The 57413-nt window shown below is 40.8% G+C and carries 67 protein-coding genes and 1 pseudogene (2 of these 68 running past the window's edge); 10 read left to right on the plus strand and 58 right to left on the minus strand.

Annotated elements, in window-relative coordinates; translation table 11 throughout:
* The 16 genes and pseudogenes from NST24_RS14550 to NST24_RS14625 all read right to left on the minus strand — a co-directional run.
* On the minus strand, window positions 1–183 hold the 5' portion of the coding sequence (locus NST24_RS14550; protein WP_019743388.1) for a phage holin. 81 nt of this gene lie to the left of the window's left edge; only the first 183 of its 264 coding nucleotides appear in the window; it begins with the start codon at window positions 181–183; its stop codon lies off the left edge, out of view.
* Between the two features lie 12 nt (window positions 184–195).
* Window positions 196–408: a BhlA/UviB family holin-like peptide gene (locus tag NST24_RS14555; protein ID WP_017367922.1), complete on the minus strand. Its 213-nt coding sequence runs from the start codon at window positions 406–408 to the stop codon at window positions 196–198.
* Window positions 409–511: 103 nt separating this feature from the next.
* Window positions 512–1594 (minus strand): pyocin knob domain-containing protein, encoded by a 1083-nt coding sequence (locus tag NST24_RS14560; protein WP_268431513.1) that lies wholly within the window; start codon window positions 1592–1594, stop codon window positions 512–514.
* A gap of 274 nt (window positions 1595–1868) precedes the next feature.
* Window positions 1869–1971, minus strand: a pseudogene (locus NST24_RS14565) (BhlA/UviB family holin-like peptide); the annotation flags it as partial.
* A 173-nt stretch (window positions 1972–2144) separates the two neighbouring features.
* Window positions 2145–3236, minus strand: coding sequence for a pyocin knob domain-containing protein (locus NST24_RS14570; protein ID WP_342461920.1), 1092 nt, complete (start codon window positions 3234–3236; stop codon window positions 2145–2147).
* A gap of 55 nt (window positions 3237–3291) precedes the next feature.
* Window positions 3292–4446, minus strand: a complete 1155-nt coding sequence (locus NST24_RS14575) for a hypothetical protein (protein WP_342461921.1) — start codon at window positions 4444–4446, stop codon at window positions 3292–3294.
* A 15-nt stretch (window positions 4447–4461) separates the two neighbouring features.
* Window positions 4462–4845 (minus strand): phage tail protein, encoded by a 384-nt coding sequence (locus NST24_RS14580; protein ID WP_025207867.1) that lies wholly within the window; start codon window positions 4843–4845, stop codon window positions 4462–4464.
* An 11-nt stretch (window positions 4846–4856) separates the two neighbouring features.
* On the minus strand, window positions 4857–5780 hold the full coding sequence (locus tag NST24_RS14585) for a YmfQ family protein (RefSeq protein WP_342461922.1): 924 nt from the start codon (window positions 5778–5780) through the stop codon (window positions 4857–4859).
* Window positions 5767–6813 (minus strand): baseplate J/gp47 family protein, encoded by a 1047-nt coding sequence (locus NST24_RS14590; RefSeq protein WP_039169972.1) that lies wholly within the window; start codon window positions 6811–6813, stop codon window positions 5767–5769. Before NST24_RS14590 ends, NST24_RS14585 begins: the two co-directional genes overlap by 14 nt.
* The gene (locus NST24_RS14595; protein WP_342461923.1) at window positions 6806–7228 is read right to left on the minus strand and encodes a DUF2634 domain-containing protein; all 423 of its coding nucleotides are present in this window, start codon (window positions 7226–7228) and stop codon (window positions 6806–6808) included. Before NST24_RS14595 ends, NST24_RS14590 begins: the two co-directional genes overlap by 8 nt.
* A 14-nt stretch (window positions 7229–7242) precedes the next feature.
* On the minus strand, window positions 7243–7509 hold the full coding sequence (locus NST24_RS14600) for a DUF2577 family protein (protein ID WP_039169977.1): 267 nt from the start codon (window positions 7507–7509) through the stop codon (window positions 7243–7245).
* A complete protein-coding gene (locus NST24_RS14605; RefSeq protein ID WP_017367933.1) occupies window positions 7506–8516 on the minus strand; it encodes a hypothetical protein in 1011 nt (336 codons plus the stop codon). The genes NST24_RS14600 and NST24_RS14605 overlap by 4 nt, the downstream gene beginning before the upstream one ends.
* 11 nt (window positions 8517–8527) lie before the next feature.
* Window positions 8528–9196 (minus strand): LysM peptidoglycan-binding domain-containing protein, encoded by a 669-nt coding sequence (locus NST24_RS14610; protein ID WP_007500584.1) that lies wholly within the window; start codon window positions 9194–9196, stop codon window positions 8528–8530.
* Complete coding sequence (locus NST24_RS14615; RefSeq protein WP_342461924.1) at window positions 9189–13274, minus strand: transglycosylase SLT domain-containing protein; 4086 nt, start codon at window positions 13272–13274, stop codon at window positions 9189–9191. The genes NST24_RS14610 and NST24_RS14615 overlap by 8 nt, the downstream gene beginning before the upstream one ends.
* Window positions 13275–13329: 55 nt before the next feature.
* Complete coding sequence (locus NST24_RS14620; RefSeq protein WP_008344097.1) at window positions 13330–13467, minus strand: hypothetical protein; 138 nt, start codon at window positions 13465–13467, stop codon at window positions 13330–13332.
* Window positions 13468–13508: 41 nt separating this feature from the next.
* Complete coding sequence (locus NST24_RS14625; RefSeq protein WP_012011040.1) at window positions 13509–13949, minus strand: phage portal protein; 441 nt, start codon at window positions 13947–13949, stop codon at window positions 13509–13511.
* 152 nt (window positions 13950–14101) lie between these two features.
* Here NST24_RS14625 and NST24_RS14630 point away from each other — a divergent pair, with 152 nt between their 5' ends.
* Entirely contained in the window at window positions 14102–14191 is a 90-nt protein-coding gene (locus NST24_RS14630) for a putative holin-like toxin (protein WP_342461925.1), read from the plus strand.
* Between the two features lie 275 nt (window positions 14192–14466).
* Here the strand turns inward: NST24_RS14630 and NST24_RS14635 are convergent, their stop codons facing one another.
* From NST24_RS14635 to NST24_RS14720, 18 genes are all read right to left on the minus strand, one after another.
* On the minus strand, window positions 14467–14910 hold the full coding sequence (locus tag NST24_RS14635) for a phage tail tube protein (RefSeq protein ID WP_003213309.1): 444 nt from the start codon (window positions 14908–14910) through the stop codon (window positions 14467–14469).
* A gap of 1 nt (window position 14911) precedes the next feature.
* The gene (locus tag NST24_RS14640) at window positions 14912–16258 is read right to left on the minus strand and encodes a phage tail sheath family protein (protein ID WP_024719687.1); all 1347 of its coding nucleotides are present in this window, start codon (window positions 16256–16258) and stop codon (window positions 14912–14914) included.
* Window positions 16259–16261: 3 nt separating this feature from the next.
* Window positions 16262–16474: a hypothetical protein gene (locus tag NST24_RS14645; protein ID WP_056702583.1), complete on the minus strand. Its 213-nt coding sequence runs from the start codon at window positions 16472–16474 to the stop codon at window positions 16262–16264.
* A complete protein-coding gene (locus NST24_RS14650) occupies window positions 16461–16916 on the minus strand; it encodes a hypothetical protein (RefSeq protein WP_047946736.1) in 456 nt (151 codons plus the stop codon). Before NST24_RS14650 ends, NST24_RS14645 begins: the two co-directional genes overlap by 14 nt.
* 4 nt (window positions 16917–16920) lie before the next feature.
* Window positions 16921–17418, minus strand: coding sequence for an HK97 gp10 family phage protein (locus NST24_RS14655; RefSeq protein ID WP_160758050.1), 498 nt, complete (start codon window positions 17416–17418; stop codon window positions 16921–16923).
* On the minus strand, window positions 17415–17771 hold the full coding sequence (locus NST24_RS14660) for a YqbH/XkdH family protein (RefSeq protein WP_056702588.1): 357 nt from the start codon (window positions 17769–17771) through the stop codon (window positions 17415–17417). Before NST24_RS14660 ends, NST24_RS14655 begins: the two co-directional genes overlap by 4 nt.
* The gene (locus NST24_RS14665; protein ID WP_024719690.1) at window positions 17768–18151 is read right to left on the minus strand and encodes a DUF3199 family protein; all 384 of its coding nucleotides are present in this window, start codon (window positions 18149–18151) and stop codon (window positions 17768–17770) included. The genes NST24_RS14660 and NST24_RS14665 overlap by 4 nt, the downstream gene beginning before the upstream one ends.
* A gap of 13 nt (window positions 18152–18164) precedes the next feature.
* Window positions 18165–19088 carry a phage major capsid protein gene (locus NST24_RS14670; protein WP_008344119.1) on the minus strand — a complete coding sequence of 308 codons (924 nt, stop codon included), beginning with the start codon at window positions 19086–19088 and terminating at the stop codon, window positions 18165–18167.
* Window positions 19089–19110: 22 nt separating this feature from the next.
* Window positions 19111–20199 carry an XkdF-like putative serine protease domain-containing protein gene (locus tag NST24_RS14675; RefSeq protein WP_178929942.1) on the minus strand — a complete coding sequence of 363 codons (1089 nt, stop codon included), beginning with the start codon at window positions 20197–20199 and terminating at the stop codon, window positions 19111–19113.
* 34 nt (window positions 20200–20233) lie between these two features.
* The gene (locus NST24_RS14680) at window positions 20234–21691 is read right to left on the minus strand and encodes a phage portal protein (RefSeq protein ID WP_342461926.1); all 1458 of its coding nucleotides are present in this window, start codon (window positions 21689–21691) and stop codon (window positions 20234–20236) included.
* Window positions 21688–22989 (minus strand): PBSX family phage terminase large subunit, encoded by a 1302-nt coding sequence (locus NST24_RS14685; RefSeq protein WP_163116708.1) that lies wholly within the window; start codon window positions 22987–22989, stop codon window positions 21688–21690. The genes NST24_RS14680 and NST24_RS14685 overlap by 4 nt, the downstream gene beginning before the upstream one ends.
* A gap of 8 nt (window positions 22990–22997) precedes the next feature.
* Window positions 22998–23645 carry a phage terminase small subunit gene (gene terS, locus NST24_RS14690; protein ID WP_008344125.1) on the minus strand — a complete coding sequence of 216 codons (648 nt, stop codon included), beginning with the start codon at window positions 23643–23645 and terminating at the stop codon, window positions 22998–23000.
* Between the two features lie 152 nt (window positions 23646–23797).
* Window positions 23798–24316: a sigma-70 family RNA polymerase sigma factor gene (locus NST24_RS14695; RefSeq protein WP_024719695.1), complete on the minus strand. Its 519-nt coding sequence runs from the start codon at window positions 24314–24316 to the stop codon at window positions 23798–23800.
* 124 nt (window positions 24317–24440) lie between these two features.
* Window positions 24441–24647, minus strand: a complete 207-nt coding sequence (locus NST24_RS14700; RefSeq protein ID WP_008344129.1) for an XtrA/YqaO family protein — start codon at window positions 24645–24647, stop codon at window positions 24441–24443.
* A complete protein-coding gene (locus tag NST24_RS14705) occupies window positions 24644–25048 on the minus strand; it encodes a holliday junction resolvase (protein WP_178929940.1) in 405 nt (134 codons plus the stop codon). Before NST24_RS14705 ends, NST24_RS14700 begins: the two co-directional genes overlap by 4 nt.
* Window positions 25049–25150: 102 nt before the next feature.
* The gene (locus NST24_RS14710) at window positions 25151–25345 is read right to left on the minus strand and encodes a hypothetical protein (protein WP_226650593.1); all 195 of its coding nucleotides are present in this window, start codon (window positions 25343–25345) and stop codon (window positions 25151–25153) included.
* Entirely contained in the window at window positions 25323–25475 is a 153-nt protein-coding gene (locus NST24_RS14715; protein WP_164071363.1) for a hypothetical protein, read from the minus strand. The genes NST24_RS14710 and NST24_RS14715 overlap by 23 nt, the downstream gene beginning before the upstream one ends.
* Before the next feature lie 18 nt (window positions 25476–25493).
* Entirely contained in the window at window positions 25494–25733 is a 240-nt protein-coding gene (locus NST24_RS14720; RefSeq protein WP_017358976.1) for a helix-turn-helix transcriptional regulator, read from the minus strand.
* A 160-nt stretch (window positions 25734–25893) separates the two neighbouring features.
* Between NST24_RS14720 and NST24_RS14725 the strand changes: the two genes are divergently transcribed.
* From NST24_RS14725 to bioB, 3 genes are all read left to right on the plus strand, one after another.
* Entirely contained in the window at window positions 25894–26271 is a 378-nt protein-coding gene (locus NST24_RS14725) for a helix-turn-helix transcriptional regulator (RefSeq protein WP_007500560.1), read from the plus strand.
* A gap of 243 nt (window positions 26272–26514) precedes the next feature.
* Window positions 26515–26865, plus strand: coding sequence for a hypothetical protein (locus tag NST24_RS14730; RefSeq protein ID WP_003213146.1), 351 nt, complete (start codon window positions 26515–26517; stop codon window positions 26863–26865).
* Window positions 26866–27011: 146 nt separating this feature from the next.
* Entirely contained in the window at window positions 27012–28007 is a 996-nt protein-coding gene (bioB, locus tag NST24_RS14735; protein WP_061420057.1) for a biotin synthase BioB, read from the plus strand.
* Between the two features lie 40 nt (window positions 28008–28047).
* On the opposite strand, the gene NST24_RS14740 is transcribed toward bioB, so the two are convergent.
* The 4 genes from NST24_RS14740 to NST24_RS14755 all read right to left on the minus strand — a co-directional run bounded on the left by NST24_RS14740 (window position 28048) and on the right by NST24_RS14755 (window position 31251).
* Window positions 28048–28521: a hypothetical protein gene (locus tag NST24_RS14740; RefSeq protein ID WP_007500557.1), complete on the minus strand. Its 474-nt coding sequence runs from the start codon at window positions 28519–28521 to the stop codon at window positions 28048–28050.
* Between the two features lie 171 nt (window positions 28522–28692).
* Window positions 28693–29526, minus strand: coding sequence for an undecaprenyl-diphosphate phosphatase (locus NST24_RS14745; RefSeq protein WP_024719699.1), 834 nt, complete (start codon window positions 29524–29526; stop codon window positions 28693–28695).
* A gap of 124 nt (window positions 29527–29650) precedes the next feature.
* Window positions 29651–30793 (minus strand): AI-2E family transporter, encoded by a 1143-nt coding sequence (locus NST24_RS14750; protein ID WP_024719700.1) that lies wholly within the window; start codon window positions 30791–30793, stop codon window positions 29651–29653.
* 65 nt (window positions 30794–30858) lie between these two features.
* Window positions 30859–31251, minus strand: a complete 393-nt coding sequence (locus NST24_RS14755) for a DoxX family protein (RefSeq protein WP_041507688.1) — start codon at window positions 31249–31251, stop codon at window positions 30859–30861.
* 200 nt (window positions 31252–31451) lie between these two features.
* On the opposite strand from NST24_RS14755, the gene NST24_RS14760 reads away from it, so the two are divergent.
* A complete protein-coding gene (locus tag NST24_RS14760) occupies window positions 31452–32441 on the plus strand; it encodes a Gfo/Idh/MocA family oxidoreductase (protein ID WP_178929938.1) in 990 nt (329 codons plus the stop codon).
* Between the two features lie 61 nt (window positions 32442–32502).
* Here the strand turns inward: NST24_RS14760 and NST24_RS14765 are convergent, their stop codons facing one another.
* The 5 genes from NST24_RS14765 to NST24_RS14785 form a co-directional block, all read right to left on the minus strand.
* A complete protein-coding gene (locus NST24_RS14765; protein WP_008344162.1) occupies window positions 32503–33027 on the minus strand; it encodes a type 1 glutamine amidotransferase domain-containing protein in 525 nt (174 codons plus the stop codon).
* A 90-nt stretch (window positions 33028–33117) separates the two neighbouring features.
* Entirely contained in the window at window positions 33118–35106 is a 1989-nt protein-coding gene (locus tag NST24_RS14770; protein WP_041507690.1) for a methyl-accepting chemotaxis protein, read from the minus strand.
* A 370-nt stretch (window positions 35107–35476) separates the two neighbouring features.
* A complete protein-coding gene (locus NST24_RS14775; protein ID WP_007500548.1) occupies window positions 35477–37453 on the minus strand; it encodes a methyl-accepting chemotaxis protein in 1977 nt (658 codons plus the stop codon).
* 177 nt (window positions 37454–37630) lie between these two features.
* Window positions 37631–39619: a methyl-accepting chemotaxis protein gene (locus NST24_RS14780; RefSeq protein WP_096881793.1), complete on the minus strand. Its 1989-nt coding sequence runs from the start codon at window positions 39617–39619 to the stop codon at window positions 37631–37633.
* Between the two features lie 126 nt (window positions 39620–39745).
* Entirely contained in the window at window positions 39746–41737 is a 1992-nt protein-coding gene (locus tag NST24_RS14785; RefSeq protein WP_024719706.1) for a methyl-accepting chemotaxis protein, read from the minus strand.
* A 156-nt stretch (window positions 41738–41893) separates the two neighbouring features.
* Between NST24_RS14785 and NST24_RS14790 the strand changes: the two genes are divergently transcribed.
* Window positions 41894–42634, plus strand: coding sequence for a protein-glutamine gamma-glutamyltransferase (locus tag NST24_RS14790; protein ID WP_342461927.1), 741 nt, complete (start codon window positions 41894–41896; stop codon window positions 42632–42634).
* A 21-nt stretch (window positions 42635–42655) separates the two neighbouring features.
* Here NST24_RS14790 and NST24_RS14795 read toward each other — a convergent pair whose 3' ends face one another.
* The 6 genes from NST24_RS14795 to NST24_RS14820 form a co-directional block, all read right to left on the minus strand.
* A complete protein-coding gene (locus NST24_RS14795) occupies window positions 42656–42904 on the minus strand; it encodes a hypothetical protein (RefSeq protein ID WP_041091815.1) in 249 nt (82 codons plus the stop codon).
* Between the two features lie 24 nt (window positions 42905–42928).
* Entirely contained in the window at window positions 42929–43960 is a 1032-nt protein-coding gene (locus tag NST24_RS14800) for a nitronate monooxygenase (RefSeq protein WP_342461928.1), read from the minus strand.
* 14 nt (window positions 43961–43974) lie between these two features.
* Entirely contained in the window at window positions 43975–44376 is a 402-nt protein-coding gene (locus NST24_RS14805) for a secondary thiamine-phosphate synthase enzyme YjbQ (protein WP_025207889.1), read from the minus strand.
* Window positions 44377–44512: 136 nt separating this feature from the next.
* Window positions 44513–45805 (minus strand): hemolysin family protein, encoded by a 1293-nt coding sequence (locus NST24_RS14810; protein ID WP_024719710.1) that lies wholly within the window; start codon window positions 45803–45805, stop codon window positions 44513–44515.
* A 49-nt stretch (window positions 45806–45854) separates the two neighbouring features.
* Window positions 45855–46529 carry a zinc metallopeptidase gene (locus NST24_RS14815; RefSeq protein WP_024719711.1) on the minus strand — a complete coding sequence of 225 codons (675 nt, stop codon included), beginning with the start codon at window positions 46527–46529 and terminating at the stop codon, window positions 45855–45857.
* A gap of 81 nt (window positions 46530–46610) precedes the next feature.
* Complete coding sequence (locus NST24_RS14820; RefSeq protein ID WP_008345775.1) at window positions 46611–46835, minus strand: hypothetical protein; 225 nt, start codon at window positions 46833–46835, stop codon at window positions 46611–46613.
* A 126-nt stretch (window positions 46836–46961) separates the two neighbouring features.
* On the opposite strand from NST24_RS14820, the gene NST24_RS14825 reads away from it, so the two are divergent.
* Window positions 46962–47948 carry a potassium channel family protein gene (locus tag NST24_RS14825; RefSeq protein WP_212360819.1) on the plus strand — a complete coding sequence of 329 codons (987 nt, stop codon included), beginning with the start codon at window positions 46962–46964 and terminating at the stop codon, window positions 47946–47948.
* Here the strand turns inward: NST24_RS14825 and NST24_RS14830 are convergent.
* From NST24_RS14830 to NST24_RS14850, 5 genes are all read right to left on the minus strand, one after another.
* Window positions 47945–48346, minus strand: a complete 402-nt coding sequence (locus NST24_RS14830; RefSeq protein WP_024719713.1) for a YugN-like family protein — start codon at window positions 48344–48346, stop codon at window positions 47945–47947. The two genes, NST24_RS14825 and NST24_RS14830, sit on opposite strands and share 4 nt — an antisense overlap.
* A gap of 29 nt (window positions 48347–48375) precedes the next feature.
* On the minus strand, window positions 48376–48594 hold the full coding sequence (locus tag NST24_RS14835) for a spore germination protein (protein WP_342461929.1): 219 nt from the start codon (window positions 48592–48594) through the stop codon (window positions 48376–48378).
* A 317-nt stretch (window positions 48595–48911) separates the two neighbouring features.
* Window positions 48912–50267: a glucose-6-phosphate isomerase gene (locus tag NST24_RS14840; protein WP_342461930.1), complete on the minus strand. Its 1356-nt coding sequence runs from the start codon at window positions 50265–50267 to the stop codon at window positions 48912–48914.
* 126 nt (window positions 50268–50393) lie between these two features.
* Window positions 50394–51566: an iron-containing alcohol dehydrogenase gene (locus NST24_RS14845; protein ID WP_008345787.1), complete on the minus strand. Its 1173-nt coding sequence runs from the start codon at window positions 51564–51566 to the stop codon at window positions 50394–50396.
* A gap of 119 nt (window positions 51567–51685) precedes the next feature.
* Window positions 51686–52849 (minus strand): iron-containing alcohol dehydrogenase, encoded by a 1164-nt coding sequence (locus NST24_RS14850; RefSeq protein ID WP_017358962.1) that lies wholly within the window; start codon window positions 52847–52849, stop codon window positions 51686–51688.
* Between the two features lie 144 nt (window positions 52850–52993).
* On the opposite strand from NST24_RS14850, the gene NST24_RS14855 reads away from it, so the two are divergent.
* Window positions 52994–53230, plus strand: a complete 237-nt coding sequence (locus NST24_RS14855; protein WP_008345792.1) for a DUF378 domain-containing protein — start codon at window positions 52994–52996, stop codon at window positions 53228–53230.
* A 66-nt stretch (window positions 53231–53296) separates the two neighbouring features.
* On the opposite strand, the gene yugI is transcribed toward NST24_RS14855, so the two are convergent.
* The 3 genes from yugI to NST24_RS14870 form a co-directional block, all read right to left on the minus strand.
* Window positions 53297–53689 carry a S1 domain-containing post-transcriptional regulator GSP13 gene (yugI, locus tag NST24_RS14860; protein ID WP_008345795.1) on the minus strand — a complete coding sequence of 131 codons (393 nt, stop codon included), beginning with the start codon at window positions 53687–53689 and terminating at the stop codon, window positions 53297–53299.
* Between the two features lie 198 nt (window positions 53690–53887).
* The gene (locus tag NST24_RS14865) at window positions 53888–55081 is read right to left on the minus strand and encodes an aminotransferase (protein ID WP_017358961.1); all 1194 of its coding nucleotides are present in this window, start codon (window positions 55079–55081) and stop codon (window positions 53888–53890) included.
* Complete coding sequence (locus NST24_RS14870) at window positions 55082–55582, minus strand: Lrp/AsnC family transcriptional regulator (protein WP_007500517.1); 501 nt, start codon at window positions 55580–55582, stop codon at window positions 55082–55084. It abuts the gene before it with no gap.
* A 178-nt stretch (window positions 55583–55760) separates the two neighbouring features.
* On the opposite strand from NST24_RS14870, the gene NST24_RS14875 reads away from it, so the two are divergent.
* Window positions 55761–56585, plus strand: a complete 825-nt coding sequence (locus NST24_RS14875) for an alpha/beta hydrolase (protein ID WP_017367944.1) — start codon at window positions 55761–55763, stop codon at window positions 56583–56585.
* Here the strand turns inward: NST24_RS14875 and NST24_RS14880 are convergent.
* Entirely contained in the window at window positions 56582–56842 is a 261-nt protein-coding gene (locus NST24_RS14880) for a YugE family protein (RefSeq protein WP_243824468.1), read from the minus strand. The two genes, NST24_RS14875 and NST24_RS14880, sit on opposite strands and share 4 nt — an antisense overlap.
* Window positions 56843–56925: 83 nt before the next feature.
* On the opposite strand from NST24_RS14880, the gene NST24_RS14885 reads away from it, so the two are divergent.
* Window positions 56926–57413, plus strand: partial view of a MalY/PatB family protein gene (locus NST24_RS14885; protein WP_178929933.1) — the 5' portion only. The gene runs 688 nt beyond the window's last position; 488 of the gene's 1176 nt are visible here — the first part of the coding sequence; it begins with the start codon at window positions 56926–56928; the stop codon falls past the right edge of the window.

The raw sequence follows: 57413 nt of genomic DNA on the forward strand, positions 1-57413 counted from the left end.
GATCACGGCAGTGACCATTGTGAAAATTGTGGAACCTGCCACATATAGTGCCTCTCCTGCGGTTTGCACTTGCTCCTCGCTAATCGGCAGCACTGTTTGTCCAAACATGACAAGCGTTTGGTTGATAAGCGCAATAAAAAGAAGCACTGTGCGAATCACAGTGCCTTTGTCGAATGTTTTCATGATGTTTTCCTCCTATTTTAAATTCCGTTCAATTTTATCGAGCTTGTCGATCACGACGTCATACTTCTCACTAAACTTTGCTAACACATCATTTTGCGCCTCGATTTGCTCATTGAGTTTGTTTTCTCGTTCTTTTGTAGTGTTGAGAACATAAAACAGAATCCAGCAAAAAAGAACGGCGAATGGGCCTTGTGTCATTAAGTTTTGAACGACATCTACTTCCATTTGAATCACCTTCTTTCCGGCAAAAAAATAAAGCCATTAGGCTTTGTATATTTCTCCAGTTATATTTTGAAAGTCTTCTGCTTTAGTTGCTTTCTTATTGTATCTACCATAGGGGAATTGCTTCATTCATTTCAATACGTGTTACCTTTAACGGATCATTTGCAATTAATCCATCTAATTTTAAAAAACCATCTTTAGATAAAGACATCCTAGCAGATCCGTATGAACCAACCGTCGCACAAGTGAAAACGGTTAAAGAGGGAGGTTTATGCGTTAAACGTGCAATTTCTGTTTCATTAGAAGCTATTTCAAATGATCCTCTCAAATATAAAATATTTTGTCTGACAGAATATTTCAATGGATTAACTGAATATTGATTTATATTACTATTTAGATTTACATTATACCAGGTAGCATTTAAATCTGTAGACGTGAGATGTTTTTCCCATTCAGTCCATGTATAGTCAGTTTTCCTAATTCTATAAAATGAGTTTAGACCATTGACTGCATCATATATAGTTTGTAGCAAGGTATTCCCATAACTTATCACTATCATAAATGCTCTTTTGATCTCTTTTGGACCATTAAGGCCTGCATTATAAATGAGATACATTCCTGTTTCTATAATTTCGTTATAGTCGGTGGTCTCACCTATACTTTTATAAAAGGGTTGACCGTTATCCCTTGTTATTTTATGAAGTTGACTGTTGTTCCATTTATCTTGTTCAGCTGCTGTCGGAAGCTGTGTCCAATTGATAGATATGTGGTTAGGATAATAGTAAAAGTAATATGCACTGCCGGATGTATCTATTGCGAAACCTGTTCCAATATTATTTTGCCCCACTGTCTGTATCCCTCTAATTGCGTATTGTGAAGGGTTATCCTCAATTCCACTGGGCGCATAAAATGTACATGTTCCTTTGTCTTTAATGGAATCAAAAATTCTTGAACCAACAGAAATATTTAAAAGTTGTGTTCCATTATCACCTGTAATTTTATACAGCTGCGATTCATTCCATTTCTTTTTTTCTACTTCTGAGGAGTGTTGGCTAGGATCATTGATATGATGAGTTATTTGTTCTGATATACCAGTGTCGTTATGAAGCAATGTTTCCAACATATCATTAAATAGATCAGCATGAGCTTTATCACTCGTTTCAAAAGGACGAGGAGTTTGTATAACCAATGTATTTTCTCCTTTCTATATTCAATGTTTAAGATTCCTTTGTTATCTTGTTCTAAATTGGAAACAAGAAATAATAAATTCATTTGGATGATTGAACTCAAAATTTTCCATCAGCCTCTATAGATGTTCTATGAACTAGTGGAGCGTTATCCTCCCAATGCCTAACTCGATGACATCAATAAAGTGAATCAATGTAAAAAAACAGAGTGAAATTCAAGGTTATCCATCCACAATTGAACCAATTATCTCAAAAGTACTTAGAGTGCATCGAGCTACTTAATCGTTCTTTTGTTGTATTGTGCACATAAAACAGAATCCAGCAAAAGAGAACGCCGAATAGCTTATGTCATTCGGTCTTGGACGATATCCACTTCCAACGAAATCGTCTTCTTATTAGCAAAAAAATAAAGCCATTAGGCTTCGTATTTGTCTCCTGTAATGTTTTAATAGTCGTCAGCCGAGACCATCCAACGCTTACATAAAATATAATATCCTGCCATAACAGCGCCAGTTACAGAAATGTTTGATATCAGCAACAGTTGGAACTTCCTTAATTTAATGGAATCACCATGTCTAAGTAGTAGCCAGTTACAGCATTGTCTTTTGCAGATAGCAAGCCTGTTAGTTTCATTTCTCCATCACCATAAATAATTAATTTACTATGTCCTGTTGTACCTGATACTGGCACTGATACCACAAGACCTTTTTCTGGTAAGCCTGAAATAGGAATCTTTCCACAGACGATTTCTCTAGTTGCTATCAGATGTCCTCGCAGCAATAATAAGTTTCCCCATTTAGCATATTGAACCGGTCTGTCTCCGTTTGAGGAACCTTTTTCTAGCATGATATCTTGCCAAACAACTGGTGCATTAGGTGTAAGTTCCATCCAAGGTGTCCAATTGTCTGTAAATTGTGTCTTATTTCTAATAAATTTTCTTCTAGTATCAGGGATATTATCGGTTACTCCTGAATATGAAGTGAATTCTTGATAAGGGTAGGTACTATAGTTATATACTGTTAAATAACCATTATTCTTTACAGGGCCATTGATTCCTGAAAATATATAGTAAAATCCTGTTTCAGTAACTTCATCGAAATTGACTCCGTTCAAACCTTTAATTGATCCATTGTCTAAGGTAAGTTTATGGAGCTGTCCATTATTCCATTTGTGCATGTCAGTTACTGTGGGCAGTTTTGTCCATGTTATAGACGGGTGACCATAATTATAATAGAAACTGTAAGCATTTCCTGCGATATCTACCGCAAAACCTGTTCCTATATCATCTTGCCCAACTGTTTGAATACCTCTCAACGAAATATTCGCTGGTGAAGGTGAGTCTTCTACACCTGCGGCTGCGTAAAATGTACACATTCCTTTATCCTTAATTGCGTCAAAAATTCTTGACTCAGCTGAAATGTTAATAAGTTGCATTCCATTATCGGCTGTGATTTTATAAGATTGTGATTCATTCCACTTTTTCTTTTCTGTTTCAGAAACATGATGCTTTGTGTCATCAGCGTGAATATCCAGTTGCTTCAACAAGTCAGAGTCATTTTTAAACAACGTTTCCAACACTCCATTAAATAGATCTGCATGGGCTTTGTCACTGGTAGTAAAGGAACGGGGTGATTTTAAATCCATTTGACCTGATCTCCTTTCTCAAATTGAATTGATTAAAAAATCTCGTGAAACAGTACTATCTTGTTCTAAATCGAAAACCAAACGTGATGAACTCATTAGGATTCAGATCATTAGAACAATATTGAACACAAACTTTTCCGTCTTTCCCAATTGAGGTCCTATGAATTTGTGGTGTACTGCCCTTACCCACGCTTGACGCCACTCCAATGAAGTGAGTCGATTGTAATGGTCTAAATCCTTCTTCTAAAGTAAAAACAACAGATTCAAAACCAACTTTACCACCGGTAATTGATCCAATAATTTCAACGACACCTAATGCATCTTTACTATATTGCAAAGTGTGGGGAGTACCATCGACAGAATTATATATTTTCCAATCGTTATCTAGAGGAAGACGTACTTTTGTCCACTTCACCTCTTCATCCGCAGCAGACAGTAATCTACGCCAACCTTGCCAGCCTAAATTTAAGTCAAGATAGTTCGTAAAGACGTTATTACGATAATCTACAGCAATCACCCATCCAAACGTCCCCTTGTTATTACTGTCCACAGATGTAAAGTGATAAAAACCGCGTGCAGATAAAGCGGAAGGATTGTCCTGTACACCAGCTGGAGAATAAAATGTGCCAAATGTTTTTCCCGCCTGTGTAATTTTATCGAGTAAACTCTCTGTAGTTCCTACAGATACACGTACGCCACCCGTGTCATTAGTAATTTTAATTAACTGACTATCATTCCATTTATTTTGATCGGACATATTTGGCAGAGGCGTCCAACTAATAGAAAGATCACTGGACCCATATAGAAATGTATAAGCATTTCCCATTGTATCGATCGCAAATCCTGTTCCTGCATTCGCTTGCCCTACCGTTTGAATGCCTCTTAAAGCATTCGTTGTTGGACTATCTTCTATTCCACGAGGAGCGTAAAATGTACATGTTCCTTTATCTTTAATAGCATCATAGATCTTACTAGAAGCTGGAATGCTGATTAAATGTGTCCCATTGTCTGCAGTTATTTTATAACTTTGAGAATCATTCCATTTTTGTTTCTCCAATCCAGTTACATGTTGAATCGTATCATTTTTATGACTAGTGAACTGTTCTAACAGCCCATGGTCGTTTTCAAGTAAGACTTCAACCATTTCATTAAATAGGTTTGCATGAGCTTTATCACTAGTTTCAAATGTTTTTGGTGTTTTCAAGTCCATTTTTGACTCCCTCCATTAATAAATATCATCAATCTCAAAAACAAATTCGATGTCGCCGTCTTTTTGTTTGTCTGTCATGGTGCGGATGGCGGTGAATTTGCCGGCTTCGTCGACAAGGGCTAGTTCATTGATGACTTCGCCTGCTAGTTCTCCTTCAGCAATGGTGCAGCTGTAGCGGATTTTTGCCGGTTCCATGAAGGTAAAAGAGTCAATATTTTTTTGAATCAGTTCTTTTTTGAGTGCTTGTTCGGTTCCGTCAAGAGAGATCGGTTTTCCATCCTTTGTTCCTCCATTTCCGAATGCCATTTTGACGACTTTTGTGAGTTTTGTTCCTTCTGCTCGTGCCTTTGCCATTTGTTGACGTGCATATAGTGTGGTTACGGTTAATTGATCAGCCATTGTGATCCTCCTTATAGGTCTATTTTTTTAGAAGTTGCTGCCAGCATTTTTGATCCATCAAGTGGAACGGATCCATCGAGAATCCAGTAATGCTCCTTGATCAGTAAACTGCCGCCTTGTTCATTTTGAACATGTACCGGTAAGCGGAACGTCATCCTCTTTTTCGTTTGATGTGAAAGCTGGTTCTTTGCGCGCAAAGTCAGTGTAGCTGCTTGCTTCGTTTCATGCGATGCTCCAGTCATGACATAATTCAGACGATATGCTGTTTCTTTCTCTTGTTGAAGCGGCATTCTCATCTTTAATGAATGCCGAAAGCGAGCAGGGACCTCCGTAGTACCTCGTATCCCGCTGAGATAGAACGTTCCATTTAATACGAATTCACCATTGAGTAAAATTGGAATATGATCGAAAAAGCCCACTCTGCTTCGCAGTGTGAGCCGCTGGTGATGATCATTTGTTTCATGAACATCGGTATGATGAATGGCGGTGAACGTATACGCCAAATGTGCTGGCTTTAACGTTTCGAGTATTTCGACGATATATCTTGTGTTTTGCAGGTCATCCAGGTTGACACGCAATGCAAAATGATAACGATTGGTTGTAAGTCGGATGATCGCACTCGGATTTTTAAGAAATCGATTCACAGATTTCTCTAATGACAGATACGTAATTGGTGGAATGTTCGACATCATATTGATTAATCGTGCCCTGCGCAGCTCAATCGAATCATCTGACTCTCGCTGCACCTTGAGCATTCTTTCCCACCGATTCAATCCCCACGTCGCTGTTAAAGGGAAGAACTGATCCGTTACATCAAAAATGGATTCGTCCAATTGTTCAAACTCTGGTGCCTCTGTTTTTAGTAAATGATCCACATCATAAATCTCTGTGAAATAAGGCGGCAAGTAGTTTTTCATTTCATCAAGTTTGCTCAATAACCTTCACCTGCCTCAGACGTGGTATCTCAATGTCCTGTAATACTAAGTTTTTTGACTCCCCATTCAATAAGACGTTTGCATAATCGGACACACTCTCTGAATGGTACAAAATATCATTTAAGGCGGACATTCGAATCGTACTTTTTTCAAATGCGATTGATTTTAACAGCGCTTTGACCTTTTCTTCTATTTCTTTTTGCGCACCCTCAAGTGTCCAGTCCATCTGAAGTTCGACGGACACTTCTACGTCAATATCCAGCCACTTGGCGCTTTCCACAGTTGCTTTTGAGCCAATAGGAGCTTGCCCTTCTCCTTCTCCCGGTACAGGATCGATATACTCCTGGACCCTTTTGACAAGAAGCTCAGATGCTACATCTAGATTGCCATCTGTGATGACAATTTTGACCGTTCCCTCTCCATTCCATAGCGGGAAAACTTTCGCTCTGCCGACACCAACCACTTCCTCGGCCCACTTTTTGTAATGTGCTCTGTTGGCACTGACAGCCTCTCGCCTTGCGCGTATTAAATACCGATCGTATAATGACGCATCATCTTCTTCCTCTTGCCCTGGTATCACCAATTCCTTCATGATCATCGACTCTAGACCCGGAATGGTATCAAGCGATAGCAGCGGCTGACCTGTTAATTGCCCATTGCCGACTGTACCTGTTGTCTCGCATTCTAGTGTACCGTCCTTTGAAAATTGAAAATAAACATCTTCAATAAAGAATCTTGATCCTGCTGGAATATTTACGTTCTCTGGTTGAATGGTTACGGACCAGACCGCTTTGGTGGCTGGCTTTCGTTCAATCCCCACTTCTGCTGCTCGTCGATCTAAAAATTCCCCCTGTGCTGTATCAGCAAAGACAAGCTCAAATACTTGATCAAGCCAAATATACGACTGAGCCAGTTCAGCAGCAGCAGGTGCCAAGGCATTCCAAATAACGCTGTTTTCTCTTTTATCTATGTCATCTGGCAACCTGTCCAGCATTCTTTCCATCAACGCCTCATACGTTTGCTCCTCAAACATCTCCCTCCATCACCTCCTCTATTTCTAATGAGCCTTCATCTGTGACAATGGCTAGTTTGACTTGAAAAGCATCATTTTGCTTCGTGACCTCTATCTCTTCAATATGATCAATCCGCTCATCAACGACCAATGCTTCTTCTAGCAATCTTGGAATCTCCATTTCTTTGTATTCATCTGTTGCTTCTGTATCGGTCAATAGCTCCTGAATTTCAGTGCCAATGTCGTGACTGTAAATAGGATGTGCATAGCGCTCTGTTCGCAATGTCATATAAATAAATTGACGGATCGCTTCAATGCCTGTAATGGCTTCATTTGTCAGCCTACCATTTTCAAAATCTATGCGATACGTCCTCGAGGTTTCTACCTCTTCGTCTTCTTCTGTTTCCTCGATTTCTTCTTCTGGTGAAAGTGCCACATTCATCACCTCCCTTACAATTTGTCGATGATGTAAAAGGACTGCCCTCCTGCCATTGCAAGTACCATAATGCTGTCTCCCTTTTTCAACTCATCATCCTCACCCTTATTTAAGCGTTTAGGCCAAATGAGCAGTTCTTCTGGAATGATCAGCTTACTGTTCTCATTTAATCGGATGTGAAGAGGCGAAGCCATTGTGACCTCTCCAATCACCAGATCAATTGGAGAAGCTGCATCTACTGCATTGACAGCGAGTCGTTTAATCGCTTCACTTAATCTCATGCTTGATCACCCTTTGGCATGGAATTTTTCTCAACGACGTCAATTGTCATGGTGTGCTTCACTCCATTGAATTCATGTTTGTCTTGATCGATCCAGTAGGTTTTTTTGATGTTGATTTCAGGGATTTTCAAATAGATTGGCAGACCGCTTTGCAGTTCAGGGATTCCTAGTGCTTGTATGCTTTTCACTTCTTGTTTGACGCCTTTTTTTTCAGCTAGGCGTACTTTCGCTCTTTTTTGAAGCTGCGGCTGGTTGATTTGACCTGTGACCGTCTCCACATGCTGTAAAATGCCGTACTGACTCTGACCCGCTTTGTCCTGTTCGATCACCACAATATCTGATTTGCTACCTTTTTTCTTATTCTTCCCCTGTTCGTCTACAGACGTGCGCATCTTCACACGTGTTGCTGTCTCTTCAATGGAGGTGCTGTACTGATAACCGATGAGGTTGACGCCTGATTCAATGACCCACACGTCCTCTGGATCGGGCCAAGCTCTCAGTCCCATCTTGCCTTTAGCAGAATAAATTTGATAATTTCTACCGGTTTGCCGCTTCGTTTCTTTCAATGCTTTTAAAATGATGTCATATAAACTCGTGTCATTTTTAAAAACGAGAGACTTCATGACATGTCCTGTATTTGCGATGGATGTCATAGGAATTTGAAAGTCTGCCCCGATCCGCCTCAAAATTTGATCTGCCCGTTGATTTGAAAAAACATATACATCTTGGTTTTTCACTAAATATTGGAGCATATCGTATGCGGTAAAGGTCAGCTTTCCTTCAACAGGCGTCCTAGAAAACACGATGCCTCTGAACAGCTCTTTTCCTTTCCATTTAAAAAGAACCGTGTCTCCTTCTGAGACACGGTAATATGTTTGACTGCCTTGCTTTGTGATAATGTTCGCCTGAATAGAGCGAGGGGCCTGATACCTTTGCCCCTGAAGTGTCACACTCTCTGTGACAAGCTCATACATCGTGCCGCTTCTGATGGCAAAAAGCTCAATCAATGTCAGCCCCCCTATTGTGGTATTTTCAATTTTTGCCCTGGAAAAATCCAATGTCCCGGCTGTTTAATATTCCGTTTACTTCGTTTGATCATCGCTGCTTTATTGGCATTCCAAATACGCCGCCATTTTGTACTATCGCCATAAAAACGGCCTGAAATGGCCCAAAGAGTATCTCCTTTTTTGACAGTGTACAATTTTGGTGGTGTTTTTGAGGGTCTTTTCTTTTTGGTTTGCTTCGCTTTTTTCTTCCGTTTGATTTTCCTAGGCGATGCGGTTTTATATTCCTTTAACTCGATCGTAAATTCACGATCACCTATGTCATAAGACCCTTCCTTGTGAGTGAAACTCTCAATGCTGCACGTCATATTGATTTTAGTCCCTGTCACAATCAGTCGCACAGACTTCTTTGAACGCATCATTCGTTCAATTTTCGCTATTGCATTCTCTGGTGATGGAATGCTTTTATATTCAGCAATTGGCGAATATTTCTTAGGAAATAATGAGGTGAATGATACTTGTTTAGCCGATGGTACATCAATAAAAGTCAGTTCTCCAAAGGAGGAGACCTTCACTGTTTCATTTTGTACATTATTTGTGATCTCAAGTTCGGATGGAAGCACAGGGAATCGCAACTTCTCCTTGCCTTGGGAAATCCACAATTGATACACTGATTTACCCATCGATCACGACCCCTTTCGTTCCTGTCTGAAGCTCTACTTCCAATTCGTCTACAAGCATTTGTCTAATTTTTTCGACAAGCGATTGCTGATCCTGTCCATTATGGAAATGCTGATCACCATTGAACTGGATGGTGATTTGTTTATTGCCTGACGTTGTTGCAGTCCCAGCTGGCTGTGCTGAGGTGACTTGCTGCATCTGTGATTCTGGTAAAGGAGCAGATGCATTTGATGGATCATAGACTTGCATCCCAAGTGCCTTTGCTGCCTGCGTCAATAAATATCTCCCGCGAATGCCTCTTTCTTCTGGAATAATCCATTCGCGTTTGTTTCCTTCACCGACTCTAGCTACCTGCTCCTGAGTAATCAGACCGCCATTGGCGTAGCCTTTATAAGGACCGCCTCTTCTCATACTCCGTAATCCCGGTGTATTGAAGACTGTTCCATATCTGCCCTTAATGTAGTTAATGGCTGCTACGGCATTATGAATTGGGTTCCAAATATCATTCATGCCCTTGCCTTTATTGGAATGGAAGGTCGGCCCAATGGTTTGCATTAACCCTTTAGAAGGCGTTCCCTTCTTGGCGTTGGAATCCCACAAGTTGATGGCTTTCGGGTTACCATTTGATTCGTGCTGAGCGATTGTCATAAGACCTGGAAGCCAACTCATCGATGTGCCAGTCGCCATCAGAGCTGCCATGAGCCATTGCTGAACACTAAGACCAGAAGCACCCATACCGCTGAACGCTCCGATTAATGAACCCGCTTGATTTTCAGCAAACTTTTTCACATCAACTGAATCGAGCCCTTTGACGACACCAATCGATGCAAATTTCCCTAGACTCATCATGACACGTGAAGGAGAATGAATGTCTAGTTCTTCTCTAAACGCCTGTTCCACTTTCTTCGCCATTTCTTTGGCAGCTTGTGTGACTTCACTTGCTTTTGAACGCATGCCGCTATTGAAGGCGTCGATCATTCCTGAACCCCATCCTGGTGATTCTTGTTTGGCTTGCAGGAATGGTTGTTTGACGTGTTGGTCTACGTATTGGCTAGTACCAGTAGATGTCATGTTTTGACCTGAAGCAAAGCCAGCAACAGTTTGTGAACCATAAACCGAAGAAGCTGCTTGAATTTGATTAAATGGTTGGTCAATATTGGCTTGTTTCCACTGATTAAGAGAAATTTTTTTACTATTCATCCCATTCTCAAAATCAGAAGTAAACTCTTTTCCATAACTAACGCCACTTTCGGAGTTGTTCATTGATATTGAACCTCTTCCAGATAAAGAAACAGGTGAGGTTACGTCTGTCCTCTGCTTAGCTGAGACATTCGATGAAACCAGATTACTAGCGCTTTTTGGCACAACATTCATCCCAAGATGAGTTGCTGCTTGAGCTAGTAACATCTTACCTCGACCTCTATTGTTTTCCGTTGGAATAACAAACTCCTTGCCCGCTTCCCCTATCCAAGAAAGCATAGGTTTAGTAATATACCCCCCAGTAGCTTTATGACCAACCTGATTTAAACCGGTTTTCTCTTCGCCTTTACCTATGAAAAATTCTATTACTCCTCCGCCTATTTCTTTTGCTTTATCTACTATTCTACCAATAAAACCAAACATTTTTTCCCACGTTTTTGTTAGTTCCTCAGCATGCTTCTTTAATGGCTCAAAGACATTTTTATTGAACCAATCACTCACTGTTTCCCAAACACCTTTGATCGTTTCCCAAACTGATTTAAACGTTTCCCAAACAAATTTTATTGCTGGTTCTGCATATTTTTGATACGGCTGCCATACGTTTTCATCAAACCAAGTAGAGAGTTTTTCCCACGTAGTTTTAATCCAGTTCCATGTATTTTGAAACAAATTCCACACAAAAGTAATAGCTGGCAATGCATATGTTTTAAACGGTGTCCAAACATATTCATTAAACCATTCAGAGAAAACACCCCATGTTTCTTGAATCCAGTTCCACGTTTCAACAAGTTTATTCCATACCCAGCCAATTGCTTCTATCGCATATTGACCGAATGGGTCCCAAACATTTGTTAAAAACCATTCAGAGAAAACACCCCATGTTTCTTGAATCCAGTTCCACGTTTCAACAAGCTTGTTCCATACCCAGCCAATTGCTTCTATCGCATATTGACCGAATGGATCCCAAACATTTGTTAAAAACCATTCAGAGAATATCCCCCATGTTTCCTGAATCCAGTTCCATGTGTCAACAAGTTTATTCCACACCCAACCAATTGCTTCTATCGCATATTGGCCAAATGGTTCCCAAACATAATCCATGAACCATTTTGATGCTACTGCCCAAATATTTTTGATAATTGTCCATGCAACATCAAATACACCAACTACAAAATTGATAATCGGGACTGAAAAATTATAAATAGGCAGCCAAACTTTTTCCATGAACCAAGAAGAAAGTTGTCCCCATTTCTCAGTGATCCAATTCCATGTCTCACCGAAGAATGTTGTAATAGGAGTTAATACATTATTATTGATCCACCCTGAAACTTTGTTCCAAGTATCTTTAATCCAATTAACTGCATTTTCAGCACCTTTGACAATGTCATCCCATTTTTTCTTCAAGGTTCCGTCATCAAACATCTTTCCGACCCATTTTCCTAAACCTTCACCTAAAATGCTTCCTAAAATTCCGCCGATTGCTGTTCCAATACCTGGTGCAATCATTGTTCCTATTGCGGCACCACCCATACCACCAGCAATGCTCCCGCCGAATCCTCCTACTTTTTCACCTACATTTTCTTTTGTTGTGCCAATTAATTCTGTTGCACTAAGTAAAGGCCCAAGTATGGGTACTTTTTTTAATAACTTGCCTGCACCTTTGCCTAAATTTTTAAATGTATCTCCTAAGCCTTTTAGCTTATCGGTATCTTTGAATATCCCAGCGAGACCGGCTATAGCCATAATACCTGGAATTTTTTTAGTTAAACTACCTAATTTAGTTGGAGGTTTTTTATTCTTTTCAACCCTCGTAGTTCCAGTTGGATTATTCGGTTTGTTTTTCGGACCATTTCTATTATCTGTTTGGGTAGTTCCAGTTGGATTTAAACCTTTTGCACAACAAGAACAGCAGCTTATTTTAAATAAACCTTTTCCGTTTTGCGTTTGGTCTGAGTTCTGGTTACCCAACTGACCTGGTGAAGTATTATTATTAGACCCATCCGAGTTATTTGAAGGGTTTTTCGGACCAAGGATCAAATCTAATCCTTTGTTAAACCATTTATCTAGATACTCTTCAGGATTGATTTTAATTTTCTCACGAATTCGTCCGATTACTTCTTGCTTGTAGTCGTCTATTTTCGTTTCAATCCAAGGTAGCGCCTTTTCATCCCAAAATTTCCTAGGGCTTAATTTTTCCTTCAATTTATCTGAGACGTCGCCTGCATATTTTTCAATTTCTTTTAACGCCTTGTTCCCCAAATTCCCCAGCCAGCTTTGTTTGTTTTCCTGCGTTTTTGTAGCAGATGTCGCATTAGGTTTCTTTTTGATTTTCTTTTCTTTCACAACTGACTCTGCCTGATCTCGTTTTTTCAACTTACTCTTTGCATTGTCTTGAACAGACACTCTGATCTCATGTTTAGCCATTGTCAAGCTTTTGAGTGTCTTTTTGATTCGTTGAATGGCAGCGGTGGCTTGGTCAACCATGTTTAATCTCATATAGTACGTTCTGTTCATGAGCTGAAGGATTGATTTTTTGATTGATGACATTTTTCCTGACAACTGATCATTCAGTTTGAACGTCAGCAGGATTGGACTTGCTTGTGATTGTTTCAAGCGATCTATACTGGATTTAATGACATCTAGTCCTTTTGCTTGAATGGTTATGACCATCTGTTTCGGTATCATGTTCAGCTGGTTTGTTAATGATTTGAGATCACGATAGATTCCTTGATCTAGCTTCATGGATAATACAGAAAATCTTCTAATCGATAAATTGAGGTTCCTTAGCTTCTTTCCATCCATTTCCAGGCTTATTTTCACCGGTTTTCTAAATGGTTTGAGCTGCTTCTCAAACGTTTGAAATCGTTTTTGAATGCGCAACAGCTTCTTTGATACTTTGTCTTCTAATTCAAATCGTGCAGTGAGCTTCGCCAGTTTATTTCCCTCCTTTCTTTGCTTCTTTTTCTAGCATGTCGAGTTTGTAGCTGATGAGTCCGAATAAGAATGCCTTAAATTGTCTTGGTGCTTCGTATAAATCGAGGAGTTCTGATGGAGAATAGTGAAGCTCATGCATGGCGTAATATAAAAACACCGCTTCCTTATCCCCATCTTTTATTAGTTTTTTGCTGCTTCTTCTAAATCTTCAATTTCGTCTTCAAATCCATTGATTTCAATCGCTTTGTTTAACCAGTTTGCATATTCACCGCCGACAGATAAAACACGTTTTGCAACTTCAACTGGATCTTGTGTGCTGTAGGCTTCTCTTAATTCCTTTGAACGGAAATCTGGATAAATCGTCGATTCAATGGCAATTCGTGCATAGAAGCGCTGGCTGTCTAAGTCTTTTACGCGGCCTCTGCCTTTGACATTTTTGAACGTGGTGTTTTCTTTTTCCAGTTCATCAATACGTTCCGTGGTAATCGCTTTGAAGACAAAAGGAATGACATTCCCTTTTTTATCAACAAAACGCTTAGAAATTGGCACTTTTACCTCTTCCGCTTCTACTGTTTGTCCTGGCATAAAAAATGAAAGATCAAATGTTTGTTTTTCGCTCATGTTTAAAAACTCCCTTTTGTTTGTTTTTTTTGAATACAAAAAAGCACATCCATTTTTGAATGTGCTTTCCAATCTTTTCATGTATAATTGAGAACGTACAATTGAACGGCTTGCTCAAGGGCGTCTGGCTCATCCCCGATAGGAAGGGGGTGATGCTCATGTCAACATTCCAAGTACTGATGTTAATGCTTGCTTTCGGGTCATTTATCATTGCCCTGTTGACATATATAGACAAAAAATAGACTCCCCCTTGAGCTTTGGTAGGTGAAAGGGAAAGTCTATCCTGAACATCCTATTCGATTAGCCAGCCCCTTGAAGGGCCTCATTGTACATTGCCGGGATGTTAGCGCATCCTGGCTTCTTTTTATTGTATGCAGATCGCTTTGCATGTAAACATAATTTTGTGTGTCATTGAATGCAATGTGCATTACAAATGCATTCATTTTTCATTACATTTGCATTATAGCATATTTGGTTTTTATTTAGCTAATTAATTAGCTAATTTCCTCCACATTTCTTAGAAAGAATTCTTCAGCTTTTCAGGCAGATCAAAGTCTTCAAATGTAAATGGAACTTCTTCTTCGAGTGCCTCTGAATCGACATCTAGTCCAGCAATTTTAGCTGAATCAAAATTGACATCGAATAATGTCACACGCTCTGTGCCTCGGCCTGATGATTTATCATCAATTACCGCTTGAAGAGTGAAATAAGGATCTTCCCCTTTTTTCACATAGTTGAGCATGAGTTGAACGAAACGTGACGTAACTTTATAGAATGTTGCTGTTCCTGTTCCGTTTGCCCCAGTTGTTTTATGGCCAGTCATTCGGCGGCCCATTACGTTCACTTCTGATTTATTTTTCTCCACGTTTGCTTCAAACGTTTTGATAAAGGCAAGCTCCTCACCTTCTAAGAAAAGACGACCTTCTTTACCTGAGATTGTATTTTGCGCTTTAAAAGCCATCTTACTTCACCTCCACATTGAAATAGAATTTTTCTGCTGCGTCTACTGGCTGTACTGCTAAATCGATGATAAATCCATCACGATCTTCATTGAGGCCAATGACGATGTCTGTTTCTGAGTTAAAGCCTGTAATGCCGCTGCCATCTTGAAGTTGTGTGAGATACTGTGTAATCAGTGTTTTCACAAGCTGCACTCCATCATCAGATGCTGGAATGTCATTGCCATTGGCTTTGCGTAATTTAATCAAATTTTTCAGTTCAAATGTTAAATCATTGTTGATTGCATCTAGCACACGGATGATTTTGTTTTTCGCCATTTGCTGGTTCTTTTCAACCGTGAAGCTTGTCAAAGAGTTAATATCTTTTTCAACGCTCACCGTGCGGTCTCTTGCATCGAAAGTGAAAAGAAACTCTCCTTGTGATAAACGGTATTCTACTTGATCATTATCAAGACGCTCTAATGTATCGACTGCGCCTTCGTATTCAACAAAGGTCAGTGACTGATTAAAAGTCGCTCCTGCACTTGCTCCTGCGACCCAAGCTGTTGTTTGAGCAGGCGCGAGTTCTGTTCCGTCTTCTAAAACAACACCGCTTGTGACATTGATGATACCTTCTTGATCAGCTGCATAGTTAGCCACAACGCCTTGCACCTTACGTCCTTGCTTATTACGTAAACGCTCAATAAATGACGCGAATGTTGCTTTTAATTGCTCACTATTATCGACTGGGAGTGCAATGACATCAAAGTATTCCGTTTCAGCTGCTTCTAGGAAAGCTGTATAATCTGCGACACTTGCCACACCGTTTTTCCCGCCGCTTAAAGCCGCTCCAGCAGTAATGACCGCTTCGCCTTCACCAGAAAATTGAACGTATTTGTTTTTCACAAGATCTTTGACATCTGTGACCACCTGTTTATCGACAATATCTGTTCCAAGATAGGTGATAACGTCACGTTTTGTGCTGTCGAGTACATTTTCTGCCACTTGAATAGTAATCTCATTTCCTTTTTGACCACCATAATTGGCTGTGACCACAAAGTTTTCTGCGATTTCCGCTTTGGCTGGCTCTCCTTCGTTTAGGCGGTAAAGCAAGACCGTTTGCGCTTTTTTCTTCGCTTCACGGAAAAGAAGAAGTGACTTATCATCAATGTTGAGCCCGACCTTTTTATTTAAGTCTTCCATATCGGAAACGGAAATAAAGGTTTTTGGTTCTCCCCAGCTCATGACAAGAGGAAGTGCAACTGTTCCTCGCTCGCCTAAAGTAATTCGCTGCTCTGCTGTTGTTTTAAAATTAAAGTAAATGCCAGGACGCTTTTTCTCTGTACCTGGTGTAAAAGTGCCTCCGTTCATCCTTTAAACCTCCTTGGACAAAAAAGCATCGATGTGCTTCTTTGCTTCTGTTTTTGTAATTGGTTGATGTTTGATATAAAAAAGAGCACCTTCAAGGATTTCTGGTTTTACCCCAAAAAGATCCTTGCTGTACTCTTTTAAGGCTTCAAATGAAAAGCCAAATTCTTTTTCTTCGCCCGCTGTTTGATCGAGCTGTGTTTTTTTAGTCTTGCTCACGTTTGATCACCCCATCTGAAAAATTGATATCTTCTAGGCTTGGCTGTTTATCTCGGTTGTACCAATAGCTGCTATCCCATGTCAGGACAATCGCTGCTACACCTTGATCTATGATTCTTGTTTCCACTCTTTTTATGCGGACATAATCATCAAGCACCTCTCCATCTTCACTGATCATCTGAATGATTTGACGATCAGCAAGCAATGCATCGACGACTGTTTCCGCCGCATCATGCGCTTTTTCTGTATCCATATGAAACACTTTCACTTGCAGCGAATAAGATTTCATAAAAGTAGACACTGTATCTGGACCACTAATGACAGTCACTGGCGGCACATAAACAGATGGCACTTGAAAACGCTCTGGCAGAAGACGATCATACATTTTCACTGGATAGCGTGTGTATATATAATGCATGATTGCCCCGACTTCTTGATTCATTCCATCACCTCCCAAAATGTCGATCGATCCAGCTTTGAAGCTTTCGATCCAGCGAGTGTTCAAACATTTGTTCATAGAGCATGACGGCATGATCCCAGTACCCATTTCCTTCAATCCATTGAGATGAAAGCATCATGCCAGTACTGGCATTCGGATCATATTCAAAGCGGCTGCCGTTCCATCTGCCAGGCACCCATCTTCGTTCTCCATTTGAAGAAACGGCATGTCCATCATTCACGTAAGAGGCATAATCAAGCTGTGTCCCTACTTCTAGCGTGAGCCCGCCTCGGGAAATGAGAAAGTAATTCTCCTTGTCACCTTTTTGAAAGGAATTGAGGAGACGGCCTGTATCAACAGCCTTTTCTTTGATGATTTCATCTTGAATGATGTCTAAAAACTGTAAGCCCATTTCCTGTAACCACTCTTGATATTGCGCCGTTAAGCCGCCACTATTTGCCTGTTGGAGCTGGGATAGCAGCCGGTCAAGTCCATCAATTTTCATAGGTTTTCCTTTCTGACGGCCATCACTTCCATGTGATGATTTTTCACTCTTTTTGGCTGCTGCAACTTGAGTGAGATGCCGTTCCACACCATTTTGTCATGCAAGCGAATGTCGCTTGCTAAAGGGAAATGGACGAGATAGGACTGATAGATGACTGTATTCGGTTCTTCTTGCACGAGTGACTGGCTTTTTTCTACAACATAGCAAGACACATCTCTCATACTTGGTGTATCAGGATAAGAGATGTCCGTTTGCAGATCTCCTGCTGGTATACCAAATTTGCCGCGGACTGCCTCTTCATTCTCTAAGTGAAAAAGATCACAGCGATCCGTTAATAGAGAATCATAACTCATAATGATCTCACCTTTAAATTGGCGCTGCCGCCAGTTAGTGAAGGTTCAATATAATCAACAAGAAGGGCATACACATAAGGTCTGCCTTTCACTTTGTCCGCTGCCTTTGCATATGAATAATCACCCATTTTTTCTGAAGTCAAGCCTTTCATCATGGATTCATCATCATTCAGCATGGCAAAATACTGGGCCATTTTTAATAAGGCGATCCTTGCTTTTTCAGGAATAGGCTGATATTTTTCATGCGTAAAATCGTGCCCGACAATTTGAAATACCGCTGCTTCTGCTTCAATTATATCTGCCGCTAGTCTCTCTACAGAACGATTTTTCACGCGATCAAATACAGAATAGGCTTGTAGTTCCTCAGCAGAAATGATCATAGCCTGCTGTCACCTACTCTTTCACTTTCATTACTTTGGCTACAGCATCCTCTTCCTCAAATTTGCTGTCGAGCTTCGCTGTCAGAACAATGATAAACTTACGGCTGCGAATATCTTTTTCTACTTCAATACGAATATTGCGAGAAAACCCTACGATAATGTTTTTCGGATGTGTCAGTAAAATATCTGATACGTCTGTTCCTTCTTCATCATATGGCTGCATATTGGCAAGACCTTTGACCGGAACACCGAATGCAGAAGAAAGTCCGCCTTGAATCGCCGCATCTCCGAGACCTGTCTGACGGTTTGCTACTTGGTCTTTCCACTCGACCTCTAAACTTGGGGATGTATAAAAACGGAAATCCTGAGGTACACGTAAATATTTTGACGGCATCGCTTTATAGGCTTGTTTGAACATTTGACGGCTAATTTCCGCTCCATTCGCATCGACAATATGAGAAACTGCCTGTTTTCGTACGCCATCCATTTGAGCTAAAAATGGATCTTGTGATGTTGTATCACCGTTGACGATCAGTTCTTCAATATCGACTGCCGCTCGTTCCGCCAGCATTTGCATAATGGTCTGCTGAATCCCGTCTTTTTCAATGTTGTTTTCAATGCTGTCGTACGTCATATGGATCTCAGCAATGACTTCTTTTGCATTGAGCTGGACAGTGCTTGTCGCTGGAACAACACGGTCTTTTGCATCAAGCGCTTTGCCTTCTTCTGCTGGGCGTAAAATGCGCTGACCGAAGCCGATTTTTTCGATTTTTTGTGAATCACTTTCCATTGGAATGATACGTGCATCATTTAAAACGGTTGGTGTATTTTGCATCATTCTAATGAATGTGTTGGATTGGGCTGCGTTCATGAGACCGCCTGTTTTTAAGCTGGCAAGTGTCATTTCAGCCTTGCGAATCAACTCTTGATTTCTCACACTTTTTCCTCCTTATTTAGGCTTATAGTAAGCCATCCCATATGGGCTTTGTCATATCATTTTTTGTATCGTGATTTGTTTGTTTAGAAATGCCCCGCGCTTTTTCAAGCATGTGTATCCGCTCTGAAATAGGCAGTAGCTGTTGCTGAAGCACTTCCTGAATCGCTGCTTTTTCTCTGCCTGCTGATTTCTCTAAGGTAGAGAGCTGATGACGAATTGGCGCAACCACTTGCTCCAGCACTTTTTGCACAGGTTCTTCTTCACCTGTTTGATCTGTCCCTTGTTTATCCGCTTGTAAAACGTTGTCGATGGCCATTTTTGCTTTTTCTAGTTCGCGTACTTGATCAGTCGTTAATCCGGCATCTTGCTTTTGAACGGATGCTGGTCTTTCACCAATCGTTTGGAGGACATCATTTGTTTTCAACACATCCTGCACGATTGGAATCAATTGTTCAAGTGCCGCTCTTACGCTAGACTCATCACCATCACTTGACTGCAACGTTTCCAGCAGATGATCTAAAACGCTCCAAAATTGTTGTGGCATATTTGCACCTTCCTCTTTCAAAAAGAAATTTTTCAGCAAAGAAAAAAGCCCTCTCTCGTTCGTTTCTTGAGATAGGAGCTGATCGTGTTCCTCTATTGCGATGATGTCTGCTGTTCCAGCCATTGAGTAGCCTGTAATATGGCCTTGCTGAATTTGGTCCCAAATATCTTGTGATGCCTTTGTCACAAGTACCCAAGATCCTTTTTGAATCAGCTCCCCGCCTACTTCAAAATCCGCTGGGGCAATGTATGATTCGACGACTTCACCAACACCATCTTGAAAATCATGCTGTTTATCAATGTGACGGGCATCTTTCATAAAACCGTGTGCTGCTCTTTCAATTTCTTTGGCCGACATAAAGTCTTGATGTGCATCAGGTGTATTCGGTTCATACACGACGCCATATACGAGGCGATGCGCATCCTCTGCCTTCGTCAGGACACTGACTTCTTTTTGAAAATCAGGCTGCTTTTTCTTTGCTTTCATCAAGAAAAATTTCTTTTGGTTGGCGGCCTTGTCCACATAGGAAACATGTGTAATTTTTGCGTTTTTTAATTCCCTTGGCATATGTTCACCCCCTTTCAAAAAAGCTCACGTCCTTCTATTTCTCCAGCTGGTTTGACTCGGATGGAGACAGCCCATCAGCTGTTTTTATGCGGCTTTCTAAAGGTCGGTGGTAGAATTCTTCCGGCCATTCCTCTAACGTCTTACCAAGAATACGCCCCGCAAGATCTCGTAAATCATTTGGCGATACTGCCCCAGCCTGAATAAATGGTGTCAGAACCTTCGCTATCTCTAATGGATCTCTAAAGTCAGGACCATTTAATAGAAAGCGGACATGCCAAATATCTAAATCTGGGAGAAAAAGAGTATTGAGTTTCCCTGTAATAAGATGCCGCTCTGGCTGAAACACTTGCTCCTCCGTTGTTTTTCGCGCGGTATCTGCCGTGGCCTTGTTATAATCTTGTGACTCTCCTGTGTAAATAGGCGGCAGACGAAAAGCGGAGCGGATTTTGTTTCTCGTCTTTTCATCGTATTCTAAAAAGAGCGCATCCTCTTGCAGGATTTCCGCCAAGGATTTAAAGTTCACTTTGACATTTGATACATCTTCTTCACCTGTTAATCCTTTTTCTGTCGGAAGCCCTTCTACTTCAAGCAATAAAAACTTATGCGCATGATCAGACCCTTCAATATCATCCATATAATCTTGTAGCTGCTGATAAGAAGTCTCTGACAGCATGCCGTTTTCAACAATGATGGCACCAGGTACATGCCTTCCTTGCTTAAAATAAAGATAATTCAGCTCTTCTGCTTTTCGTGCGCCATACATATTGACGATGTTGCCAATCCAGCGGGGAATCCCATACGTCCCACTGCCAATTTTAAAATGAATGACTTCTGTTGCTTGAAGTGTTTCTGGTGTAGCATCATCGTACTTGCCTGTTTCATAATTTAATATGCGCGGATCACCATACTCCTTGAAAAAGACTTTCTTCTCATTGATGACCTGCACATATTTTCGGAATCGTTTCTTGCGATTCATCGTCTTTAATTCGCCGTTTTCTGTGTAGCGGAATTCGACGTCGACTGGCTCACTCAGCTTACAAATGCGAATATGGAGTGCATCCAAATACTCGATTCCTGCCGGCTTTCCTTGTCCATCCCGCAGCACCTCTAAAAAGCCATTTCCTGTTTTCTCCCGGTCTTCTAGGACATAACCAAGAATCACATCAGCAGACTCATCATAGTTCATGTATTTCGTAAACTCTTCGAGTCTTGTCCATTCCTTCTCGGCTGTCTTCTTTTTGACCGGTTTCACATCTTCCGCATTAAAATCAAAGGCGTATTCCACCCCAAAGCCAAAGCCTAAAATGTTTGTTCGATACGCATCTATACATTGCTGAAGAATCGTTGAGTATTCTGCCATGCTTTTTAATTCATTGATATGGTAGGGCGGCGGGACAATGTCATCTTTTTCGTATGAAAATTCATCCTCATACATTTGTTTTGTATGATCAGACATGTTGGCCTTCATAATCGTTGCTTTTAATTGTTTCATTGTATGGACCTCCTCTCTCGGTTTGGACGGACACGCTCTGAAGCAGTCTGTTTCAAATCGGTCACCTCATAATCATCTAGCGCATACCAAATGGCGGATAATGTGTGTGGGTCGATTTGAAATTCATCTTCCTCTAAGCGGCCGTTCTTATCTGCCTTATAGGTTAGTGATTGAAGTTCATAGATGGTATAAGGGCAAGCATCAGAACAAATGATTTTCTTAAATCGTTTAATTTTCTTTGTATATTGCAAACGTGACCCTTGGAACTTATGCGCAGCGACCATTTGAAATCCGCGCTGCCGAAAATAGTGAATCGTTTTAGGTTCTGCTGCGTCTGCCTTAATGAGTTCCTTTGATTCAACAAATTCTTTCAGATCAACAGCTGTTTCATCATCCGTTTTCCCGCGGTCGTAATATTCCCAATAAATATATAAGTACTTTTTTTCATGATCGACAGCTAACCGAATGAGCGCATTGTAGGATTCGACAAATCCAAAATCCATCCCCGCTCGTTTCAGCGGTCTTTCAATCTGCCCGATCGCTTCTAATACGTCAGTATGCTGTCTGACCTCAAATTGCGGAAACACTTTTGTTCCATTGATACCGAAGTATCCCTTTCTTGCAATTCGATAAAGATCTGGATCGTATTCTTTCAGCTCATCCAGCTGCTTGACATAGCTTTTAGGAAGAAATAGATTGTCTTCTGCTGTTGAGTGGTGATAGTACGTATCTTTTATCACGATGGTTCGCTGTTTGTATAAGGTTTCGTCATCAAGGACAAATCGTTTCAGCTGTTCATCTCTAAAGAAATGTCTGTACGTCCAATTATCCTGACCAACGGGATTCGTCGATAACATCATATAAAGAGGTAAAACCGGATGTCTCAGCCTTCCAAGCAGTTCTTTAAACCCTTCATATGAAACCTCGGAACACTCCTCAATCCAAATCATTGAGATGTTGTTGATCGACTTCAATTTCTCAGGCTTGTCCAGTCCTTTAAATAAAATGCTGCTCCCATTGCGAAAAGTGAGAGCAAGCGGTGAACTGCGGCACTTTACTAGATGATCAATGCCAAGATCGCTGACGATTTCTTGTAAAAGAGAGTAGGTCGACTCCCGGTGCGTATCATACACTTCTCGAATGACAAGTGCTGTTCGTTTTTCCTCAAGCAGTTTTAAAACCAGCTTTAAAGCAATGTGATAGCTTTTGGAGGAGCCATAACCGCCTACTAAAAACTGAAACTTTTGATTCCAATCGAACAAAAAGTGTTCAAAGTGAGGATTGACTTCTTTTTCAATCAACGGTGTCATGAATCGTCCTCTTTTCTTTTGATCATGATATGAAGATCTTCTTCTTTTTCCTCACGAACTGCTTTTTTTGTTTTTTCGATTGTCAGCTCAATTTGCTTCAGCCTTAATCTTCGTTCATCTTTTGCGTGAGCGAGCTCTTCAAACTGTTTAATCAGCCGTCTTAGTTCTCCCATTGCACGAGATTGGGCATTTAAAAAAGTAGCATGCCGATCCCATGAAAATTGAAACGAAAATTCCTCTGCCGTGATCTCTGGCTCTGGATGAATGCCTTCGCCTGTTTCTTCCTCTAATGAAGAAGGCAAGTACGTCGCCTTTTTCAGTTCTTTGATCATGTCATCTTGATCTGCTACATGCATGATGCGCTGCGCTCGAATAATGGCTGCGTATTGAATTTGAATTTGATCCCAGATGATATCAAGAGATGTGCGCCCATCCATTTTTTCCATGATTTCAATCGTTTCATCTGAAAGAAATTGATGAAAGATCGAGTGCGCCTGCTTTGACGGTGTTTTTTGTCTTTGCCAGCCGTATCGTCTTTTCCATGATTTAACGGTATGGATGGAGACGTTGTAATGATCGGCTAGTTGCTGGTACGTCATCCCTTTCATATAATCCTGCTTAGCCTCTATCCGTTTATCTTTCATTTACATTCACCTGCCGCCTCCTTTTAGTTCGAATGATTCCCTGATGAGAAATCATTTGTGCCGGGCTAGCAAACATTCGTTTGGTCTTTCTAACTATAGGTGGCAACTGTAAGACAAGCTTTTGAAGATTGATGTGATGAAAGAAAAAACGCCTATTCAGCAGCTCTGAATAGGCGTTCTTGTACTTTTTTGGACATTTTGGTCCGAGCTCTTTCCATATGTTTTTGGACTGTTCCTTTTTTTACATCTAGCATGATCGCAATCTCGCTAAATGACAGACCCTGCGTTGTGTGCATAAAAAATACGTCCTTCTCTCGATCTGTCAAAACGGATAAGGCTTCGTCAATTCGCCTTTTGTCCCGCTCACTTACCTCTCTTTCTTTCTCTTGAATGAGGGTGTATTCATGTGATAAAGCCTCTAATACCTCTTGATTAGCAAGAATGGTGCGCTGATACACAGACCGTCTATCTAATCCTCTGCGTGCGCCTGGCTCTCTACCGATTTGAAGCCATTCCACCACGTATTCTAAATCACTGACCATACTGGCGATCATTTTTTGATCATGTTTGTCCTGATCTGACATCTGTTTCTCTTCTTTGTCTTTCAATTGTTCATATCGTTTTCTGGCATCTTTTAAACTTCTTTTATATTCAATCAGTAAATCTTGCATCTATGCTCTCTCCCTTTTTTAAGAAAATAAAAAACGGACACCAATCAGCCCCTTTTTATAGGGTCTTGATCAGTGTCCGCAGGCTTTCCGTCTTGGACTTATTCAGTTGTTCTTGTTCATCAGGCTAGCTGATTTTAAAACCAATCTCATGATCAACTCTTGCAAAATGTCCTTTTGCTGTTTGAATAATCGTTTTTCCATGCTCAGGTACATCCATCATATAAGCCGTTCCTACGTTTCCATCTAACACAATGACTTGAATCTTTCCTTTTTCCATTTCACCGACAAATGTCTGGTTTTCTTGAATCATGAGTTGTTTTGGCTCGTTCATATGCTTGTCTCCTTATTTGGTGGTGAGGATCTCATATCATCACCCATCGTATTTAAAATGATTTCCATTCGAGGACGCATGCTATAAAACTGTGAAACTCTTAATTCTACAATCTGTAAAGAGGCGTCATCGGTAACGGCATGAAGTGCTTCTTGTATATACTGCAAATTTGGTTGAAGAATGCTGATGTGTACCGGGCGTATCAGGCCTTTTTCTGCAGATGTACGTGTGTCTTGGCTGTTCGCTAGATCAATGGGCATATTGTAAAATGAGCGAATGTCGAGTGATAATGCGCCTTTTATTTTGCTTGTGCATTGCGCTTTAGCGGCTGTTTGAATTCTGTTTATCAATGTCTCTTTTCTGCACAAATGTTCTTTTTCAATGATAAAATGAAGGACCATGCTACGATCTCCCGTCATCCTTCGCCCACTGCCGAATGTCTTGTTCGTTTTGCCCCGCATTGAGCAAACATTTCAGGAATGTCATGATTTGCTTCCATCGATTCATGTCGCATTCATCCTTTCCTTCTTCTTGTCATCAACGGCTTTTTCTGCCATGAGGGTCATGTATGTGCGTTTTTCTTCTGCCGTGGGGAAAGCAAAAATCGGCTCTTTTTGATGAAAAGTGATCCAGCCGCCAGCTTGTACTAGGCAATGCTGGGCTTCTTTTCGGGCATCAAATGTCATCTGATGTCTCATCATCATCAAATCCTTTCTCACGGTCCTCGTCCTCTAATCGATAACCACTTCGGGACATTTCATATGGCCAGTAACGTTTTGGATAGCCGAAATCATTCATTTGTGTCACCATCGGATGTTCGATATTCATTCTGTTTGTCTCCCCTTTTTAAGAACGGTCTTCCTCAAGACTATTACTCTTTTTGTGTAACTTTTGACCAAAAAAAAGCTCTTGAACACCGATATTTAGCAAATCTGCAATATGCTTGGCTATTTCTAAGCTGGGCTTTGTTCGGCCCATTTCTATATTTGCATAGCCACTCGTGTACTTATATCCAAGTTTTTTCGCCATATACGTTTGTGTTTTTCCTTGTAATATTCGTTCTTCTCGTAAATTTTCAAGTTTCATGTTTCCACCTCTTACTCATTATGTGTAAGTTATATTCATTATGATAATATACACAAAACGGGTAAGTCAATCATATTTTTATTCTTTTTGTGTATTTATTTATCTTTTCCGTGTAATTCATGATAAAATTTACACATAATATGAAAAAAAGGTGTTTCCGATGGATAATTTGACTGGAAAGATTCTAACTGAATTAAGAGAGAAACATGGATGGAGTAAGTCTACCGTTGCCAAAAAACTCGGATTAAAGGCGATGTCGACCTATGCTAACTGGGAGTATGGATTGAGAAAGCCAGATGGTGAAATGATTGTGAAAATCGCCGAGTTATACGGGGTCTCAACAGATTATCTTCTCACAGGTAAAGACAAAAACGCCTCTGATGACGATCTTGCAGATGATCCTGATTTGCAAATTGCGTTTAAAGCTGCCTCCGATTTTTCTGAAGAAGCACGAAGACAAACCATCGACTTTATTAACTACATTAGAGAGAAAGAGAAACAAAAAGGCCGTCAGCCAAAACAGACAGACGACAAATAAAAGATCTCTTTTCATAAAGCATCACATAGCTGGGTAGATACCCAGCTTTTTTTATGTCTCTTTTTCCCCCTAAAAAAGAATGACATATGAATAAAAAATCATGTGTTTTTTGGGTAAAATCGTCTTCCCCTACATAATATGTGACAATTTTCACCAAAAATACTCATTTTTCCACTTGTTTTGATTGACATATAATTCTATTATTATTAATATATGTATATACCAAAAAAAGGAGTGTTACCGATGAAAAAATTAATGAAAGCTTGTACATTGTCTTTAGCTGCTTTAGGTGCTCTTACGTTCTTCCAAACTGAAGGTGCTCATGCAGCTGCACAGCCTAAAGAACCAGTTATAGCAAAAGCTCCTATTATGAATAAAGTGATTACGGTGAACCGCACACTTACTGTAGGTTCTTCAATCGCTGTTTCACTTCCAGCAAGTCAAATTTCTGTCTCAGGCGCAACGTATGCCATTCAATTAGACCAAACTGCTCCAAACTTCACATGGATCCGTGCTGTACAACGCGGTTCTGTTACAGTGTCTTACTATAATTCACTAGGTGAGCTTGTTATTAACTATATTACTGTTCGTTAAGCGATTTTTTTCATATGAAAAGGCGATGACTTTATGTTCATCGCCTTTTTGTGTTTTTACTTAAGCTGCTTACCAGTGCTTGCCAATCTCTATCCATTATGTTAACTTTTAATAAAAATAAGTTTACATATTGAGAGGGGCTTATGATGGGAAAAATAACGTCTTTGTCTTGGGAAACGATCGTGAAGAAAGCCATCAATCATGAACCGATTACTATGGAAGAAGGTCTAAAAATTCTTGGAGCAGACGACGCAGAGTTGCTGCCTATTATGCATGCAGCTTATCAGGTGAGATTTCATTTTTTTCAAAAAAAGGTGAAGTTAAATATGATCTTTAACGCCAAAAGCGGATATTGTCCTGAAAACTGCGGGTATTGTTCACAATCGGTGATTTCAACAGCTCCTGTTGAGAGGTATACAATGCTTGACCAAAAAACCATTGTGGCCGGTGCGCGTGAGGCGTTAAAAAGAAAAGCAGGGACTTATTGTATTGTAGCAAGCGGGAGAGCACCTTCGCACCGTGAATTAGATGAAGTCACCGCAGCAGTAAAGGAAATTACTGAGACAATGCCTTTGAAGGTGTGTGCATGCCTTGGGTTATTAAATGAAGAAAAAGCGAAGCGGCTGAAGGAAGCGGGTGTTCATCGGTATAATCATAATCTCAATACACATCAAGATCATCATGCTCAAATTACAACGACCCATACGTATGATGACCGCGTATCGACCATTGATAAGGTCAAACAGTCAGGGATGTCACCATGTTCAGGGGTTATTATTGGAATGGGCGAAACCAATCAACAAATTGTTGAAATGGCTTTTGCGCTGAGAGCCCTTGATGCGGATTCGATTCCCGTCAACTTTCTCCATGCAATTGAAGGAACGCCTCTTGAACATCAAGAACGCACACATCCGATTAAAGCGTTGAAGGTTTTGGCACTGATGCGATTTATCAACCCGGCTAAGGAAATTCGAGTATCTGGGGGAAGAGAGTTTAATTTGCGAACGCTTCAGCCTCTCGCATTATATGCAGCAAACTCTATTTTCGTAGGCGATTATTTAACGACAAAAGGACAGCAAGTTCAAACCGATCATCACATCATTGAAGATTTAGGTTTTGAAATAGAAGAATGTGCGCTTTAAAAAAGTCTGCCGATGGATCGGCAGACTTTTGACGTTGAGATTAGAATCTTTTATGGAAATCGACAGTACCGCTTCCTTCTTCGCGGTCAAAGCTGCCAACAAAAGTCCAGTTAATATAGCCGCCGTCACCATTGTTGACAAACGTACCATCTTCAAATACCCAAATACCAAACGTAATGCCGTCATATTCAACACTATCATAATAAACAACATTGTTCAGTCCGCTAAAGTCATGATCTTGGCTTAAGTTTTGAACAACTACGTTGTAATTTTGACCTGCTTCATAGAATGCACTGTATGCCGCATTTTTTACAAATCCATCACGATTTTGAGATGATTTGACTGCTTGTTCAATTTTATCGGCAATGGCTACTGGATCAATCGAGACACTTCCATCGACACCTGTTGTCGTAGCAGCTTCAGCCTTTTGACCAAAAGTCGTAAGAGATAAAGGGACAGCAACCATTGACGTAGCAATCATAGAGCTAACAAAAAATTTACTTGTTTTCCTCATTATTTCTAACTCCTCCTTTAATTGGTATGTCTATGTACTACCCTTTTCTTTGTCACTTAAACACTAATTTAAGAAAAAACTTCTTTTTCTACCAATTAAGAAGCCGTTTTTACTGTTTAAAAGGGCAAAACAACAAAAAAACTACTCTTTTAAAAGAGTAGTTTTCCATCATTACATAAACAGGATAAATAAAATCAGACCTAGGATGATTCGGTAGATCGCAAAAGGCACAAGTTTGATTTTATTAATCAGTTTTAGGAAGAATCGAACAACAAAGAGAGCCACAATAAACGCACTCACAAAGCCCACAATAAAGAATGGAAGCATGTCTGTTGTTAAATATTCGGCATTTTTAACAAGTGTTAAGAGGCTTGCTCCCGCCATAATCGGCATGGCCATAATAAACGTAAAGTCAGCCGCCGCGCGGTGATTCAGACCAAGAATAACACCACCTGCTATTGTAGAACCCGAACGCGAGAAGCCTGGCCATAGTGCTAAACATTGAAATAACCCGATATACAGCGCTTGTCTGTACGTCATATTATCCACAGAGCTTGTTTCTGTTTTACGTTTATTGATCCAATCAGCGACAAGCATCAGCACAGCCCCTAAAATCAAACCGACAGCGACCGTTCTCACATCAAACAAATATTTATCAATATAATCTTCAAATAAGAATCCTAAAATGACGGCTGGGACGAGTCCAACAGCAATTTGAGCAATGGTCAGCTTATGTCCGCTGCGTTTTTGTTCTTCTGTGATATTTTTCTTTAAGCCTAACAAGTTCAAAATACGATCTTTAAACACGATCATGACAGCTAAAATAGAACCTAACTGAATCACGACTTTAAATGTGTTTGCAGCCTCTGGCGTAATGATGTCTTTTGATTTTAGCCAAAGATCATCAACAATGATCATATGCCCTGTAGACGAGACAGGTGCATACTCTGTTAATCCTTCGACAATTCCTAAAACCAGTGCCACGAATAAATCCCATAGATTCATGATTTTCTTTCCTTTCAATTCTGATCTTTTGAAGGCAAACATCTATGTCCACATAAAGACAAGCTTTCTTTTTCGAAAGCTCGTCTTTATGATACTATATTTTTTTCTAAAAAAGATTATGACATCAAACCTTTTCTTCTTTATACAAATTGGATCGCATTTTGAACCAATCAAACAGGTGGGTCGTGATCACTTTCAGAACGGCATACGTCGGAATCGCGACAATGATGCCGACTACGCTGAACAATTTACCTGCTGTTAATAGAACAAAGATAATCGTGATCGGATGGATATGAAGGTTTTTCCCCATGACCTGAGGAGAAATGAATTTCCCTTCAATAAGTTGAACCACTGTCCAGACAATGATCAGTTTCAGTAGCATAATAGGTGATGTGACAAGTGCAATCACAATCGCTGGTGTAATGGCAATTGTTGGCCCAAGGTAAGGCACTACACTTGTACATGCCGCAATAATCGCCAGAAGCAGCGCATAGTCAAGTCCAATAATCAGATAACCGATTAAAAGAAGAACACCGATACAGAAGCTGACAATGATCTGTCCAAGAATATAAGAGCTTAAGCGATGGTTCATTTCGTGAAGCACGATATGTGTATGCTCTCTAAACTTATTCGGAATAAATTTCAAGAAATAGTCAGGCAGTTTTTTGCCGTCTTTTAATAGATAAAACAGAATGAACGGAACCGTCACGATCGAGATGATAATTTCAGTAAGCGCCCCTAAGAAAGTGCCGACTCCGGTAAAAGTACTTTCCAAAATCTTCGTCGCTTGACTTGACGCTTTACTCACCAATTCAGAGACGTTAAAATTCATCGTTTTCTGCGCCTGATTAATGAAGTTGCTTCCTGTTAGTTGTCGAATCTGTTCTTCTACTGTATCAACGTATTTTGGCAGATTATGAAACAGACTCATCGTTTGTGCTTGTAAAAAAGGAATAATAGATACAATGGTCACTGTAATAATCCCAATAATGACAATATATAAAAGCAAAATCGAAAAGATCCGTTTGACCTTAAATCTCTCTAATAAATTCACAATTGGATTTAATAAATAATACACAACCCCCGTTAAAATAATCGGTAAGGCAATGGTTTTGATGAGTACAATGAGCGGTGTGAAAATAAAAGATGCTTTCATGAAAACAAGGATATTCAACCCTATTAATAGCAGGATGAGTAAAAAGAGAACAAACTTGTTATCAAGAAAAAATTTTCTAAATCGACTGCTCCACATTTGCATAGAATTCATATCTTTCCTCCAAACACGGGCTATTTTATTAGTAAATTGTACACTACTTGATCATCATTTTGTGATCATTGTTTCAGCTTTTCTTCCAGTTTCGCAATGGACATGGCCCATCCAATCAAAATCGGTTGTCCGATTAATCTCATCCATAACAAGGCTTGTTCTGTGCTCTCTTGCCCTGGAAATGGAATCCCTTCTCTCGCAGCAAATAGGTTCGCAGGGAAAATGAGCACCAGATAGACAGCGATCATTTTTGCTGCCACAATCCTTACGTTTGGAAGAAGCAGTAAAACGGCCAGCAGCCATTCCAAGCATGCGGTGGCATAAATGATGCCATAGGGAAATGGCCATCCAGACATCATGCGGGCAAAGCCGCTTGGCTCTATCACATGAAAAACACCGGCTGCTATAAATAAAAGCGCGAATGCGTATGTACTTCCTATATGTAGGATGCGCTTCATGTTCGTTTCCTCCTCCCTCCTTCTCAAGTATTACCCGAATGAAGGAGGAAACTATCCACTTTTCGTACATTTATATTCTTTATGTAAGACGCATCAGCTAAGGTAAAGGTTTCATCCGCTTTTCAATAAAAAAGAAGATTCTTTCATACAAACGCTTTCAAAGCATGTATAATCAGAGAAAAGCAGAAGGAGGGAATGTGATGATTCGATTTGCTGTCATCGGAACGAATTGGATTACAGATCGATTCTTACAGGCTGGTGAAGGAGTGGCGGATTTTACATGTACGGCCGTCTATTCTCGGTCTGCTGAAAAAGGACAGGCATTTGCAGACAAGTATGGCATTGATACCGTCTTTACTAATTTACAACAAATGGCGGCAAGTGATGCGTTTGACGCTGTGTATATCGCAAGTCCAAACGCCCTTCACAAAGAGCAAGCGATGCTGATGATGGCGCATCAAAAACATGTATTATGTGAAAAACCATTGGCCTCTCACCGGAAAGAGGCTGAAGAAATGATTGCTGCTGCGAAAAAATATCAGGTGTGCTTAATGGAAGCGATGAAGACCACATTTCTGCCGAATTTTCTTCAAATCAAACAGCATCTTGATCAACTAGGCCCCATTCGGCAAGTGATCGCTCATTACTGTAAATATTCCTCAAGATACGATGCCTACCGAAACGGTGAGATTCCAAATGCTTTTAAGCCGGAATTATCCAATGGCTCCTTAATGGACATCGGCGTGTATCTTGTCTTTCCCATCATTTATTTATTCGGGCTGCCACATCAAATCACCGCGAGAGGCTATACACTTTCTTCTGGAGTTGATGGGAGCGGTTCATTACTTTTACAATATGAAGGGCATCAAGCACTTCTTTTCCATTCAAAAATCTCAACATCTCATGTATCTGCTGAAATTCAAGGGGAGAATGCCACAATGGTGATTGATCAATTCCATCGCCCTTCTCGTATCATCATCCATGATCGAAATGGACAGCAAACCGATATTTCTCTCAAAGATGATCAACCTGCTATGTATTATGAAATCGATCACTTCATTCAATGCATCAAGCAAAAAAAGGGACAGTCGCCAGTCAATACATTTGCCTTATCCGTTCAAACCATGTCCGTCATGGACGAGGCGAGAAGACAAATGGGCATTATCTATCCAGCCGACAGACAAATGTAATGAGGCATTGAATGAAAATGAACAAAGGGCGTTTTACAGCCCTTTGTTTGTTCGTGTGAATCTAGTTTGCCGCTAATACATCGGCAAATGCTTTCACATATGGCGGAAGGTCCGGCGGGCGTCTGCTTGATACAATATGACCATCTGTCACAACGGCTTCATCAAACCATTCCGCTCCAGCATTCGTCATATCATCTTTAATACCAGGTGTACTCGTTACTTTTTTACCTTTCAGGATACCAGCAGAAATGAGCACCCATCCGGCATGACAGATTTGTCCGATCGGTTTGCCCTTTGCATCAAACGTACGAACGATGTCTAATACTTCTGGATATCGGCGCAGTTTATCCGGTGCCCATCCCCCAGGAACGAGAACCGCATCATAATCATCTGCTTGAATGGAATAGAAGTCTGCATCTGATACAGCTGGCACTCCGTACTTCCCGATATATTCATGATCTGCTTTTTCGCCTACGAGATGGACAGTTGCCCCCTCTTCTCTTAATCGCAAAACGGGATACCATAGCTCTAAATCTTCAAAATCATCACTGACTAACGCAATGACCTTCTTATTTGATAAACGCATAACATCTCTCCTTTTCTTCGGATTTCCTCTATTGTACGAGATCATCTCTTAAAAAGAAAAGCGGTTCCCCTTGAGGAGAACCACTTTCCATTATTCACTGATCTTGAATTTTTTAATTAAGTCACGCAATTCTTCCGCCATTTGGGAAAGCGTCGTCGAAGAAGAACTAATCTCTTCCATTGATGCCAGCTGTTCTTCTGCTGATGCCGCGATATCTTGAATACTTGCTGAACTCTCTCTCGATACATCTGCAATTTCATTCACTGCTTTAGAAATTTGCTCAGATCCTTTTGAAAGCTCACGAACTGTCGTATTCATTTCATTGATTCTTGTCGCAATTTCTGCCGTTTGCTGATTGATTTGTGAGAAGCTTTCTTTTGTTTGGTCTGTAATTGATAGACCATTTTTTACTTCTTCATTCACAGATTTGAACATATTTTGAGACGTTTCTATTTCAGAGACAATTTCTTTGACGAGTTTTTCAATCTCTTTTGCAGAATCTGATGATTGAACCGCCAGCTTACGGACTTCTTCTGCTACAACCGAGAAGCCTCTGCCTGACTCACCCGCACGTGCTGCTTCAATGGCTGCATTCAGTGCCAGTAAATTCGTTTGATCTGCTATACCGTTAATCACACCTAAAATGTTGGTGATATCTTTTGATTTATGCTCTAATCCGTTAATCACACTTTCAGCTTCTTTCACTGAATGATCAATCGTTTTCATTTGGCCAACTGTCTGTTCAACAAGCTGTCCACCTGTTTCTGCGACTGTTTTTGATTGAACCGATGATTCTGTAATGACATCAGATGTTTGTGCAACTTCATTTAGCCCTTCGTTCATTTGTTTCAAGTGGGCTGCGCTTTGTTCCACCATTTCACTTTGATTTTCGTTTCCGTTCGAGAATGTTTCAATGGATGATGTAATATGTTCGGTTGCTTTTGTCGTTTGACCTGCACTTGCCGTCAGTTCTTCCGACGATGACGCCACGTTCTCAACAGATGTCTGTACAGCTTGGATGACGTCTCTGAGTGACTCACTCATTTCATTAAAACTTGTACCGAGCTGACCAATTTCATCATTTGATTTAACATCAATTTTTTCTGTTAAATCTCCTTCGCTAATCTTCTTAGAAGAGGAGACAAGCATGGAAAGTGGTTTTGTAATAGAACGGATGATAAAGAAGATGAGAATACCGCCAATGATGAGCGCACCAGCTAATATAATGGCCGCCATGTTGAAGACTGGCTGCGCCGCTTCTTCTACTTCATTGACAAACATTGTACCGGCAATTTTCCAACCAGTCGCTTTGTTTGTTGTGAACTCCATTTGCTTTTCTTTTCCTTCAAACATATAACTCATTGAACCTTTGTCTTGTGTATAAAGCTTGTCTACCCAATCACCTGTTAATTTTGTTCCTGCTTTTTTCGTTGGATGTGCCACGTATGTTCGATCTGGGCTTCCGATAAAAGCATGACCTTCTTTACCAATATTGATACTATTAGACTCTTTTACTAGATTTGCAATGTCCAGGTTCATCGCAATAACACCAGAACCATCCTCTAGTTTTTTAGAAATCGTCACAACAAGCGTACCAGTTGATGCGGTTGGATATGGAGCGGAAACAGACAGCTCACCGTTTTTCGCCCAGCCATCTTTGTACCAATCCCGCTCAGTTGCGACATAATCAGCAGGCATTTTTTGATTAGGATATCTTGAGAACACTTTTCCATCACTTGAAGCAACAAAGATGCCTTCTGTGTCATCATTCATGCTCATGAACTGCTCAAAGCGTCCTTGAATATCAGTCGTTCCTTTTTGCCCCAGCTTTTTCTCCGTAATCCATTTGCTAAAGAAATCGGCTGCGTCTGTTTTTACTTTTACAACCTTCGTAATGTTTTTGTCCAGCTGTTCTACATTTTCCTTTGCACTTTGCATGATTTGATCATTTAAAGAGGTGCTCGCCGTATGATATGAAGAGAATGCCAATACGATAATTGGGCATAAAAGAATAAATAAGAAAGAGAAAACGAGCTTTTTTGATATCGATGGTTTTTTGAAATACTGTATGAAATTCATAAAAAAGAAAACTCCTTTTAGTAAGATAGTATATATATCGGAAGTACTACTAGGTTCTTTACTTTTTTAACTTATTAAAGTCTAGATAAGTCCAAAATACCCAAATTATGTGCAAATAACGGAAAAACACCTGACGTCAAAACGTCAGGTGTTCCAGATTATTGACAAAGGGCTAAAATGAACTTTATTTTAGCCCTTTGTCTTCTTTTCAGCGTGATAGAAAACCTTTGCAGCCCTAGGAAGGACGAGTACTGGCGCGGAGCGAATTTGAATTCGTGAGCACCAGCACGCAGGACTGACACCGAATGCGAGGGTTTGTCTATACGCTGAAACCCCTGACGTCAGAACGTCAGGGGTTCTACTATGACTCTTATATTTTAAATTGTTTGATGAGCTCTCTCAGTTCTTCTGCCATTTGAGATAAAGTGGCGGAAGATGAGCTGATCTCTTCCATTGATGCCAGCTGTTCTTCTGCTGAAGCTGCAATATCTTGGAAACCTGCGGAACTTTCACGTGAAAGCTCTTTGATTTGATTGACTGCTTGTGAAATATCGTTTGAGCCATGAGAAAGTTCTTGGGCTGATCCGTTCATTTGTTTCATTTGTTCTGTCATTTCTGATGTCTTATGGGTGATTTTCTCAAAACTCACTTTCGTTTCATCTGTAATGTTTAATCCAGATTGAACTTCACCTGCTACTTGTCTAAACATCTTCTGCGACTTTTCAATTTCATCTACAATTTCGTTCGTTAGGCTTTCAATTTCTTTTGAAGAGCTGCCTGATTGCTCTGCCAGCTTGCGGACTTCTTCTGCGACCACAGAGAAGCCTCTTCCTGCCTCACCTGCACGCGCGGCTTCTATCGCTGCATTTAAAGCGAGGAGGTTCGTCTGATCTGCAATGCCGTTGATGACTCCAAGAATGCTTGTAATGTCCTTAGATTTCTGTTCTAGCCCTGCAATTACAAGCTCTGCTTCTTTCACTGCTTGTTCAATCGTTTGCATTTGACCTGCTGTTTTTTGAACGAGCTCTCCACCAGCCTGAGCGGTTTTGCTAGACTCGATAGATGATTCCATCATGTGAGAAGTCGTGTTGACCATATGTGATAAACTGCGATCCATGTCGTTTAGCTGGACAGAGCTTTTTTCAATCATCTCATTTTGATGTTCATTGCTGTTTGAGAACTGTTCAATAGATGAGGTAATATGCTCAGTTGCTTGGGCTGTCTGTCCTGCGCTAGCCGTTAATTCTTCAGATGAGGCAGCAACATTTTCAATTGAATTCTGGACGGCTTGAATGACTTGTTTCAGCTTTGCCGACATATCGTTAAAGCTCTGTGCAAGTTTGCCGATTTCATCATGTGTGCGCACCTCAATATGCTGGGTAAGATCCCCCTGACTGATTTTCTCAGCCGATTCAGAGAGCTCTATGAGTGGTTTTCGGATTGATTTAATAATAAAATAAATCGCGATTCCACCGATGACAATCGCAGCAGCTAGGATGATCATGGTTAAGTCAAGCACTGGCTGTGCAGCTTCTTTCACTTCGTTAACATACATTGTTCCCGCGAGCTTCCAGCCTGTCGCTTCATTTGTGTCATAAAACATTTGCTTCGGCTGTCCGTTGAATTCATATTCGAAACTGCCTTTTTTATTGTGATACATTTTTTCGATGAAATCGCCTGTCAGTTTCGTCCCGGCCTTTTCCGTTTTATGAGCAATGTAACGTTGGTCTGAGGTAGCGACAAACGCATAACCTTCTTGACCAATTTTGATGCTGTTTGTATCTTTCACAATTGTGTTCAATCGTACATTTATGCCGATAACACCAGAACCATCTGCTAACTGTTCTGATATTGTGATGAGCAGGTCATCTGATGACTTGTCTGTAAAAGGATCTGAAATGATGAGTTTGTCATCTCCCATTGATTGTTGAAACCATGGTTCATTTTTTGCGCTTTTGGCACTGCCTTTATGAATCTCGGAATATTCAGTTAGTTTACCATTCTGATCTGCAACAAATACTTCTACGACATCGTCGTCTGTTTCCGATAGTTGCTCTAATTTCACCTTAAGTAAATCCTTATTTTTAGAGGCCAGTTCCTTTTTTTTCACCGATTTAGATAAATAAGAAACAATATCAATTTTAGGCTGTACATCTTTATTGATCAGTTCATTTAATTGATTCACACCATTTGCAGCGCTAGACATAATCTCATCATTGAGAGACTTAGACGCCACTTCATAGGAAAATGCGGCCAACACAAGAATGGGCACTAGGAGAATCGCTAAGAATGCAGTAATTAATTTCTTTGACATCGTAAAGTGCTTAAAAAAGTTGATTTTTTTCATGACTCTACTCCTTTTGGTTTATGATTTGGGATCATCCCCCTCTATTCTTAGGTAATACGGATTATTTTTCAAGGTGTAATGTTCAAAAAACCACCAAAATAAGCATATTTACCTATTCCTTTCGATTTATTCACTTCAAAAAAAGAACCCCCTAGCTGGAGGTTCTTTTCATTTGGTTTATTCGACTTTAAATTTGCTAATCAAATCACGTAATTCTTCTGCCATTGAAGAAAGGGTGGCAGAGGATGAGCTGATCTCTTCCATTGATGCCAGCTGTTCTTCAGCTGAAGCGGCAATGTCTTGGATATTGGCGGAGCTTTCACGTGATACGTCTGCAATCTCACGGACAGCCTCAGAAACATGTGCAGATCCTTTTGACAACTGGACAACTGTTCGATTCATTGTTTGGAGCTGATCTGAGATTTCTTTGGTCATGTCGAAAATATTGTGGAAGCTGACTTTCGTTTGTTCAGTAAAGCTTAAGCCTGATTGAACTTCTTGATTTACTGCTGTGAATACTTCTTGTGATACATCAATATCTTGAACGATTTCTTTGATTAAGTTTTCAATTTCTTTCGCTGAGTTGGCAGATTGAACAGCAAGTTTTCTTACTTCTTCTGCTACAACGGAGAAACCTCGACCAGATTCTCCAGCTCTTGCTGCCTCAATCGCTGCATTCAGCGCAAGTAAATTCGTTTGATCTGCGATGCCATTAATGACACCAAGAATCTGGGTGATATCTTTTGATTTGCTTTCTAGCGCACTGATGACATTCTCTGCTTTTTTCACTGATTGATCAATCACGTTCATTTGAGAAGCGGTTTTTTCTACTAGCTGTCCGCCTTCTCCTGCAATCTCTGTTGATTTGATGGATGAAGCGGTAATCGATTCAGCCGACTCATTCATGTGCTGAAGGCCTCTGTTCATTTCTTCTAACTCTTCTGAGCTTGATTCCACTTTATCATTCTGGCTTTCGTTACCAGTAGAGAATTGTTCAATGGCTAATGTAATATGCTCTGTTGCTTTACTTGTTTGTCCTGCGCTTGCGGTCAGTTCTTCTGATGAAGAAGCGACATTTTCAACGGAGGTTTGGACGGCACCAATGAGGGATCTTAATGAGTCAATCATCGTATTAAAGCCTTTACCAACTTGTCCTATTTCATCATCTGATTGAATCTGAAGTTTATCACGTAAATCACCATCGCTGACCTTTTTCGAGAAACGGGCCAGATTGGATAATCTATTTGAAATAGAGCGGACAATAAAGAAGATGAGGGTTCCTGCTACGATCAGTGTCACACTGAACACAATAATGGCTGTATTGAAAACGGGTTTAGCTGCATCCTCTACTTCTGATACGAGCATCGTGCCGCCGATTTTCCAGCCGGTTAGTTCATTGGTGACATAAGCTACCTTTTTATCTGTTCCATTGAGTGTATAGCTGCCGTTTCCTTGTTTGTTTTTAAAAATAATGTTCGCCAAATTCTCATTGACTTTGCTTCCTGGCTTTTGGGTTGGATCTGCTAACACGGTTTTATCCTTCTCCATGATGAAAGCATATCCTTTTTGACCTATTTTGATTTCTTTTAGCTTTTGAATGAGGCTGTCAATTTCCATATCAAGACCAATCACCCCTGAGCCATCTTTCGTTTTTTGGGCAATGGTGATGACCATTTTACCTGTAGATGCTGCGACATATGGCTTCGTGATGACTTGTTTACCATCAGCACTCATGGCCTCTTGATACCATGGACGCTCTCTCGGGTCATAGCCATCAGGCATTTTTTGAACTGGGTATTGCATGAACAAACCCTTTTCTGAACCTGCATAAATGGCCGAGACATCTTTTTCATTAATTTTTCCATATTGCTGCAATTCTTTAATGGTGGCTTTTCTATTTTTTTCTTGAAGATTAGCCGCCTTGAGATCATCTGTAAACAGGGTCACAGCCTCTGCCTTGTTCCCAATATTCTCATCGATTAAGGTATCAAATGCATTGACCTGACTCATCGCACTGCCCATAATCTGTTTGTCTAACTCTGTCTTTGATGTGAAAAACGCACTAATGGTCAGTGCAACTGTTGGCAGTATGAGGACTACCAAAAAGGCAATAACTAATTTTTTAGAAATGGATGGTTTTTTGAACCATTGGATCATTTTTCCCATTTTCTCTTTCCCCCTTTACTTCTCTAAAGTTATTATCGGATGAAAGGTTTATTTTTAGAGGGCTGGAAATGACGTTTAAAAATAAAAAAAATACCCAGACAATTCTGGATATTTTTTCATCGTTTTTTAATCAATTTTAAATTGACTTGTCAGCTCTTTTAGTTCCTCAGCCATATTGGCAAGTGTGACAGAAGAGGACGAAATTTCTTCCATAGATGCCAATTGTTCTTCAGCAGATGCCGCAATATCTTGAATGTTCGCCGCACTTTCTCTTGAAACTTGACGCATCTCTTGCATGGCTTGTGATACAAGTTTTGACCCGCTTGATAGGTCAACCGCTGTATCATTTAATTGAGTGAGCTTTTTCGACATACCTTCTGCCGCCTCATAGATGTTTTGGAAGCTTTCTTTTGCTTCTTCTGTCATCCCAAGTCCTGCATTTACTTCTCGGTTGACAGCTTTGAACATCTCTTGAGATTTGGAAATTTCCAACACAATTTCTTGGATCAGCTTTTCAATTTCTTTCGCTGAATCTGCAGATTGGACTGCTAGTTTTCTGACTTCCTCTGCTACGACAGAGAAACCGCGCCCTGATTCACCTGCTCTTGCTGCTTCTATGGCTGCATTGAGTGCAAGTAAATTCGTTTGATCTGCGATGCCATTAATGACATTTAAAATGCTCGTAATATCTTTAGATTTGTATTCTAATTCTTTCATGACTTGTTCGGCTTCTTGTACAGATGTATCGATATGTTTCATTTGATTCGCTGTGCTTTCAACGATACGTCCGCCTTGTCCAGCCGCTTCTGTCGATTGAATGGAGACAGCAGTCACTTCTGATGAAGTTTGTGACATACCTTGTAATCCTTCATTCATTGCGACAAGCTGATTCGTGCTAGATTCGACTTTCTCATTTTGTGCTTCATTCCCATTTGAGAATTGTTCAATCGACATGGTGATATGCTCTGTCGCCTGACTTGTTTGGCTGGCACTAGCAGTCAGCTCTTCTGAAGCTGAAGCTACATTGTCGACAGATTGCTGGACCGCTCGGATAACTTCACGCAAAGATTCACTCATCTTACTAAAGCTTCTTGTGAGGTCTCCTATTTCATCCTTCGATTTGGTTTCGAGGGTTTCCGTTAGATCCCCTTCACTCACCTTTTCTGAGAAATCAACAAGCCTTCTAAGTCCAATTGTGATGGAGCGAACGATAAAGAAGATCGCAATACCGCCAAGGATAAAAGAAGAAATTAAAAGAATAATGGCAGAATTCCAAACTGGCTGTGCTGCTTCTTCTGTTTCTGATACAAACATCGTTCCAGCAATTTTCCAACCTGTTAAATCATTTGTTACAAAAACGAGACGTTTTTGCTCTCCTTTATTCTCATAAGTTGATGTTCCTTCTTTGCTGCTGTAAAGGATTGATGAAATATTTTCAGTCACTGCAGATCCTGATTTTTCTTCTGGATGAGCGACAATCTGTTTATTTTTATTCGCAATAATTGGATATCCTTCTCGTCCAATTTTAATATCTTTGATTTTATCGACGATATCCTGAACATCAATATCAATCCCAATGGCTCCCGATCCGTCCTTCAGACGCTGAGCGATTGTGACAACCATGCCGTTTGTTGTGGCAGAGATGTATGGATTGGTGACCACAGGTTCACCTTTTTCGTCCTGCATCGCCGCTTTATACCAATCACGAGTTGTTGGATCATAGCCTTTTGGCATGTCTACTTTAGGGAACTGAATAAAGTCACGATTTTTACTTGCTGCATAAAACCCAACCACATCGTCTTCATTGATTTTACTGTATATCTCAAAATGCTCATACAGTTCGTCCTGGTTTTTCTTTTTAAAGTCTGCAGCACTGGATGTTTCGGTAAACAGTTTGACTGCGTTCTCCTTATTCAAAAGCTTTTGCTCGATCATGTCATTCAGCTCATTGACTCTTGCGTTTGCTCCGTACATGATTTCATGATCTAATTCTTCTTTGGCAATCTGATAAGAAATCGTACTGAGTGTAATGATAGGCAAGACGAGAACAAGTGTGAATGAAATAATCAGCCTTTTAGAAATCGATGGTTTTTTCAACCATTTTATGATACTTTTCATGTTTTTCCTCCTTTTAAACGTTATGTTTTATATCGGACAGCTTCATATTATTTTCATGTTTTTCAAATAAAAAGGATGTCTTTTTGTTTATTTCCACAAATTGATTCCTTGCCCAAGCATCCCGCATACGCTAATACAAAAGGGGGCGCTTTTCATATGATTATCCTTTCAGGACAGCCAGTGACAAATGAGCAGCTGGCATCGTTTCAGCTAGAAGGACAAAAGCGGATCATTTTGATGCAGTTACAAGCCTCAAATGATACGTTCCGTTATAGGCAGGCATCTGATTTGTTATTTGAGGTGACTTTAAGATCGAATATCATGAATGCAGCAAGAGATTTGAATAAGAGCGGTGCCTCATTTGCTATCTTTCAAAGGTCCCGTGCGAATGACGCCTATTGGCGTGTATCAGAGGCCGGAGCGTTAGAACTGCGCTATCAAGTCGAGCCATCTACGGGGATTAAAGACATCTTTGAAAATGGCTCAAAATATGCCTTTGAATGTGCCACAGCGATTGTCATTGTGTTTTATATGGGAGTCTTGCAAACGGTAGGAGACGAGAAGTTCAATCGAAGACTTAGAAGTTTAACCCTGTATGACTGGCACTATGATACATTGTCCATTTATACAGAGCGCGGAAATGATTTTATTTATGGGGATTGCCTATATTTCGAGAATCCAGAGTTTAGCTATCAACAGTCTCAATGGCGCGGAGAAAATGTGATTTACTTAGGGGAAGATCAATATTATGGGCATGGGCTTGGGATCTTAACAGCTGCAGAGATTATCAATAAATTAAATGCCAGAAGACGGCCAGGGGCGGTTCAGTCCGCTTATTTACTGCCGCAGACTACTAGGATGGATGTTATTTATCTGAGGCAAATGTTTGGCAGTTAAAAAAGGCCTCTTGTCTATAGGTTATGACAAGGGGCCTTTGTATGCCTTGCGTTTTCGGTAATCATGGAGCGTGCCAAGCATTGCGTTTGCTAGGATTTCCATTTCTTCTAGATCGTTTCTTGTGACTGGAGGGTCGTGCTGATTCCATTTCACATAACGAACGAAATAGTAATGACGAATGGGGGTAAGGACGGCAGGGGAGTGCGGAAAATCATCAAATAGAAATTCAATTTGTCCTTTTTTCCGATATGAATGTTTTAAGATTTCCATCCTGTCACACCACCCATCATCAAATTATATCTGCGTGAGTTCATGCATGATCTCTTCAACGGTTAAAATGGAATGAATACGGCCAACCCCCTGACCTGCCCAAAGAGCCATTTGTTCTGGGTTTCCTGCAGCAGCTGCCGCTTTTCGCATCGGTGTTGTCCATACATGCTGTATAGGATAGGGAAGAACCCGGTCTTCATTTCGTCTTTCTTCCTCCATCCACTGATTGACAATACCTCTGGCTTTTTTTCCAGAGAAAAGCCGTGTCATCGCTGTTTCACTGCCTTCTGCCTGTAACAGCGCCTTTTTGTACACATCTGCCGCAGCACTTTCTTGACTCGCTAAAAATCGTGTCCCTATTTGAACCGCATCTGCTCCAAGTGCTAGTGCAGCTTTCATAGTGGTCCTGTCTGTGATACCTCCAGCGGCAATCAATGGGATATGACAGACAGACCTGACATCACTGATCAGGCAGAAAAGTCCCTGCAGAGCATCTCCCTTTGAAGGTAAAAAGGTGCCTCGATGCCCTCCTGCTTCGCTTCCTTGCAGAACAATGGCATCCATTCCTTTTTCTTCTAAAAGCAGTGCTTCTTTTTTTGTTGTAGCTGTTCCGATGAGAAAGATCCCATTTTGTTTCAGGTGATGAATGGTTTGTTCGTTTGGACAGGCAAATGTAAACGACACAGCTGGGACTTCTTCTTCTTGAAGAATGTTGATTTTTTGTTCATAGTCCTTCCATAATTCTTCTTCGCTAGGGATTATCTGTGCTTCTGGTATGACAGGCAGCCGATCTGTCCAAAATGATACATCTTCTGTTTTCGTTTCTGAAATGGGTTCAGGGACAAACACATTCACTTGAAATTGACGAGATGTCAGCTGTTTGACCTGTCTGATTTGCTGCCTCATCTTTTCAGGCTGTACATAACCACTTGCTAAGCTACCGAGACCCCCATATTGTGAAACAGCGGCGACAAGCTGCGGCGTCACCGCTCCTCCTGCCATTGGTGCTTGAATGATGCCATGTTCAATTTGAAGTAACGCTGTGAATTCTCCCATCTTCTCCCCCGCCCTTACTCGTTAGATGACACCTGTACATAAAAGTGACGATGTCTCGGTCCGTCAAACTCACAAAAATAGATTCCCTGCCACGTTCCAAGCACAAGATCACCATGATGGACAAGAACGTGCTGAGATGCTCCCATATAACTAGCTTTCATATGCGCTGCTGTATTGCCTTCCATATGACGATCTTTTGAATGTTCCCACGGAAAGACTTCGTCAAGCCGGCGCAGCATATCTCGTTTGACGTCTGGGTCGGCATTTTCATTAATGGTGATTCCAGCCGTCGTATGTGGACAATAGACCATAACCGTTCCGTTTTGAATCCCAGTTTCCCGGACATATTGCTGAACTTCATGGGTAATGTCTATCATGTCATCGTGTTTGTCTGTTTGTACGTTGATTTTTTTCATTTCACTGGCTCCTTTTGATCATGTCTATAAAACCATACCCTTTTTATGTGAAACCAATCACTGCCGGTTGGCAGAAACAAATCTTCTTACCTAAAGTTTACCAAGCAAAAAAACCTCGTCAATAGCTCCGAGGTTTTTAGGAAAAGTGAACCTTTTTTACTTCTATGGTTCGAATATGATGATCTTCTGCATCGACAATTTTAAATTCACAGCCTTCTGCTTCAATGATATCTCCAATGTCAAAATCAATTTTATGCGTCATCATCCAGCCGGCAATTGTATCAACATCATCATTTTCAATCGCTAAATCCAATAAATCATTTACTTCATCGATCAAAGCTTTCCCATCCATGACATAGTGGAAGTCACCTTTTTTCACAATATGCGGGGTTTCATCTTGATCATATTCATCTCGAATCTCGCCCACAATTTCTTCTAATATGTCTTCAACTGTGACGAGACCTGCTGTTCCGCCGTATTCATCTACAAGCACCGACATATGAATCCGTTCCTTTTGCATCAAAATCAACAGTTCTTGAATCGGTGTACTTTCAATGACACGAATGACAGGGCGCATTAAGTCTTCAATGGACACCTCTTGGTTGAGAAAACTTGCTTTAAATACGTCTTTGCTATTGATCACACCAATGACATGATCTTTGTCTTCTTTAATGACAGGATAACGTGTATACCTTTCGTTCAGCATATAATGCGTCACGTCTTCCAGGCTCTGTTCAATTTCAATGGCAGAGATTTCTGTGCGCGGGATCATGATCTCTCTCGCCACTCGGTTATCAAATTCAAATATTTTATTGACATATTTGTATTCAGATTGGTTGATCTCGCCCTTTTCGTAGCTTTCAGACAGGATGAGACGCAATTCTTCCTCACTGATCGCCACTTCATGTTCTTTGACAGAATGAAAACCAAATAATTTCACAATGCCTCGTGCAGCCCCATTTAATGCTTTAATAAACGGGTACATGACTTTATAGAAAAAAATAAGAGGTTTTGCCGTCACAAGACTGACGGCTTCTGCCTTTTGAATGGCAATCGTTTTGGGAGCAAGTTCCCCAACGACAACATGCAAAAACGTAATGATCACAAAGGCAATGATAAACGATATGATGTCTGTCAAAGCGGAATGAAGCCCTGCCTTTTCAAAAAGCGGATGCAGGAAATGTTCCACTGTCGGCTCTCCTAACCACCCTAAGCCTAATGCCGTGATGGTAATGCCAAGCTGACAGGCAGATAAATATTCATCAAGGTTGGTTGTCAGTTTTTGAACATGAATGGCTCTCTTATCACCGCTTTCAATCAGCTGATTGATTTTTGAGCCTCTAATTTTCACAATCGCAAATTCAGTGACAACAAAAAATGCTGTCGCAGCAATGAGTAATAGGACTAAAAATACGTTTAAAATATACAAAAAAAACCCTTACCTAACACGGGTAAGGGCTCACCTCCTCTGGCGTCAATTAATCATTACGGCCATTTAGGAAGATCATTACAAAACGGAGCAATTCAAACAGGGAGACAAGGGCCGCTGCTACGTACGTAAGAGCTGCGGCATTTAACACCTTGTTCACGCCTCTTTCTTCACTGCTTCTAATGATTCCTTCTGAAACAATGATATTCTTTGCACGAGAACTTGCGTTAAACTCAACAGGCAATGTCACTAGCTGAAAGAACACAGCAGCTGAGAACAGAACGATCCCAAGCCCGATTAAGTTAAGGCTGCCGAGCAATAATCCACCTAGGAAAAGAAGCGGGGCAACACCAGATGCAAAGTTCACGACAGGGAAGATCTTATGTCTCAAGACAAGCGCACCATAGGATTCCTGATGCTGCAAGGCATGTCCAACCTCGTGTGATGCGACTGAAATGGCCGAAATGGAATGGCCATAATACACTGGTTCAGATAAACGAACCACACGCTGCGTCGGGTCGTAATGATCAGTCAAAGTTCCTCTTACCGGTTCAACGGGTACATCGTATAACCCGTTGCGATCTAAAATATATCGAGCGGTTTCAGCACCTGTTTTCATACTGGCAGCTTCAACCTTTGAATACTTTTCAAAATTATTCTTCACTTTAAATTGTGCCCAAAAAGACAATCCCAATGCGGCAAATGTTAAAAAATAAAAAAACAGCATGCTCATCAGCTTCCTTTTTATTTTATATATTTATTTACAATTTTAATGACTTTTATGTAACGTGTACAGCAAAAAGCACTAGGTCTTTTTAAGGGGAATCACTACACCAATGAAAAAGAAGAACATTCCGATGCATGCTGTATAAAATGTCACCGTTCCATATAGGTCTTGAAAAAAACGAAGCCACGAAAAATCATTCATAAAATGGTTCACCGCATTTAAATCAAACACGAGTAAAATCACCGCAGATGATAAAAAGTGTGCGCCGATAAAAAGAAGTACGGTCTTTTGAACAAACGACATTCGCATTCCCTCCTTCTTCTCTCTTATTTTAAGATATGGGTTCTGTTTCAATACATGACGATGATGAAAAATTGTTTCCTAATCGGGCATACTGATATTAGCAGTCTCCCTGAAAGGACGAGTTCGATGAAATCAAACCGTATCTTCATTGCCTGGCTAAGATGGCCTCTTTATGTTCGCATTGCGATCATCATCTGTTTCTTGCTTCTTTTTTTTGGACAATTAATTGTCTTGCTTGAACCAAAGCAGTATCATACGATCTTTGATGGGATCTGGTGGGCTCTCATTACAGTCGCGACGGTCGGCTATGGTGATTTTGTGCCGCAAACCATGCCCGGACAAATCGCAGGTATGGCGCTGATTCTGATCGGAGCAAGCTTTGTCACTGCATATTTTGCCACGCTTGCTGCCGCTGTATTTAGCAAACAGCACCATTATGTAGAGGGGAAGGTGGCTTTCAAGGGGAAGGGACATCTCATCATTGTCGGCTGGAATGAGAAAACGAACAAACTGCTTCAATCGTTTCAAACCATTGATCCCGCCATGCCGATTGTACTCATTGATGATTCCTTAAAGGAAGGACCTCTTTTAGAGAATGTCCATTTTATTAAAGGCCATGGTACAGAGGATGCCACACTTCGCAGAGCAAATATTATGAGTGCTGATACATTGATGATTACCGCCGACCAGCATGAAAATGAAGTGACGGCTGATATGCAGAGTGTCTTAACCTTGCTTGCGGCAAAAGGATTAAATCCTTCGTTATATTGTTTAATTGAAATTTTAACCGATCGCTATGTGAAAAATGCTGAGCGGGCTGGCGCCAATCAAGTCATCCATACTTCTGATGCCGTGAATCATTTAATGGTGGAGCATTTTCTTTTAAAAGAACAGCTCATGGCGTTAAAAATAAAAAGAAACATGACCCTCCATAAACAGATCACTATCATTCCAGTACCAGCTTCATTAGCTGGAGAGACATTCTTAACGGCACTTCATCACTTTTTAGAGCATCATGTGATCATTGTAGGCGTACAAAAAAAAGAAGGACCCATGATGAATCCTCCTTTTGGATATGAGCTTCATCCAGAGGATGAGCTGATCAGCTTTTAAAGCAGTACATCTTCTAATTCTTTGACGAGTGAAAAGCCAATTTCGGCATAAGCCTTTGACACATCTCCGTCTTTCTCTTTCGGTTCTTGGAATTGGTTAAAAGATGCCCCTACATTTCCAACCATCGCATGGTCATCTAATTTATCTTGATAGACATGCTTTAAGAGAAATGGATGTCCCATTTTCACCACAACGCCTGGCTGATCCAGCTGTCCTTTCTCGGCTGTAAACGGAACTCTGAGAAAGGTATAGCCGTCACGGTTGTCAATTTTATAATCAAAATATCCATGATCATAATCCCAATTCCCATTAATGACATATCCGAGCGGCTTCATGTTTTCTTCTAAATGGTACAGTGAAAAGCTTTCACCAGTTAGCCTAGATGGTACATGAATCATACAGAACCCTCCTTTTTGTATAGGGTTCGTTAAAGAGAGGAATTCATACATTTGCCTTTCGTGATTTGCACATTGTTTGTAAAAGCAGCATCAAATAAGGTCTGGCTGGATGATGCATTTGTCTCGTTCGCACTGCCCGCTCCTGATGTTTCTTTCGTAGCACTCATTGGACAAATTCGTCCAATATTCCCAAAGTTAACGATGGCCTGCCCGGAAATGTCATGGATATAAATATGATTTGTTCTCATCGCTTCATCAACCTCCTCCATTGATTATTCTATGTACAGAGCTTAGGGAGGCTTGCACTGACACCATGAGAACATAAAAAAAGGCACACCTTATGAAAAGATGTGCCTTAGCGTGTAGACAAACCCTCGCATTCGTTGTCAGTCCTGCGCACTGGTGCTCACGAATGTCAAATTCGCTCCGCTCCAGTACTCGTCCTTCCTAGACTTCAAAGGTTTTCTATCACGCTAAAAAGAAGACAAAGGGCTAAAATACAGTTCATTTTAGCCCTTTGTCAACAATCTGAGGCACATCTTATGAAAAGATGTGCCTTTTATTCTTATGATTGTTTGAGACGGCTCTCAAGTTCTGCCTTTTTCTCTTCGAAGCCCGGTTTTCCTAATAAAGCAAACATGTTCACTTTATACGCTTCTACTCCAGGCTGGTCGAATGGATTGACGCCTAGTAAATACCCAGACATCGCACAAGCTTTTTCGAAGAAGTACACGAGATATCCGAATGTATAAGCATCCATTTCAGGAATTGTCACAATCAGGTTCGGTACTTTTCCATCCGTATGAGCAAGCATTGTGCCTTCAAATGCTTTTTTATTGACGAAATCAACCGTTTTTCCTGCAAGATAGTTTAACCCATCAAGGTCTTGTTCTTCTGCTTCGATGACAAGTTCATGTCGTGGCTTGTCTACATTCACGATGGTTTCAAACAAGTCTCTTCTTCCTTCTTGTACATATTGACCAAGTGAATGAAGATCCGTTGAGAAGTTCGCAGATGAAGGATAGATTCCTTTTTCATCTTTCCCTTCACTTTCGCCGAATAACTGCTTCCACCACTCCGCAAAGTACTGTAAGCCTGGCTCATAGTTAATCAGCATTTCAATTGTCCGTCCTTTATTGTAAAGAACATTACGGACAACCGCATATTGGTAAGCCGCATTTTCTGAGAGCTCAGATGAAGCGAAGTCTTCACTTGCTTTCGCAGCACCTTCCATCATTTGATCAATGTCTGCACCGCTTACAGCGATTGGCAATAGACCAACTGCTGTTAAGACGGAATAGCGTCCACCGACGTCATCAGGGATGATAAATGATTCATAGCCTTCTTCAGTTGCTAATGTTTTGAGTGCCCCGCGTGCCTTGTCAGTTGTCGCATAGATGCGTTTTTTCGCATCTTCAGCACCATATTTTTCGATAAGGAGCTTTTTAAAGATACGGAACGCAATGGCTGGCTCTGTAGTTGTACCAGATTTTGAAATCACGTTAATGGAGAAATCGGCATCTTCTAGCAGATCCATTACATCTGTTAAATAAGAAGAACTGATGTTGTTTCCAATAAAAATGATTTGCGGTGTTTTGCGTTTGCCTTTTGGCAAACTATTATAGAAAGAATGGTTTAAAAACTCAATGGCCGCACGTGCGCCAAGATAAGAACCACCAATTCCAACAACGAGTAATACATCAGAATCAGATTTAATCTTTTCTGCACTTTTTTTAATGCGGGCAAATTCTTCGCGATCATATTGCTTCGGTAAGTCAACCCAGCCTAAATAATCACTGCCAGTACCCGTTTGTTCATGAATATTATGATGGGCCACCTTCACAAAATCTTTTAAATATGTAAGCTCATGTTCTTGAAAGAAAGGTAACGCTTTCGAGTAGTCAAATTGAATATGTGTCATCGCTTGTAAGCCCTCCATTACGTTAGTTCTGTCCCTTTCACTTTAGCGGAACTAGCTATTGAAATCAAGTGATCGTCATTGGTGCAGCAAAAAGCCGCTCCTCATGAAGAGAAGCGGCCATCCAAATTATAGAGAAGCTTTCAAAATCGCTAAAATGTCATCACGGCCAAGTTTCATAAAGTTACCAAAACCACCATATTCCATTTCTTTTGCTGCGATGTCAGCAATTTTGTCCAGTTGATCTTCACCAATATCATAATCCGCTAAACGGCTCGGTGCACCGAGGCTTGTCCAGAAGGCTGATAGCTTGTCGATTCCTTCTAATGCGATGTCACGATCCGATTTTCCTTCTGTCTCAATGTCAAACATGTTCAACATGAGGTTTTTAAAACGTTCGACATTGTGATCAAGTGTATGACGCATCCAGTTTGGGAAGAGGATCGCAAGTCCACCTGCATGCGGAATGTCATAGACTGCTGATACTGCATGCTCAATCGTATGTGATGCCCAGTCGCCAAAATAGCCCATTTGCAGCGTGCCATTTAAAGCAATTGTTCCTGCATAAAGGATGGTTTCACGGTGCTCATAGTTTTGTAAGTCTTCAAGTAGTTTTGGTGCTGTCTCAATTACTGTTTGAAGAACAGCAAAACACATCCGATCTTGTAGAGGCGTGTTTTTGACATTATGGAAGTATTGTTCAAACACATGGCTCATCATATCAACCATGCCATACACCGTTTGATTCTCTGGCACAGAATATGTGTGCTCAGGATCTAAAATTGAAAAAGCAGGGTGCGTGACTGAACTGCCCCACACGTACTTTTCATTTGTTTCCCAGTTCGTGATCACAGAATCCGGGTTCATTTCTGAGCCTGTCGCTGCAAGTGTCAATACTGTGCCAAATGGCAGTGCTTTTTGAGCGGTCGTTTTCTTTGAAATAATATCCCAAACATTCCCGTCATATTCAGCTCCAGCTGCAATGGCTTTTGTACAGTCGATGACACTTCCCCCACCAACTGCTAATAAGAAATCAATGTTCTCATTTTGGCAAATGTCGATCCCTTTTTGCACTGTAGTGAGACGAGGGTTCGGTTCGACTCCTGACAGTTCAAATACGTCAGCCTCTGCTTCATTTAAAGCGCTGATAACCTTATCATAAAGACCATTTTTCTTAATACTGCCTCCACCATATACAAGAAGCACTCGCTTTCCATAACGAGCGAGTTCGCTTTTTAGTCCGTCTAGTTGTCCTTTTCCAAACATCAATTTCGTTGGATTATAGTAAATAAAGTTTTCCATCTGTTCTACATCTCCCTAAAACATTTATATCCAAAAACATGAAAGATTACTGTAACATATGTACATGCAGAACTCAAAAAAGATAACTGCTTAAAAGCAGCTATCTTTTCCATGTTCGATTATAAAGAAGCGTTTAAAATAGCTAGAACATCTTCTTTGTTCAGCTTTTTAAATTGACCAAATTCACCACGTGCCATTGCACGGTCTGCAATCAGATCAATTTTCTCATCGTTGATGTCATAGTCAGCTAAACGGTTTGGTGCGCCTAGACTTGTCCAGAAAGCAGAAAGTTTTTCGATTCCTTCTAAGCCAACTTCTTCGTCTGTTTTGCCCGCAGGATCTACATCGAATACACGCACTGCTAATTGCTTGAAGCGACCTGGGTTTTCTTGAATGACATGCTTCATCCAGTTCGGGAACAAGATCGCAAGTCCGCCTGCATGAGGGATGTCATACACCGCGGATACCGCATGCTCAATATTGTGAGATGCCCAGTCTCCGCGTGCGCCCATTGAAAGCATTCCATTCAGTGCAATGGTGCCTGTGAATAAAATCGTTTCACGAAGCTCATAGTTTTCCAAATCATTGATCAGCTTCGGTGCTGTTTCGATGACCGTACGAAGAAGTCCTTCACACATACGATCTTGGTAAGGTGTATTCTCCGTGTGATGGAAATATTGTTCAAATACGTGAGACATCATGTCGACCATGCCATAAATCGTATGGTTTTTTGGCACAGTAAATGTATTGACTGGGTCAAGAATAGAGAATTTAGGGAAGACAGCTGGACTGCCCCATCCGTATTTCTCATTTGTTTCCCAGTTTGTGATGACGGAACCAGAGTTCATTTCAGAACCTGTCGCGGCAAGTGTTAATACTGTACCAAATGGGATGGCTTCCATTGGGACATGCTTACGAGTGACGATATCCCAAGCATCTCCATCGTATTTCGCACCAGCTGCGATCGCTTTGGTTGCGTCAATGACACTACCGCCGCCGACTGCCAAAATAAAATCAATTTGGTTCTCTTTGCAAAGCTCAACCCCTTTTCTGACCGTTGTTAAGCGCGGGTTTGGCTCAACACCAGCAAGCTCAGTGATTGCAGCTCCTGATTCTTTTAAGATGCTGACAACTTGGTCATAAAGGCCATTTCGTTTAATGCTGCCTCCACCATATACAAGCAATACGTTTTTTCCGTAGTGTTTTAGTTCATCTGAAAGGGCTGATACTTCTCCCTTTCCAAAAATTAATTTCGTTGGGTTCCAATAAGTAAATCGATCCATGTGATCTCCTCCTCGCGCTACATTATGCGCTTCTTTCATTCCAAAAGTAAAGTAATTTGCTTTCATCCATTTTCTTACGCATAGTTTGGCTAAAAATCTGCAAAATATAAATGTATTGATACTGTAGCGAAAGGAGGAATCACGATGAGTGCTATTCAGCGTATTGCCCTCGTGCTCACGATTATCGGTGCTATTAACTGGGGACTAATCGGCTTTTTTCAATTTGACTTAGTAGCAGCGATCTTTGGCGGTCAAGGTGCTGCATTATCACGTATTATTTATGGTCTTGTTGGAATTGCAGGTCTTGTCAATCTTGGTCTGTTGTTCAAACCTAGTGAAGAAGCTGTCCGCCGTGACGAGCCAAATCCAGAGGTCCGCTAATGAAAAAGACATAAAAAAAGACTGCCTATGAGGCAGCCTAAGGCACCGTTTGAAGCGGTGCTTTTTTTATTTCTTGATAAGGTCTTTACGGTTTGATTGCTCAATCCACTCTTCAAGTTTATCTTTCAGTGTATTGAAACCTTGTGGTGCAGCAGCTTCTTCTTTCACTTGCTGTGGTCTTTGTTTCTTTGGTTTGCTTTCTTTTCTTTCAGGTGCTTCTTGCGTTGCACGGATAGAAAGGCTAATTTTACCAGCATTTTCATCAACAGAAAGAACTTTTACTTGTACTTCGTCACCAATTGAAAGGTGCTCGTTGATGTCTTTTACAAAGCCATGTGTTACTTCAGAAATATGCACAAGTCCTTGAGTTTCTTCATCTAATGCAACAAACGCACCATACGCTTGTAATCCTGTTACTTTACCAGTGTAAACACTGCCTACTTCAAACTTTGTCGCCATGATAACAACTCCTAAATAAATGTTTTAATATTCGTTTATACGCAATTAAAAACTATATCACAGAACGGTCTTTTACGCAAAATATTTTTTAATTGGGTTTAGATCAGTTTAAAAGGGGGAATACCTGAAAACAAGAATGCTTTCTAGTATTCCCCCCTAATTTGAGAGGCATGAGTCCAGATGGATTGATGCCTTTTTTTATTTTAAGATAGCAGGTGCTTCTTCTTTCACTTGTCTATTCTGTAAAAAACGCTGGATTCTTGAAAGTGATTCTTGCAAGTGATCGAGTGACGACGCATATGAACAACGAATATGTCCTTCACCACTTGGACCGAATACATTTCCAGGGACAACCGCTACTTTCTCGCTAAGCAGCAGCTCCTCAGCAAATTGTTCTGAAGTCATGCCTGTGCTTTTAATGGACGGGAAAGCGTAAAACGCTCCGTTTGGCTGGTGGCAAGTGAGTCCAAGTTCATTGAGAGAGCCGACAAACAAATTACGGCGCCTTCTGTAGCTTTTCTTCATTTTCTCCACATCTTCAAGTCCATTTTTTAATGCTTCTTCTGCGGCATATTGTGCCATAGCTGGAGCACACATCATAGAATATTGATGTATTTTCAGCATGGCATCACGGAGGACTGGCGGTGCTGCCACATAGCCTAAGCGCCACCCCGTCATAGCGAACCCTTTGGAAAAGCCTGAAATCAAAATCGTTCTTTCCTTCATATCTTGAATCGCCGCTACGCTCGTAAAAGCTTCATCGTACGTCAGCTCTGCATAAATCTCATCCGTGATAATTAAAAGATCATGCTCCTTTGCAAACTGAGCAATATCTTCAAGCTCTTCTTTCGAGTAAACAGACCCTGTTGGGTTTGATGGAGAGCATAGCAAGATGGCTTTTGTTTTCGGCGTCAGCTTCGTACGAAGATCAGCAGAATCGGCTTTAAAATCTTTTTCAGCCGATGTACTTAAATAAACCGGTACACCGCCCGCAAGTGTCGTAAGAGCCCCATATGCGACGAAACAAGGCTCTGGGATGATCACTTCGTCCCCGCTGTTTAAAATGGCGCGAAAGGCCAAATCAAGCGCCTGGCTACCACCAACGGTAATAATGAGTTCTTCTTCAGGACTGTACTCAATGTGAAACCGCTTATATAGATAGTGGCTCAATTCTTTTCGCAAAGAGAGCAGCCCAGCATTTGCTGTATAAGAGGTCAGTCCTTGTTCTAAAGACATAATACTGGCTTCTCTCACATTCCAAGCTGTCACGAAATCCGGTTCGCCGACCCCGAGGGAGATAACCCCTTCCATTGTGGCTGCCAAATCAAAGAATTTCCGAATACCTGACGGCTGAATGCTTTGTACCGTTTCAGATAAATAAGACTTTTTCATTTAAGGAGACACCACGATTCTTTTGTCATCGTCCCCTGTTTCAAAGACTTTCCCATCATGCTTATATCTTTTCAAAATAAAGTGGGTAGTGGTTGAAACAACAGAATCAAGTGTCGATAATTTTTCAGATACGAAGCGGGCGATATCAGACATGGATCTTCCTCTGATCACAACAGATAAATCATACACGCCTGACATTAAATACACGGACTCCACTTCTTGGAACCTGTAAATGCGTTCAGCAATTTCATCAAAACCGACGCCTCTTTTTGGGGTCACTTTCACATCAATCATCGCTGTAACGCCTTCGTGTCCGTCTACTTTTCGCCAGTCAATCATGGTCGAATAATCAATAATGACTTTTTGATCTTCGAGCTTTTGAATAATGGCTTCTGCTTCTTCTGATGTCACACCTGCCATTTTTGCAATTGTATTTAAATCGGCGCGGCTGTTTTCATCTAAAATCTCTAATATTTCAGTTTCTTTTTCGGTTAGTTTCATCGATTTCACACCTCTGATTGTAAAAAGCTAGTTTTAAAAAATCTTCTGAACATTATAGCACGTTTTTCCCATTATGCTAAGCAGGGAAAAGATTCTAATCGTAGCTTAAAATCCACTTTTTAGGGTACAATACAGTCACCTAACAGAGAGTGAGTATCAAATATCGGAGTTGATGAGTGTGGACATTGTACAGCCATCCTATATGAAAAGTAAATTCGGTTTAGATATCTATTACGAACACTATCCAAATGAAGGTAAGAAGACATTGATTTTGATTCACGGCCTTTTCTCATCTACCTTCAGCTATCGAAAGCTCATCCCGCTTCTGAAACAAGACTTCAATTTAATTGCGATTGATCTGCCTCCATTCGGGCAGTCCGAAAAATCGAATACGTTCATTTACAGCTATCGGAACATGGCAAAAATCATCATTGAACTAGCTGGTTATTTGCAGATTCAGCATGCGATCCTCGTGGGGCATTCCATGGGGGGACAAATTGCTTTATATGCTGCATCTGAGCGTCCCGACCTATTTGAAAAAGCCGTTCTTTTATGCAGTTCAGGGTATATGAATAAGTCCAAAAAGTCGCTTGTTTACAGCACTTATATTCCTTATTTTTATCTCTATTTAAAAAGAAAGTTGTTCAAGCAAGGTATTATGAAAAATTTAACCGCTGTTGTGCATGATCATTCGATTATTGATCAAGAGATGGTGGACGGATATTTAAAGCCTTTTTCAGATGACCAAATTTTCAGAGGTATTTTTCGTTTGATTCGGCACAGGGAAGGCGATTTAGCGTCAGATGTCTTAAAGAAAATGGAGACACCTGTCCTGCTGATTTGGGGGGAGGAAGACCGGATCGTTCCTATTCAAATTGGCGAAAGACTGCACAAGGATCTGCCGCATTCAACCTTACACGCATTAAAAAAAACCGGGCACCTCATCCCTGAGGAAAATCCGGTCTTTGTGTCTGATCAAATTGGTCATTTCAGCCTGTCTTAAAACGAGCAGGAGCTACTTTCTCTTATGGCTAAAAGCTGATTTGCGATATGCTGGCAGCTTTCCATCGGAAGAAGCTGATCAAATGAGTGATGGTAAATGGCTTGAATGTCTTTCGCGAAAGATAACGGGTCTTCTGCGTCGTATAAGGCACTGATGACGTCAGCAGGCTCCGTTTCGTAAAAGTCCTCTCCATACTGAAAAGGGTCCCATGCCTTAATGATTTGAATCATCTCTTCTACAGCTTGACTATCTTTCATGGGGATCACCGCTTATAATAAATTTTGTGATGTTTATTTTAGCACAACCAAGAATGGTTGAAAAACGGCTAGAGGTGGGTTTCATGAATTTCGACGAACAGATCATACGTAAAGGTTCAAAATCAGTCAAATGGGATCAAGCAGAGTCTTTGTTCCTGACAACAGATGCGCTGCCAATGTGGGTAGCAGATATGGATTTCAAAGCGCCCCAAGTCGTGCTCGATGCTTTAAAAGAACGATTAGATCACGGCGTATTCGGCTATGCATTTCAGGATCAGGATACGCAGCAAGCAGTAGCTGACTGGGTCAAAAGAAGACACGGTTGGACGATACAAACAGATGCCGTCACCTTCACACCAGGTATCGTGACAGCACTTAGTTTTGCGGTACAAGCCTTTACAGCTCCGAATGATGAAGTGGTCATTCAGTCACCGGTGTATACGCCCTTCTATCAAATGATTGAAAGAAATGGACGTATCGTCTCAACCAATCCTTTAAAAATAGAAAACAACCGCTACATGATGGATTTTGATGATTTAGAGAAGAAATTAAGCAGACCAGAAGCAAAGCT

It is taken from the genome of Bacillus sp. FSL R5-0286 (assembly GCF_038593245.1).
Lineage (GTDB): Bacteria > Bacillota > Bacilli > Bacillales > Bacillaceae > Bacillus > Bacillus altitudinis.

Coding starts and splice junctions, on each gene's coding strand:
- NST24_RS14555 (WP_017367922.1), bottom strand. CDS start 408: ATGGAAGTAGATGTCGTTCAAAACTTAATGACACAAGGCCCATTCGCC.
- NST24_RS14570 (WP_342461920.1), bottom strand. CDS start 3,236: ATGGATTTAAAATCACCCCGTTCCTTTACTACCAGTGACAAAGCCCAT.
- NST24_RS14575 (WP_342461921.1), bottom strand. CDS start 4,446: ATGGACTTGAAAACACCAAAAACATTTGAAACTAGTGATAAAGCTCAT.
- NST24_RS14580 (WP_025207867.1), bottom strand. CDS start 4,845: ATGGCTGATCAATTAACCGTAACCACACTATATGCACGTCAACAAATG.
- NST24_RS14590 (WP_039169972.1), bottom strand. CDS start 6,813: ATGTTTGAGGAGCAAACGTATGAGGCGTTGATGGAAAGAATGCTGGAC.
- NST24_RS14600 (WP_039169977.1), bottom strand. CDS start 7,509: ATGAGATTAAGTGAAGCGATTAAACGACTCGCTGTCAATGCAGTAGAT.
- NST24_RS14610 (WP_007500584.1), bottom strand. CDS start 9,196: ATGGGTAAATCAGTGTATCAATTGTGGATTTCCCAAGGCAAGGAGAAG.
- NST24_RS14620 (WP_008344097.1), bottom strand. CDS start 13,467: ATGCATGAGCTTCACTATTCTCCATCAGAACTCCTCGATTTATACGAA.
- NST24_RS14625 (WP_012011040.1), bottom strand. CDS start 13,949: ATGAGCGAAAAACAAACATTTGATCTTTCATTTTTTATGCCAGGACAA.
- NST24_RS14630 (WP_342461925.1), top strand. CDS start 14,102: ATGCTCATGTCAACATTCCAAGTACTGATGTTAATGCTTGCTTTCGGG.
- NST24_RS14635 (WP_003213309.1), bottom strand. CDS start 14,910: ATGGCTTTTAAAGCGCAAAATACAATCTCAGGTAAAGAAGGTCGTCTT.
- NST24_RS14640 (WP_024719687.1), bottom strand. CDS start 16,258: ATGAACGGAGGCACTTTTACACCAGGTACAGAGAAAAAGCGTCCTGGC.
- NST24_RS14650 (WP_047946736.1), bottom strand. CDS start 16,916: ATGAATCAAGAAGTCGGGGCAATCATGCATTATATATACACACGCTAT.
- NST24_RS14655 (WP_160758050.1), bottom strand. CDS start 17,418: ATGAAAATTGATGGACTTGACCGGCTGCTATCCCAGCTCCAACAGGCA.
- NST24_RS14660 (WP_056702588.1), bottom strand. CDS start 17,771: ATGAGTTATGATTCTCTATTAACGGATCGCTGTGATCTTTTTCACTTA.
- NST24_RS14665 (WP_024719690.1), bottom strand. CDS start 18,151: ATGATCATTTCTGCTGAGGAACTACAAGCCTATTCTGTATTTGATCGC.
- NST24_RS14675 (WP_178929942.1), bottom strand. CDS start 20,199: ATGCCAAGGGAATTAAAAAACGCAAAAATTACACATGTTTCCTATGTG.
- NST24_RS14680 (WP_342461926.1), bottom strand. CDS start 21,691: ATGAAACAATTAAAAGCAACGATTATGAAGGCCAACATGTCTGATCAT.
- terS (WP_008344125.1), bottom strand. CDS start 23,645: ATGAAAGATAAACGGATAGAGGCTAAGCAGGATTATATGAAAGGGATG.
- NST24_RS14695 (WP_024719695.1), bottom strand. CDS start 24,316: ATGCAAGATTTACTGATTGAATATAAAAGAAGTTTAAAAGATGCCAGA.
- NST24_RS14700 (WP_008344129.1), bottom strand. CDS start 24,647: ATGAACGAGCCAAAACAACTCATGATTCAAGAAAACCAGACATTTGTC.
- NST24_RS14705 (WP_178929940.1), bottom strand. CDS start 25,048: ATGGTCCTTCATTTTATCATTGAAAAAGAACATTTGTGCAGAAAAGAG.
- NST24_RS14710 (WP_226650593.1), bottom strand. CDS start 25,345: ATGAGACATCAGATGACATTTGATGCCCGAAAAGAAGCCCAGCATTGC.
- NST24_RS14715 (WP_164071363.1), bottom strand. CDS start 25,475: ATGAATATCGAACATCCGATGGTGACACAAATGAATGATTTCGGCTAT.
- NST24_RS14720 (WP_017358976.1), bottom strand. CDS start 25,733: ATGAAACTTGAAAATTTACGAGAAGAACGAATATTACAAGGAAAAACA.
- NST24_RS14725 (WP_007500560.1), top strand. CDS start 25,894: ATGGATAATTTGACTGGAAAGATTCTAACTGAATTAAGAGAGAAACAT.
- NST24_RS14730 (WP_003213146.1), top strand. CDS start 26,515: ATGAAAAAATTAATGAAAGCTTGTACATTGTCTTTAGCTGCTTTAGGT.
- bioB (WP_061420057.1), top strand. CDS start 27,012: ATGGGAAAAATAACGTCTTTGTCTTGGGAAACGATCGTGAAGAAAGCC.
- NST24_RS14740 (WP_007500557.1), bottom strand. CDS start 28,521: ATGAGGAAAACAAGTAAATTTTTTGTTAGCTCTATGATTGCTACGTCA.
- NST24_RS14745 (WP_024719699.1), bottom strand. CDS start 29,526: ATGAATCTATGGGATTTATTCGTGGCACTGGTTTTAGGAATTGTCGAA.
- NST24_RS14750 (WP_024719700.1), bottom strand. CDS start 30,793: ATGAATTCTATGCAAATGTGGAGCAGTCGATTTAGAAAATTTTTTCTT.
- NST24_RS14755 (WP_041507688.1), bottom strand. CDS start 31,251: ATGAAGCGCATCCTACATATAGGAAGTACATACGCATTCGCGCTTTTA.
- NST24_RS14760 (WP_178929938.1), top strand. CDS start 31,452: ATGATTCGATTTGCTGTCATCGGAACGAATTGGATTACAGATCGATTC.
- NST24_RS14765 (WP_008344162.1), bottom strand. CDS start 33,027: ATGCGTTTATCAAATAAGAAGGTCATTGCGTTAGTCAGTGATGATTTT.
- NST24_RS14770 (WP_041507690.1), bottom strand. CDS start 35,106: ATGAATTTCATACAGTATTTCAAAAAACCATCGATATCAAAAAAGCTC.
- NST24_RS14775 (WP_007500548.1), bottom strand. CDS start 37,453: ATGAAAAAAATCAACTTTTTTAAGCACTTTACGATGTCAAAGAAATTA.
- NST24_RS14780 (WP_096881793.1), bottom strand. CDS start 39,619: ATGGGAAAAATGATCCAATGGTTCAAAAAACCATCCATTTCTAAAAAA.
- NST24_RS14785 (WP_024719706.1), bottom strand. CDS start 41,737: ATGAAAAGTATCATAAAATGGTTGAAAAAACCATCGATTTCTAAAAGG.
- NST24_RS14790 (WP_342461927.1), top strand. CDS start 41,894: ATGATTATCCTTTCAGGACAGCCAGTGACAAATGAGCAGCTGGCATCG.
- NST24_RS14795 (WP_041091815.1), bottom strand. CDS start 42,904: ATGGAAATCTTAAAACATTCATATCGGAAAAAAGGACAAATTGAATTT.
- NST24_RS14800 (WP_342461928.1), bottom strand. CDS start 43,960: ATGGGAGAATTCACAGCGTTACTTCAAATTGAACATGGCATCATTCAA.
- NST24_RS14805 (WP_025207889.1), bottom strand. CDS start 44,376: ATGAAAAAAATCAACGTACAAACAGACAAACACGATGACATGATAGAC.
- NST24_RS14820 (WP_008345775.1), bottom strand. CDS start 46,835: ATGTCGTTTGTTCAAAAGACCGTACTTCTTTTTATCGGCGCACACTTT.
- NST24_RS14825 (WP_212360819.1), top strand. CDS start 46,962: ATGAAATCAAACCGTATCTTCATTGCCTGGCTAAGATGGCCTCTTTAT.
- NST24_RS14830 (WP_024719713.1), bottom strand. CDS start 48,346: ATGATTCATGTACCATCTAGGCTAACTGGTGAAAGCTTTTCACTGTAC.
- NST24_RS14835 (WP_342461929.1), bottom strand. CDS start 48,594: ATGAGAACAAATCATATTTATATCCATGACATTTCCGGGCAGGCCATC.
- NST24_RS14840 (WP_342461930.1), bottom strand. CDS start 50,267: ATGACACATATTCAATTTGACTACTCGAAAGCGTTACCTTTCTTTCAA.
- NST24_RS14845 (WP_008345787.1), bottom strand. CDS start 51,566: ATGGAAAACTTTATTTACTATAATCCAACGAAATTGATGTTTGGAAAA.
- NST24_RS14850 (WP_017358962.1), bottom strand. CDS start 52,849: ATGGATCGATTTACTTATTGGAACCCAACGAAATTAATTTTTGGAAAG.
- NST24_RS14855 (WP_008345792.1), top strand. CDS start 52,994: ATGAGTGCTATTCAGCGTATTGCCCTCGTGCTCACGATTATCGGTGCT.
- yugI (WP_008345795.1), bottom strand. CDS start 53,689: ATGGCGACAAAGTTTGAAGTAGGCAGTGTTTACACTGGTAAAGTAACA.
- NST24_RS14865 (WP_017358961.1), bottom strand. CDS start 55,081: ATGAAAAAGTCTTATTTATCTGAAACGGTACAAAGCATTCAGCCGTCA.
- NST24_RS14870 (WP_007500517.1), bottom strand. CDS start 55,582: ATGAAACTAACCGAAAAAGAAACTGAAATATTAGAGATTTTAGATGAA.
- NST24_RS14880 (WP_243824468.1), bottom strand. CDS start 56,842: ATGAAAGATAGTCAAGCTGTAGAAGAGATGATTCAAATCATTAAGGCA.